The 50,443-nt window shown below is 38.9% G+C and carries 41 protein-coding genes, 3 tRNA genes and 1 pseudogene; 20 read left to right on the forward strand and 25 right to left on the reverse strand.

Going from position 1 to position 50,443, the window contains the following annotated elements; translation table 11 throughout:
* Positions 1-143 precede the first annotated feature (143 nt).
* A complete protein-coding gene (greB, locus tag RMB03_RS03065) occupies positions 144-638 on the reverse strand; it encodes a transcription elongation factor GreB (RefSeq protein WP_005038756.1) in 495 nt (164 codons plus the stop codon).
* Positions 639-1,010: 372 nt separating this feature from the next.
* Between greB and RMB03_RS03070 the strand changes: the two genes are divergently transcribed.
* Positions 1,011-2,123: a transglycosylase SLT domain-containing protein gene (locus RMB03_RS03070; protein ID WP_004643829.1), complete on the forward strand. Its 1,113-nt coding sequence runs from the start codon at positions 1,011-1,013 to the stop codon at positions 2,121-2,123.
* A 91-nt stretch (positions 2,124-2,214) separates the two neighbouring features.
* Here the strand turns inward: RMB03_RS03070 and RMB03_RS03075 are convergent, their stop codons facing one another.
* On the reverse strand, positions 2,215-2,598 hold the full coding sequence (locus RMB03_RS03075) for an SCP2 sterol-binding domain-containing protein (protein ID WP_003650124.1): 384 nt from the start codon (positions 2,596-2,598) through the stop codon (positions 2,215-2,217).
* Between the two features lie 204 nt (positions 2,599-2,802).
* Entirely contained in the window at positions 2,803-3,708 is a 906-nt protein-coding gene (gene ttcA / locus RMB03_RS03080) for a tRNA 2-thiocytidine(32) synthetase TtcA (protein WP_311073794.1), read from the reverse strand.
* 504 nt (positions 3,709-4,212) lie between these two features.
* Between ttcA and RMB03_RS03085 the strand changes: the two genes are divergently transcribed.
* Positions 4,213-5,073: a lytic transglycosylase domain-containing protein gene (locus RMB03_RS03085; RefSeq protein WP_035364169.1), complete on the forward strand. Its 861-nt coding sequence runs from the start codon at positions 4,213-4,215 to the stop codon at positions 5,071-5,073.
* Between the two features lie 247 nt (positions 5,074-5,320).
* A complete protein-coding gene (htpX, locus tag RMB03_RS03090) occupies positions 5,321-6,226 on the forward strand; it encodes a protease HtpX (RefSeq protein WP_003650116.1) in 906 nt (301 codons plus the stop codon).
* A gap of 49 nt (positions 6,227-6,275) precedes the next feature.
* On the opposite strand, the gene RMB03_RS03095 is transcribed toward htpX, so the two are convergent.
* The gene (locus RMB03_RS03095; RefSeq protein ID WP_311073797.1) at positions 6,276-6,851 is read right to left on the reverse strand and encodes a DUF4112 domain-containing protein; all 576 of its coding nucleotides are present in this window, start codon (positions 6,849-6,851) and stop codon (positions 6,276-6,278) included.
* A gap of 73 nt (positions 6,852-6,924) precedes the next feature.
* Complete coding sequence (locus RMB03_RS03100; protein ID WP_311073799.1) at positions 6,925-10,020, reverse strand: multidrug efflux RND transporter permease subunit; 3,096 nt, start codon at positions 10,018-10,020, stop codon at positions 6,925-6,927.
* A 263-nt stretch (positions 10,021-10,283) separates the two neighbouring features.
* Here RMB03_RS03100 and RMB03_RS03105 point away from each other — a divergent pair, with 263 nt between their 5' ends.
* Entirely contained in the window at positions 10,284-11,426 is a 1,143-nt protein-coding gene (locus RMB03_RS03105) for a glycerophosphodiester phosphodiesterase (protein ID WP_311073801.1), read from the forward strand.
* A 46-nt stretch (positions 11,427-11,472) separates the two neighbouring features.
* On the opposite strand, the gene RMB03_RS03110 is transcribed toward RMB03_RS03105, so the two are convergent.
* A complete protein-coding gene (locus tag RMB03_RS03110) occupies positions 11,473-12,435 on the reverse strand; it encodes an MBL fold metallo-hydrolase (RefSeq protein WP_151743846.1) in 963 nt (320 codons plus the stop codon).
* A gap of 106 nt (positions 12,436-12,541) precedes the next feature.
* Between RMB03_RS03110 and RMB03_RS03115 the strand changes: the two genes are divergently transcribed.
* Positions 12,542-12,916: a diacylglycerol kinase gene (locus RMB03_RS03115; RefSeq protein ID WP_311073805.1), complete on the forward strand. Its 375-nt coding sequence runs from the start codon at positions 12,542-12,544 to the stop codon at positions 12,914-12,916.
* A gap of 170 nt (positions 12,917-13,086) precedes the next feature.
* Here the strand turns inward: RMB03_RS03115 and groL are convergent, their stop codons facing one another.
* The 4 genes from groL to RMB03_RS03135 form a co-directional block, all read right to left on the reverse strand.
* Positions 13,087-14,721: a chaperonin GroEL gene (gene groL, locus RMB03_RS03120; protein ID WP_005038745.1), complete on the reverse strand. Its 1,635-nt coding sequence runs from the start codon at positions 14,719-14,721 to the stop codon at positions 13,087-13,089.
* A 58-nt stretch (positions 14,722-14,779) separates the two neighbouring features.
* The gene (gene groES / locus RMB03_RS03125) at positions 14,780-15,070 is read right to left on the reverse strand and encodes a co-chaperone GroES (RefSeq protein WP_002120604.1); all 291 of its coding nucleotides are present in this window, start codon (positions 15,068-15,070) and stop codon (positions 14,780-14,782) included.
* Positions 15,071-15,259: 189 nt separating this feature from the next.
* Complete coding sequence (locus tag RMB03_RS03130; RefSeq protein ID WP_311073812.1) at positions 15,260-16,018, reverse strand: metallophosphoesterase family protein; 759 nt, start codon at positions 16,016-16,018, stop codon at positions 15,260-15,262.
* Entirely contained in the window at positions 15,999-16,937 is a 939-nt protein-coding gene (locus RMB03_RS03135; RefSeq protein WP_311073814.1) for a diacylglycerol kinase family protein, read from the reverse strand. The genes RMB03_RS03130 and RMB03_RS03135 overlap by 20 nt, the downstream gene beginning before the upstream one ends.
* A 393-nt stretch (positions 16,938-17,330) precedes the next feature.
* Between RMB03_RS03135 and RMB03_RS03140 the strand changes: the two genes are divergently transcribed.
* Positions 17,331-19,163 (forward strand): phosphoenolpyruvate carboxykinase (GTP), encoded by a 1,833-nt coding sequence (locus RMB03_RS03140; RefSeq protein WP_311073817.1) that lies wholly within the window; start codon positions 17,331-17,333, stop codon positions 19,161-19,163.
* A gap of 41 nt (positions 19,164-19,204) precedes the next feature.
* Here the strand turns inward: RMB03_RS03140 and glpD are convergent, their stop codons facing one another.
* Together glpD and glpK are read right to left on the reverse strand one after the other, a co-directional pair.
* A complete protein-coding gene (gene glpD / locus RMB03_RS03145; RefSeq protein WP_311073819.1) occupies positions 19,205-20,722 on the reverse strand; it encodes a glycerol-3-phosphate dehydrogenase in 1,518 nt (505 codons plus the stop codon).
* Between the two features lie 150 nt (positions 20,723-20,872).
* A complete protein-coding gene (glpK, locus tag RMB03_RS03150) occupies positions 20,873-22,381 on the reverse strand; it encodes a glycerol kinase GlpK (protein ID WP_311073821.1) in 1,509 nt (502 codons plus the stop codon).
* A gap of 372 nt (positions 22,382-22,753) precedes the next feature.
* On the opposite strand from glpK, the gene RMB03_RS03155 reads away from it, so the two are divergent.
* Positions 22,754-24,085 carry an MFS transporter gene (locus tag RMB03_RS03155; RefSeq protein ID WP_080027650.1) on the forward strand — a complete coding sequence of 444 codons (1,332 nt, stop codon included), beginning with the start codon at positions 22,754-22,756 and terminating at the stop codon, positions 24,083-24,085.
* A gap of 116 nt (positions 24,086-24,201) precedes the next feature.
* On the forward strand, positions 24,202-24,624 hold the full coding sequence (locus RMB03_RS03160; RefSeq protein ID WP_003650088.1) for a hypothetical protein: 423 nt from the start codon (positions 24,202-24,204) through the stop codon (positions 24,622-24,624).
* A gap of 19 nt (positions 24,625-24,643) precedes the next feature.
* Here the strand turns inward: RMB03_RS03160 and RMB03_RS03165 are convergent, their stop codons facing one another.
* Positions 24,644-25,312, reverse strand: a complete 669-nt coding sequence (locus tag RMB03_RS03165) for a 50S ribosomal protein L11 methyltransferase (RefSeq protein ID WP_311073827.1) — start codon at positions 25,310-25,312, stop codon at positions 24,644-24,646.
* 255 nt (positions 25,313-25,567) lie between these two features.
* Positions 25,568-26,416, reverse strand: a complete 849-nt coding sequence (gene folD / locus RMB03_RS03170; RefSeq protein ID WP_311073829.1) for a bifunctional methylenetetrahydrofolate dehydrogenase/methenyltetrahydrofolate cyclohydrolase FolD — start codon at positions 26,414-26,416, stop codon at positions 25,568-25,570.
* Between the two features lie 152 nt (positions 26,417-26,568).
* On the opposite strand from folD, the gene RMB03_RS03175 reads away from it, so the two are divergent.
* A tRNA-Cys gene (locus tag RMB03_RS03175) sits at positions 26,569-26,642 on the forward strand.
* A gap of 11 nt (positions 26,643-26,653) precedes the next feature.
* Positions 26,654-26,739 (forward strand) — tRNA-Leu (locus RMB03_RS03180).
* A 109-nt stretch (positions 26,740-26,848) separates the two neighbouring features.
* Here the strand turns inward: RMB03_RS03180 and RMB03_RS03185 are convergent.
* The gene (locus RMB03_RS03185; RefSeq protein WP_311073831.1) at positions 26,849-28,612 is read right to left on the reverse strand and encodes an alkaline phosphatase D family protein; all 1,764 of its coding nucleotides are present in this window, start codon (positions 28,610-28,612) and stop codon (positions 26,849-26,851) included.
* Positions 28,613-28,807: 195 nt separating this feature from the next.
* Here RMB03_RS03185 and RMB03_RS03190 point away from each other — a divergent pair.
* Positions 28,808-28,893: transfer RNA gene (locus RMB03_RS03190), tRNA-Leu, on the forward strand.
* A gap of 76 nt (positions 28,894-28,969) precedes the next feature.
* Positions 28,970-29,311 carry a hypothetical protein gene (locus RMB03_RS03195; protein ID WP_311073833.1) on the forward strand — a complete coding sequence of 114 codons (342 nt, stop codon included), beginning with the start codon at positions 28,970-28,972 and terminating at the stop codon, positions 29,309-29,311.
* On the opposite strand, the gene RMB03_RS03200 is transcribed toward RMB03_RS03195, so the two are convergent.
* The 4 genes from RMB03_RS03200 to rlmE all read right to left on the reverse strand — a co-directional run bounded on the left by RMB03_RS03200 (position 29,312) and on the right by rlmE (position 33,427).
* Positions 29,312-29,626, reverse strand: coding sequence for a DUF5713 family protein (locus tag RMB03_RS03200; protein WP_003650079.1), 315 nt, complete (start codon positions 29,624-29,626; stop codon positions 29,312-29,314).
* A 133-nt stretch (positions 29,627-29,759) separates the two neighbouring features.
* A complete protein-coding gene (folP, locus tag RMB03_RS03205) occupies positions 29,760-30,611 on the reverse strand; it encodes a dihydropteroate synthase (RefSeq protein ID WP_311073836.1) in 852 nt (283 codons plus the stop codon).
* A gap of 136 nt (positions 30,612-30,747) precedes the next feature.
* Positions 30,748-32,643, reverse strand: a complete 1,896-nt coding sequence (gene ftsH, locus RMB03_RS03210) for an ATP-dependent zinc metalloprotease FtsH (RefSeq protein WP_026056144.1) — start codon at positions 32,641-32,643, stop codon at positions 30,748-30,750.
* A 133-nt stretch (positions 32,644-32,776) separates the two neighbouring features.
* Complete coding sequence (gene rlmE, locus RMB03_RS03215; protein ID WP_005038716.1) at positions 32,777-33,427, reverse strand: 23S rRNA (uridine(2552)-2'-O)-methyltransferase RlmE; 651 nt, start codon at positions 33,425-33,427, stop codon at positions 32,777-32,779.
* Positions 33,428-33,626: 199 nt separating this feature from the next.
* Between rlmE and yhbY the strand changes: the two genes are divergently transcribed.
* Positions 33,627-33,950: a ribosome assembly RNA-binding protein YhbY gene (gene yhbY / locus RMB03_RS03220; protein ID WP_003650075.1), complete on the forward strand. Its 324-nt coding sequence runs from the start codon at positions 33,627-33,629 to the stop codon at positions 33,948-33,950.
* A 16-nt stretch (positions 33,951-33,966) separates the two neighbouring features.
* Positions 33,967-34,503 carry a DOMON-like domain-containing protein gene (locus RMB03_RS03225; RefSeq protein WP_003650074.1) on the forward strand — a complete coding sequence of 179 codons (537 nt, stop codon included), beginning with the start codon at positions 33,967-33,969 and terminating at the stop codon, positions 34,501-34,503.
* 59 nt (positions 34,504-34,562) lie between these two features.
* Here the strand turns inward: RMB03_RS03225 and RMB03_RS03230 are convergent, their stop codons facing one another.
* Positions 34,563-35,150, reverse strand: coding sequence for a hypothetical protein (locus tag RMB03_RS03230; protein ID WP_056481669.1), 588 nt, complete (start codon positions 35,148-35,150; stop codon positions 34,563-34,565).
* A 29-nt stretch (positions 35,151-35,179) separates the two neighbouring features.
* A pseudogene (locus tag RMB03_RS03235) lies at positions 35,180-35,337 on the reverse strand (hypothetical protein).
* A gap of 123 nt (positions 35,338-35,460) precedes the next feature.
* Between RMB03_RS03235 and carA the strand changes: the two are divergent.
* The 5 genes from carA (at position 35,461) to RMB03_RS03260 (ending at position 41,677) form a co-directional block, all read left to right on the forward strand.
* Positions 35,461-36,600, forward strand: a complete 1,140-nt coding sequence (carA, locus tag RMB03_RS03240) for a glutamine-hydrolyzing carbamoyl-phosphate synthase small subunit (protein ID WP_045429218.1) — start codon at positions 35,461-35,463, stop codon at positions 36,598-36,600.
* Positions 36,601-36,614: 14 nt separating this feature from the next.
* A complete protein-coding gene (carB, locus tag RMB03_RS03245; protein ID WP_005038712.1) occupies positions 36,615-39,845 on the forward strand; it encodes a carbamoyl-phosphate synthase large subunit in 3,231 nt (1,076 codons plus the stop codon).
* Between the two features lie 87 nt (positions 39,846-39,932).
* Entirely contained in the window at positions 39,933-40,409 is a 477-nt protein-coding gene (gene greA, locus RMB03_RS03250) for a transcription elongation factor GreA (RefSeq protein WP_003650066.1), read from the forward strand.
* 74 nt (positions 40,410-40,483) lie between these two features.
* The gene (locus RMB03_RS03255; protein WP_311073842.1) at positions 40,484-41,116 is read left to right on the forward strand and encodes a CatB-related O-acetyltransferase; all 633 of its coding nucleotides are present in this window, start codon (positions 40,484-40,486) and stop codon (positions 41,114-41,116) included.
* A 123-nt stretch (positions 41,117-41,239) separates the two neighbouring features.
* A complete protein-coding gene (locus tag RMB03_RS03260; RefSeq protein WP_311073844.1) occupies positions 41,240-41,677 on the forward strand; it encodes a universal stress protein in 438 nt (145 codons plus the stop codon).
* A gap of 74 nt (positions 41,678-41,751) precedes the next feature.
* On the opposite strand, the gene RMB03_RS03265 is transcribed toward RMB03_RS03260, so the two are convergent.
* The gene (locus RMB03_RS03265; RefSeq protein WP_311073857.1) at positions 41,752-42,081 is read right to left on the reverse strand and encodes an MGMT family protein; all 330 of its coding nucleotides are present in this window, start codon (positions 42,079-42,081) and stop codon (positions 41,752-41,754) included.
* Between the two features lie 81 nt (positions 42,082-42,162).
* On the opposite strand from RMB03_RS03265, the gene RMB03_RS03270 reads away from it, so the two are divergent.
* The gene (locus tag RMB03_RS03270; protein ID WP_311073847.1) at positions 42,163-42,882 is read left to right on the forward strand and encodes a metalloprotease; all 720 of its coding nucleotides are present in this window, start codon (positions 42,163-42,165) and stop codon (positions 42,880-42,882) included.
* 6 nt (positions 42,883-42,888) lie between these two features.
* Here RMB03_RS03270 and RMB03_RS03275 read toward each other — a convergent pair whose 3' ends face one another.
* The 3 genes from RMB03_RS03275 to RMB03_RS03285 form a co-directional block, all read right to left on the reverse strand.
* Positions 42,889-44,619, reverse strand: coding sequence for a CapA family protein (locus RMB03_RS03275; protein ID WP_311073849.1), 1,731 nt, complete (start codon positions 44,617-44,619; stop codon positions 42,889-42,891).
* Positions 44,616-46,271: a poly alpha-glucosyltransferase gene (locus RMB03_RS03280; protein WP_311073851.1), complete on the reverse strand. Its 1,656-nt coding sequence runs from the start codon at positions 46,269-46,271 to the stop codon at positions 44,616-44,618. Before RMB03_RS03280 ends, RMB03_RS03275 begins: the two co-directional genes overlap by 4 nt.
* 144 nt (positions 46,272-46,415) lie before the next feature.
* A partial coding sequence (locus RMB03_RS03285) for a type I secretion C-terminal target domain-containing protein (RefSeq protein WP_311073854.1) occupies positions 46,416-50,443 on the reverse strand: 4,028 nt, incomplete at its 5' end.

A 50,443-nucleotide genomic window follows, 5' to 3' on the forward strand; every position in this document is an offset into this window, starting at 1 on the left:
CACACCCTCGTCGGTTTTCAAGACCGGTGCATTAAACCGCTCTGCCACGCTTCCAACGAGCGCTATAATATAAACAAAAACACAAGTTGGCAAATCTTTTATTTAACTTTTAATTCAAACGCTCAAAATAAATACAAATTGATTTATTTTTCTGGGTTTTCGCTCTTTTCATAGCGAATTGTATTGATATACCAAAGCTTTTTTCCAGATGGCGTGTGCACTTCAATCTCATCATCTACTTCTTTGCCTAGCAGTGCACGGGCCATAGGCGATTCAATCGAAATATGCTGCGGGTGATGATCATAAATTTCGTCAATCCCTACAATACGTAAAGTTTTTTGCTCACCCTCTTCATTTTCAATCTCGACCCAAGCGCCAAAATAAACCTTACCGGCTTGCTCAGGGGAGTAATCAATGATTTTTAATTCTTCTAAACGTTTTCCTAAATAGCGTACTCGTCGATCAATTTTTCTCAGTAGCTGCTTGTTGTACTGATAATCTGCATTTTCACTGCGATCACCCAAGCTTGCAGCCCAATTCACTTTCTTTGTGATTTCCGGTCGTTCTTCATGCCAAAGTTGTTTTAATTCAGCAACTAATTTGTCATGCCCAGATCGAGTGATTAAGTTAGATTTCATGATTAAAAACCACTGTTCAACAACATATCGCTTACAAGATGTAGCATTTTATACCCTATTTTCTCATATCAGAAGTGTATAAATTTTCTTCCTTAAGAAATTCATGTGTTTATGATGATATATCGAATATTTAATTGTACGAAATTTGACAATACTTTTTTTCAATACTATGATGCGCGCAGATTAAATGTTGAGCATTTTTTAACCTTTTAGAAAACTATGTAGATTTTCTACACAGTTTGTTTTTTTCATTTCATGTCATTTTGAATGACGTCATGACTGCCCACCCCTTATTGAATTTATCAACTTTTAAAAGTTATGGCAGCTTATTGTCTGACTTTTTGGGCATAAATTATCTGTAGCGGAGACAACATGCACAGTAATTCAAGTTCAGGGTCGAGGCTTTGCCTTAACTCTTTATTTTCTTCTCTCCCGTTAAAAGCACTTGCACTCAGTACTATGCTTTTTCCATTTCATAGTATTAATGCAGGAAAAACCCTACAGTACAATACTGTAGTAAATACAAATACTCTAACTGTTGTTGCGGTAGAAAGCCCGACAACCGTTTTCAAAGAAGATCAGTTTTTACATGGTTTTGGTTACGACTTAGCACGTAACTATGCACAAACCCTTAATGTAAAGCTGGACTTTAAAATTGTGGCAGACAATGCCACTGCACTTAGATGGGTTCAGCAAGGTAAAGCAAACTTTGCGATGACGACCGCAGGTTTAAGTACCATCGAGAACAAAGGTTTAATGTCCTTTTCTGCAAGTTGTGGTGACACAGTCAATTTGCAGAAAAATGGTTTAAATTCTGAGTTGAGCTGGGTATTTAAACAAGCTGATGACCCCCTCACCCAGACTGCTAGTGGCTTTGTATGCCAAAGTAAGCAAAATGGTGTGACTCAGCAACTTGCTTCTTTCTATAATCGTAATGTGGTGAAACCAGAAGCTTGGTCAACCATTCAGCGTGACTTAACGACGCGTTTACCGATTTATAAAGCGAGCTTTAAACAAAGTGCAGCTAAATATGATCTTGACTGGCATTTACTTGCAGCCATTGGTTATCAAGAATCATACTTAAAGCCAGAATCTGTTTCTCCCACAGGCGTTCGTGGCTTAATGATGCTGACCAATAGCACTGCTCGAGCAATGGGTGTGAGCAATCGTAGTGATCCAGCTCAAAGCATTCAAGGTGGCGCGAAGTATTACGACCAGATGCTAAGTGAATATGATGACATTCCTTTCCCTGATCGGAACTGGTATGCGCTTGTGGCCTATAATATGGGACCGGGTGCGGTAAACCAGATTCAGAAGCGCTTACAGGCACAAGGGAAAGATCCAAATCAGTGGGTTAATCTCTACGATTATTTGCAAAGTAATAAAACGCGTAATGGCCGATATAAGCAAGCGGTTCAATATGTCACTCGTATTCGTGCTTATCTTGAACATATCAAAACGGCGCAAACACGAATCAATATCTAATTTTTATTGTTTAAAAGTTGATAAATTCATTGTTTGTATAAATAAAAAGCTTACCTCTATAGGTAAGCTTTTTATATGAATTCTTTGAAATTTAAGCTGTTTGCTCTAACACTTTCTTGAACAAATCTTTTTGTTCTTGGCTTGGCTTAGCTGTTTGTAAAGCCATCAATTGAGACATATCGCCTTGAACTTTAATTTTACCAGTCATGAATGCCTGCATAGCAGCAGCCATATCAAACTCTAAGAATACTTTACGTAAAGTTTCAGCATCCATGTTTAAAGTTGTTTTGGCATTTGAAGACAAACCTTTTTTGATTTTACCCCCATCTAAAGCTAATTCGGTATTTCCAGAAGCATCTGTAACTACTAAATTAATTGCCAAATTCGCAAGAGCAGGTGGCAAATTAAGATCCCCTGCTTCAGCAGTTAATTTTTCGACAGTAGCAAACCAATCTTCAGTTAAAAATGCAGGCATGATTCTTCCTCAAATTTATTTGTTCAATTTCTCTAGTTGCCTATCCAGACAACATCATGTGAAGCAATTCTGCTTGAGCGTTGTTATAGCATGTAATTTAAATTTTGGGCTATGACTTTTTGTACGGAACATTCATTTTTTAGTATTTTGATACATTAAAGGCACTTGTTTATAAAGTGCCTTTAATTGACTTATCAAGTAGTTTTACTCAGCAGCAAAACTTAAGTTCACGACATCTAAACGGTTTTTAAGCTCTTCAGGATCTTTAAAATCCAGCTCGCGCTGAGAATCTAGCGCTTCGAAATCGAACAGTTCACGGTCCGCTAACTGAGATGGAGATACGTTTTGTAACGCACCGAAAATGCTGTGTAAACGTTTCGGATATTGTTTATCCCAGTCACGTAGCATTTCATTGAGCATAGCACGCTGTAAGTTTTCCTGCGAGCCACAAAGGTTACATGGAATGATTGGGAACTGACGCAACTCGGCATATTTGATGATGTCTTTTTCTTCAACATAAGCCAATGGACGAATCAGAATATTCTTTTTATCTGATGATAAAAGCTTTGGAGGCATTGCCTTTAAACTACCACCATGAAACAGATTTAAGAAGAACGTTGCAAGAATGTCATCGCGATGATGTCCTAAAGCAACTTTAGTCGCACCAATTTCTTGTGCAAAGCCATACAAAGAACCACGGCGTAAGCGCGAACATACTGCACAGTAGGTTTTACCTTCCGGTGTTAAACGCTTAGTAATGGTATAGGTGTCTTTTTCTAAAATGTAATATGGAATGTTATTTTCTTCCATATAACGAGATAAGACATCTTCAGGAAAGCCTGGTTGCTTTTGGTCAAGGTTAACCGCAACAACATCAAAATTGATTGGTGCAATACGTTTAAACTGCAACATGATATCGAGCAAGGTATAACTGTCTTTACCACCAGACACACACACCATGACCTTATCGCCCTCTTCAAGCATATTGAAGTCACGAATAGCATGCCCAACTTGACGGCGAAGCTTCTTGAGCAAACGGTAATAGGCCGAGCTTGTTGGAAGTTCAGGCTTAAAATTAAATCCCTGATTAGACTCAACTGGCGCGTACATAGACGAGATATACCCATAAATAAAAATACCGCGCAATTTTATATGATTCGGACGAGAATCGCATCAAAAGAATAGTTTCAATTCTTGAAGCCGTCACATTGCTCCTGCATGATGCAAAAGTCGTGCTCTATTTTGACTGAAGCGTTCAAAATATGTGCAAAGTGCTTACTTTTTGGACTTTTCCACAGTTTTCCACAAAACCTGTGGATAAAATTGTGGATTTCTTCGTACTTGACAAACTGTTTAGGCCTTCTGTTAAGGGTTTTATTTAAATTGATCATTTTTTAACCAATGTTTTTTACCTTTTAATATCAACATGTTACCCAAGTCAATAGAATCATTTTAAAAATAATTTTTAATTTTTTTTGATGAGCATTCGAACAAAACAGCTTGATTTTTTGAAAGAGTCGAAATAAAAAAAATTACACAAAAGTTCTTTCTGTAATATTTTTTGATAAACTCTTCGACAAGTTTTGAATACCTTAAAATTGTGAATAACATAAAATGAAAAAATCGGTTCAATTTCTTTTTTCTTGTTTCGTGGGGATGACCACTTTTTCGGTCGGCATAACGTCGAGCTCAGCAGGTCAGATGTATATTTACCAAGATAAAAATGGTAGTACATTGCTGACGAATCGAAAAAGTTATGATCAATCACTTAAGAAAGTAAAAGTGACCTATTACCCTGACAGTAATATCCACAGTTATACGAACTGGGGAGCCTCAGAAGCCTCTGTTCTGCCAAGCTATAATAAAAATAAAAATGCTTTTGACCACATTATTAAACAGGCTGCACAGCAACACGGCGTATCAGAAGGCTTAATTAAGGCCGTCATGCATACCGAGTCAGGATTTAATGTAAATGCTCGCTCTCCTGTGGGTGCACAAGGTCTTATGCAGCTTATGCCTGCGACTGCACGTCGATTTAACGTGACCAATGCCTTCGATGCTCAGCAAAATATTTTTGCAGGTGCAAAATATTTAAGCTGGCTGCTCAAACGTTTTCGTGGCAATACACAAATGGCTCTTGCTGCTTACAATGCAGGTGAAGGTAACGTTGATAAATACGGCGGTATTCCACCTTTTCGTGAAACACAAGATTACGTGCGCCGTGTAACCAGTCGATATCAAAACTTATATTCATCTGGTTCAGGTTTTTCATCTTTTACTAATACTTCTGCGCAAGTCTCTTCTCAATCTTCTAATTTAACGGACAACACAACAGCCCAAATAGCAGCACCAGCACCTAAATATTCCTCTTCTCGTCAAATTGTGACTTTATCTAATGGGACATTTACTGATGCGCCTACGGGTACTTATGTCACGAACAACGCCACTGCTATCGCACATATTCGAATTGAATAAAAACTTTTAGTGACGGATCTATTTCCTCAAGTTCCTGTGCTTTAAATTGTAATGATCTATTACCTGATCCTTACCATTTAGGCGAATTTAGCCAATAATTCTTTAAATTTAGGTACATTCTGCTACGTGAAAGAATGTATCAATTCCTTATTTTTTTCTTGAATTTTTCTCCTAAGCCCCGCATATTAGCTGCATGATTTAGAATTTGTAAATCAGATAACATTTTATTTATAAGAGGGTTTTCTCAATGATGCGGATTGGTTTGTTTTTGCTTACCAACCTCGCGGTACTGGTTGTAGCTGGCATTATTTTGTCACTCTTCGGTGTCGGTAGTTACCATGGCGCGGGTGGCTTGAATCTAGGCAACCTTTTAGTAATCTGTTTTGTGTTTGGTATGGTGGGATCTTTAATCTCGTTATTCATGTCAAAATGGATGGCTAAGAAAACGACCGGTACAGAACTGATCGACCCGAATGCTCCTCGTAACCAAGCTGAAAGCTGGTTATTGCAAACAGTCGCTGAACTTTCTCAACGTTCTGGTATTAATATGCCAGAGGTTGGTATTTTTCCATCATATCAATCCAATGCCTTTGCAACAGGCTGGAATAAAAATGATGCCTTAGTTGCCGTTTCATCTGGTCTACTTGAGCGTATGAATAAAGACGAGCTCCGTGCTGTGCTTGCGCATGAGATTGGTCACGTTGCGAATGGTGATATGGTTACCCTAGCACTCATCCAAGGTGTCGTGAATGCCTTTGTAATGTTCTTTGCTCGTGTAGTCGGTGACTTTATCGACCGTAATGTTTTTGGTCGTCAGGATGATGAAGCACCGGGTATGGGTTACTTCGTTATTACCATGGTATTAGATATTGTCTTTGGTATTCTCGCTTCTGCGATTGTGATGTGGTTCTCTCGTTATCGTGAATATCGTGCTGATGAAGCAGGTGCGCGTTTAGCAGGTAAACAAGCAATGATTTCTGCATTATTACGTCTACAAGCTGAGACAGAAATGCCAGATCAAATGCCAAAAGAAATGAAAGCTTTCGCGATTGCGGAAGGTAAAGAACAAGGTTTCAGTTTAGCTGCTTTGTTCCAAACCCACCCAACAATTGAACAACGTGTGGCAGCTTTACATCAATTAGATTGCCCATAAAACGTTTAACGTGAAGAAATAAAGCCTCCAATCGGAGGCTTTATTTTTATTACATTGATTGATAAAAGCTCCACAGATAACTTGCTCCCCACCAAACAGCCAAGCCAATTAAAAGTAGTACAAAAGCACCTAATAAATCGGGTATATGTAACCATAACCAACTGACTACAGGATTACGCCAGAAAGCTGAATATTGCTGCTTCTTTTCGAGCTGTTCATGTAAATATGGATGAACGACATGAATATCACTTTGAATCGCATATTCTTCGCGTATGTGCGTATGCACCACATCTAATGCTTTTCTACTAGGTCGTATAAATATATCAAAAATAGTTCCTGCAACTGGAACAAAGCCCACTACAGCATCTACAACTGCCAGTTTGATGACTGGAGTTAATTTATGTTGAGGCACACCAATTTGTTTGGCTTTATAAATGGCATAGCAAGTCAGCGCGAAACCAGCGACATCACCAGCAATTGGAATAGTACTCAGTGCAGCATCAGCACCAATACCCTGCTTTGTAAAAGGAATTCGAACCGCACTATCCATCATAGTTGCGAACTTAGCGAGATCTCGTTCTAGTGCGATGACCTGCTGCTCTGTTAATTTTTTTTCTTGAGGCATCTCAATCAAATACACTAAGGAAAGTTAAACTTAATATACTTGATTTAATGCCTCTTTTTAAAATAGTTTGCTTTTAACTAGAAGCTTTCGATCTAAACAATGAACGAAGCAACACGTACATCACTGGAATAAAGAATAAAACCAGCACAGTACCAAACATGACGCCACCTAAAATACTAATACCGATTTCTTGGCGGCTCACAGCCCCTGCGCCTTGAGCAAAGACCAAAGGGATTACTCCAGCACCAAAGGCTAAGGAAGTCATTAGAATGGGTCTTAAACGCAAGCTAGCGCCTTCTAAAGCCGCTTGAATTGCATTCTTACCCTTTTCTTGAGCCAAGGCTGCAAACTCAACAATCAAAATTGCGTTTTTACACGATAGGCCAATCGTGGTTAATAGTGCGATTTGGAAATATACGTCATTCGGCAGGCCGAAAATATAAGAGAAAATTACACTTCCCCCTACGCCAAGCGGAATAGATGTCATCACAGCGGCTGGAATGCTTAAGCTTTCATATAAAGCAGCTAAACATAAGAAAATAAAGCCTGCTGAAATTAAATATAACCAGACGGCCTGATTTGTCGACTTCTGTTCTTCAAAAGATAAACCTGTCCACGCTAAACCGACATCTTTTTGCTGATTTACGAGTTGTTCAACATCTTTCATTGCCTGACCTGAACTGCTGCCACTCGCAACATCTGCCTGTAGCTGTAAAGCACTATATCCCATATAGCGTTTTACGATTTCAGGAGCTCCGCCCCAACTAAAGTTAGCAAATGAACTAAAAGGCACCATTTCATTTTGGTTATTACGTACAGACCAGTTATATAAATCTTCTGGTTTCGATCTGAACTCCGCATCACCTTGAATCATGACACGCTTGATACGACCGCGGTCAATAAAGTCATTTACATAAGTTCCACCCCACGCACTCGACAGGGTGTTATTAATTGCAGGGAGTTCTAAACCATTTGCTAATGCTTGTTTCTGGTCAATCTTAATATTGAGGTTTGCTTTACTATTGGTTGATTGCTTATCAAAGTTTTCAAAACTTGAGTAGCTTTTGCTCTGTGTTTGCAACTGACGGAAGGTGCTATCTAGAAAATCTTGCCCCTGCCCATTTAAATCTTGAATCCATAAATCCATACCATCAGTTTGACCTAAACCATTGACCGAAGCAGGTAAAGTCACATTGATTTGAGCATTATTAAAACGACTAAAATATTTCATCGCACGCTTTTGTATAGCGTCTGCCGAATCATCTTTTCCTGTACGCACATCCCACGGTTTTAAAGCAATAAATCCTTGTGCCAAGTTCTGTCCTGTACCCGAGTAATTTCGGCCATAACGGATTAAAACCAAGTCGACATTTTTATCTTCTTGAGTCAGGAAATATTGACGAACTTGTTCACCAATTTTCTGACTTTGAGAAATTGGGGCACTATCTACAAGCTTAATTTGAACACTTAAAATACCTTGATCTTCTTTAGGAATAAATCCACTTTTTAAACCGCTATAGAACAGGGCGAAAACAGCAATCAAAGCCACAAAAATCACAACAACCGATTTACTATAACGAATGCTTGTTTGTACGATCTTGATATATTGATTTTTAAGTTGATCAATTTTTTGGTTAAACCAAACCGCCCAACGCATAGGCTCAGGGTTAGGTTTTAAAATTAGGGCACACAAAGCAGGTGTTAGGACTAGGGCAACGACGAGCGATAACGCCATAGCAGCAACTAAAGTAATGGAAAACTGGCGGTAAATCACCCCAATTGAACCACCTAAAAAAGACATTGGAATAAAAACCGCAGTTAAAACCAATGTAATCCCAATTAAAGCTCCACTAATTTCTCCCATCGACTCAATGGCTGCTTCTTTCGGTGTTAAGTGCTGTTCATGCATGAGCCGTTCAACGTTTTCCACGACTACAATTGCATCATCTACTAACAAGCCAATGGCGAGGACCAGTGCAAATAAAGTTAAAGTGTTAATACTAAAACCAAGCACATATAAGACAGCAAAAGTTCCTAAAATAACAACCGGCACAGTAATACTCGGAATGAGTGTCGCACGCCAGCTTTGTAAAAATAGGAACATCACCAAAATAACGAGAATAATCGCTTCAACAAGCGTCTTTACAACTTCCTTAATCGACTCTTGAACAAACGGCGTGTTATCTCGTGGATAAACAATTTTATATCCGGCTGGTAACTTGCTTGTAAGCTGATCTAGAGTTTGATGAATAAGCTTAGAGGTTTGAATGGCATTCGCACCTGAAGATAGCGAAATACCTAAACCTGCGGCAGGATAACCATTAATGGTATTAAAAGACTGATAATTTTCTGCACCCAACTCAACTCTGGCAATATCTTTTAAATAGACATAGCTCGCTGTTTGATTTGATTTCACTACAATATTTTTAAACTCTTCGACTGTTTTTAGTCGAGAACCGGCTGTAACTTTCGTATTTAAATACTGCCCATCGATAACAGGTAAATCACCAATCGCACCCGCAGCCACTTGTGTATTTTGAGCAGTGATTGCACTGGCAACATCACTTGGCATTAAATTATATTGTTTTAATTTATCGGGGTTTAGCCAGATTCGCATTGCATATTGCGAACCAAAAACATCCGACTCGCCTACCCCTTCAATACGGTTCAGGTCATCTACCACATGCGTAGTTAAGTAATCCGATAGCTCAATATTGCCTGATTTACCTGTCGAGTCATATAAACCTACCACCATAAAAGTATCACCGAGTGACTTACTTACCGTCACCCCTTGGCGCTGCACTTCATCGGGTAAACGTCTTATGACGCCACTAATACTATTTTGTACTTGTACCTGTGCCGTATCAGGATTTGTTCCATTATCAAAACTAATCGTAATTCGGCTACGTCCTGATGAGTCACTGGTCGAACTGAAATAAAGTAAGTGATCTATACCCTGTATTTGCTGTTCTAAAATCTGAGTAACACTTTGCTCAACCGTTTGTGCATCTGCCCCACTATAACTTGCTGATACTGTAATTTTTGGAGGGGCAATATCAGGATAACGTTCTACGGGTAAATTCAGCACCGAGAAAATACCAAATGCCATAACAATAATTGCTAGTACACTGGCAAAAATAGGGCGCTGAATAAAGAATTTAGATAGCATGGCTGCTCAGAATTAAGTCGTCAATTAACAGGTGGCAATACCGAATTCGGCATCTTGATCATCAACGAGCGATATATAAAAGACAAGTAGAATTAACACAATAAATGCAATTAAGACAAAAACAAAGCCAGAATGGGCATTTCCTACAAACCCATAAACAAGGTTTTAACAAGTGTCACTAAAAATTCATGAATTCTTCATGATCATGTCAAGTTCAATCGGGAGACTAGTTTCGTTTAGACTAAAACAATATGAGTAGAATTATGTTTAAAAAAGCAATTTTATGCTTAAGTTTAATTAGCTTAGTTGGTTGTAATGACGATGATAAAACTGAAAACACACCAACTACGCCAGAATATCAACTTCCTAAAATTCTAGTAGTAGGACACCGTGGCGCTAGCGCTTTACGTCCAGAACACACTTTAGCTTCATATCAAAAAGCCATAGATGATGGTGCAGATTTTATTGAACCAGATCTAGTATCGACAAAAGATGGTATATTGGTTACTCGCCATGAAAATGAGATTGGCGGCACAACCAATGTAAGTACCTTAAGCCAGTTTGCAGACCGTAAAATAACAAAAAATATTGATGGTAAAGACTTAACAGGTTGGTTTACAGAAGACTTCACTTTAAGTGAATTACAGCAACTTAAAGCCCGTGAACGTATTCCAGAGTTTCGACCAGCAAACACAGCTTATAATGACCTTTACCCTGTCCCAACTCTAGAACAAGTGATTGAGCTGGCTGAAGCAAATTATAAGAAAACGGGAAAAATTATTGGTCTATATATTGAAACCAAACATCCTACTTACTTTAAAAATCATAATCTGGCAATGGAAGATGCCCTTCTTAAAACATTAGCCAAATATAAATATACGCGTGATATTGCACCTGTTTATTTACAGTCTTTTGAAGTGAGTAATTTAAAATATTTAAAAGATCAGCTCGACCTTCATAAAACGATTAAACACGCACAAATCATTCAACTATATGATGCTAAGACTTCACAACCAGCCGACTTTGTTGAATCTGGAGAAACTAAAACTTATGCCGATTTAGCCACAGCACAAGGTTTAAAAGACGTGGCTAAATACGCAAACGGTGTAGGACCAAGTAAAGGCTATATTCTTAACTTTAATAACAATGGCTCAGTTCAAACGACTTCATTTATTTCTGATGCACATACGGTTGGCTTAAAAGTACATCCTTATACTTTCCGTCCAGAAAATAATTTTTTACCAGCGCCTTTAAAATGCAGTCAAGATAAACCAGCTGAGCGCTGCCCATCTGGTGCTTTAAAAGAGTTTGAAGCTTATTTCAAAGCAGGTGTTGATGGAGTCTTTACAGATGACCCAGCACTTGGCCGTGAAGCTGTTAATAACTTTGAGAAAGCAGCAAAATAATCAAAGTTTCTAATAAAAAAAATAGGGCAATAAATGCCCTGTTTTTTTATTTCTCTACGACATTATCAAAATAGAGCGGGATCCACTGATATTGCTCAGCATTTACTTTATAAACATGACCAATACCTGGGAATGGTAGATGTGGCGCTGCGACCCATTGCTGCTTATTTGAAATTTCAGCAAACATTTTTAAACGGGTATTAATCGCCTGCTCAGAATTCACATCAAAATCCACACCAGTTTTTGGAGCATCAAACTGCAAAGAATGTGAGTGAACAATGTCTCCAACAAAAATGATTTGCTGATCATTACTTTTTAAGCGAAAGCTGTGATGACCAGGCGTATGACCACGTGTATCGATCACTTCAAAGCCTTGAATGACATCACCATCTTTAAATGTCTTAAATGCTTTTTTTGCTTGATAGGGAGCAAGAGCAGTTTTTACGTTTTTCACAGTACCTAAATAGCTTTCTTTTTTATCCGCTGGCACTGTTTTTTCAGAAGCTGGATTTAACCAATAATCAGCCTCGCGTTCATGTGCATAAACGGTTGCATTTGGAAATACAGCTTTTCCATTTTGAGCAATACCGCATACATGGTCTGGGTGTAAATGCGTGAGCAATACTGTTTTTACATTTGCAAGTTGATAACCTGCCAATTCAATATTTTTTGCAATCGAGCCAAGCTGTGGACCAAAGCAGCTTGCTGCGCCACTGTCTACAAGCGTCAAACTTTTGCCATCATCTACTAAAAATGCATTGACCGAAGTTTGAATACCCTTCTCATTCACAGCAGCATATTTAGTTAATATTTTAGTTTTCTGAGTCTGATTTAAGTTTTTAAACAAGTTAGGATTTAAATAAATCGTGCCATCGAGCAAAGAGGTTACACGGTATTTGCCAAATTGATGGTGATAATAACCCGGTACTTGTTGGGTAGGAGCTTGCTCGGCATACGTTGCATGCATGCTACAAAATGCAAGACCCAAAGCTATACATAATTTTTTCATCTCTTCTTCTCTATTCAGTTATAAAGTCAAAATCTTTAAAAAAGATTTAATAATTTTTTAAGACCCAAATTGTATAATGCATGAAATGTGTCAGAAATATAAGTAAATGAATAGCTATTCTCCTTATAAGGGCAAAACTGGTCTTAAGCGCATATTAAATGCAATGGGCTACTCTATTTCCGGATTTAAAGCAGCGTATAAAAATGAGGCAGCTTTCCGTCAAATTGTTTTTATTAATCTTATTTTAATTCCAGTTAGTTTTTTTCTTGATGTAACCCGCAGTGAACATGTCTTACTCATTATTGTATGTTTATTTGCAATGATCGTTGAACTGTTCAATTCAGCTATTGAAGCAGTGGTTGATCGAGTTTCTCTTGAAAAACATCAACTTTCTAAAAATGCAAAAGATATGGGAAGTGCTGCTCAATTTGTTGCACTTTCTATTATTGCCATTACATGGTTGTTCATTTTATTAGGATAAAAAAAACCATGCTTATAAGTAAATAAGCATGGCTGTAACAAAGAGGAACTTCTAGCTGCTGTTCCTGTTTTTTAATATAAGTCATTGAACTTAACGATTTCTTAAAATCACGTAAAATAAAAAATCCCTGCATTTGCAGGGATTTTTTTAGTTAAAGCGTTGATGTGTTATTACATCATGCCGCCCATACCACCCATACCGCCCATATCTGGAACAGCTGGTTTATCTTCTGGAATGTCAGTAATCATACATTCTGTAGTTAACATTAAACCAGCTACAGAAGCAGCGTGTTCAAGTGCAGAACGAGTTACTTTAGCAGGGTCAAGAATACCCATTTCTAACATATCGCCATATTCGCCAGTTGCAGCGTTATAACCGAAGTTACCTTCACCAGCTTTAACTGCATTAATCACTACAGATGGCTCATCACCTGCGTTTGAAACGATTTGACGAAGTGGAGCTTCGATCGCACGGCGTAAAATGTTGATACCCGCAGTTTGATCTTCGTTAGCACCTTTTAGGTTGTCTAATACATTTACAGCACGTACTAGCGCAACACCACCACCAGCAACAACACCTTCTTCAACTGCTGCGCGAGTTGCATGAAGTGCGTCGTCTACACGGTCTTTCTTCTCTTTCATTTCAACTTCAGTTGCCGCACCGATTTTAATTACAGCAACACCGCCAGCTAATTTAGCAACACGTTCTTGTAATTTTTCACGGTCATATTCTGAAGAAGATTCTTCAATTTGAGCACGGATTTGTTGAACACGCTCAGCGATTGCAGCTGCATCACCAGCACCATCAACAATAACAGTGTTTTCTTTAGAAACAGTGATCTTGTGTGCAGTACCTAAATCTTGAAGAGTCGCTTGTTCTAAAGACATACCAACTTCTTCAGAAATAACAGTTGCACCAGTCAAGATTGCGATGTCTTGAAGCATTGCTTTACGACGATCACCAAAGCCAGGAGCTTTAACAGCACATACTTTGATAATGCCGCGCATGTTGTTTACAACAAGTGTAGCAAGCGCTTCGCCTTCAACATCTTCAGCGATGATAAGAAGTGGTTTACCAGTTTTCGCAACTGCTTCTAAAACAGAAATCAATTCACGAATATTACCGATTTTTTTGTCAACAAGGAGAATGAACGGGTTTTCAAGTTCAGCCGTTAATGTATCTTGCTTGTTTGCAAAGTACGGAGAGATATAACCACGGTCAAACTGCATACCTTCTACAACATCTAATGCGTCTTCGAAGCCAGAACCTTCTTCTACAGTGATTACGCCTTCTTTACCTACTTTTTCCATCGCTTGAGCGATAAGTTTACCAACAGTAGTATCAGAGTTTGCAGAGATAGAACCAACTTGTTCGATCGCTTTAAAATCATCAGCAGGTTTTGCATTTGAACGGATATTTTCAACTACAGTTCTTACTGCGATATCGATACCACGTTTTAAATCCATTGGGTTCATACCTGCAGTTACAGATTTGATCCCTTCATTTAAAATTGCTTGAGCAAGTACAGTTGCAGTTGTTGTACCGTCACCAGCGATGTCATTAGTTTTGCTTGAAACTTCACGAACAAGTTGAGCACCCATGTTCTCAAACTTGTCTTTTAATGAAATTTCTTTAGCAACAGTTACACCGTCTTTAGTGATGTGCGGAGCACCAAAAGAACGGTCAATAACAACGTTACGGCCTTTAGGGCCTAAAGTCACTTTAACAGCATCTGCAAGTACGTTTACGCCTGCAATCATTTTTGAGCGAGCTGAATCACCAAATTTTACGTCTTTAGCTGACATATTAAACTCCGAATCTTTTTAAATACTGAATCTGATAATGGATTGAGTTATGGATTGATTAGCCTTCCAACACAGCTAAAATATCTGACTCTTTCATGATTAAGAGTTCTTCACCACTTACTTTCACTGTTGTACCTGCATAAGTACCAAACAATACTTTGTCACCAACTTTAACATCCAAAGCACGTACGCCATTCTCAGTGATTTGACCATTACCTACTGCAATTACCTCACCTTGCGAAGGTTTCTCAGCAGCAGAACCTGGAAGTAAAATACCACCAGCAGTTTTGGTTTCTTCTTCTACGCGACGAATTACAACGCGATCATGTAATGGACGAATGTTGCTCATAATTAACTCCACCAGACTAAGTCTTTTTGATTAATCGTTATTGCCATAATCCAGAGCAATAACAAAATATTTAGATGTCACTTTTGTGGGGATGAAAAAAAACGCTTCAAGGGGAAAATGAAAAAAAACTTCTCTTTTTGTTTATTTTTAAGACAACCACATCATTAAGAAATCTTATTAAAATTTAAGTTAGCTAGAAGTGAACTCTCCCTTCGTCGAGTTAAACCAATAGTGATCAATTTCCCCCTCATTTGAAATGACATTAAAACTATTCGGAACATGATAATGCAGACGGCTAGATGTTGCTGTTCCTGCATGAATGTCATAAATAGGATGATCTATTTCTAAATGATAGATCTGCGTCAAATCATATACAGCCGTTTTATGTAGATGCCCGTGTAACATACCGAATAGCCCTGTCGTACTCCATTTTTCGAGAGCCATTTTTCCTAATACAGGACAATCTTTAATACCATGCTCATCATCAGGCGGGGTATAAAAAGGCTGATGAAAAACCACTAACTTAAGTTTATGAGCTGGTCCTTGCTGTAATCGCTCATATGTAGTTTGAATTTGCTCAATCGAAATATGCCCACGTGTGTGATAACGGCGGCGTATACTATTTACGCCAACAATATAAAAATGCTCAGTTTCTAATGTTGGTTCAAGCTGACCAAAAAAATATTGATAGCGAGTAAATGGAGAAAAAAAACGGTTCCAGACATGATACAAAGGAATATCGTGATTACCCGGTACAATAAGATAAGGAATATTAAGACTATCTAAAAATTGGCGACAATTATAAAACTGTTGATATCGAGCACGCTGAGTAATATCTCCACTCACAACAATAACTTCAGGTCTATGTTGGGTACAAAAAAGCCGAATCGCATCTAAACAGGCCTCAATTTCTGTTCCAAAATGCAAATCAGACAGATGTAATAACATTTGGCACCATAATATTTAAAGCATTCTTTTCTACAGTGAAATTTAATGGTGTTTTCATCTCTAATATTTCACCATCTAAAGCCACGGTAAGTTTTGATCTTTTTGCACAATCTACCATCACATGGTCTGCACAAAAACTATAAACATCTTGTGCCTCTTCTACTTTGCCTTGAATCCACTGCCACAACATGTTTAATAAACTAAGCCTATCACTTTTTGTAATGACCACTCCAGCGACTCGCCCTTGTGCAGCACAATCCGCAATTCTTAGTTTCATATCACATAGTTGCAATTGATTATTACCAAAGAAAATTAGAGGTGTTTTGACTGGATATTTCTTCCCATTAACCGTGACGGAGAGTTTCATTGATTTATTTTCTCTTAATAAAACGTCCAAAGCCGAGGTATAGGCATGTAAAGGCAAACGACCTAAGTATTTATTGTAGAGCTCGCGTTTTTTTATAAACAATGGGTAAAGGCCTAAGCTCGCATTGTTCAAATAAATATGATCGTTAATCGTTGCAATATGTACAGAACGTGGTGTACCTGTAGCGATGACTTCAGCAGCTTCTAACAAATCTAAAGGAATATCTAAAACTTTAGCGACATAATTAAAAGTCCCCAAAGGTAAAATTCCCATAGGGATATTGGTATGTCGAAGTTTTGAAGCGACTGCATTTAACGTCCCATCCCCACCAGCTGCAACAACAACGCCTAAATTTGCACTTTGACTATGCCGATGGATAACTTTATTCATCAAATCATCAAAGGTGACGCCCTCTGCTAATTCAAAAACTTGTATTTCAAAACCAAATTCAGTAAGTACAGTCATTAATTGTTCATACATATCTTCATGTTTCGAAGCATGAAAACCTGATTTCTGGTTATAGATGATAGAGAGGGGTTTTAAAGTCCGCATTTTTATTATCTTAGAGAGGATTCACCCTATATTTTGTATAGAAAATCGCCTAATAAAAGTCTCTTTATGTAAATTTCGAATGATGATCATTTGTTTAATCAATAATAATTCTCAAGAAAAAATTTAAACATCAAGTTATTGATTTTAAAATAAATAAATAATATAAATAACACACATACAACATAAAAATGTAAAGGATAAAATACACCAAAAAACAATAACCCCATGATTTTAATCAAAAAAAATAAAAAATCAAAATATCTATTTCTTATTCTTTAGTCTTATTTTTTTTATGATTTTATGCTTTAATACAGCCACTTTTTTATTTGATCTTTCATTGTACCTCAATGAATGACTTGTACATTGTTGTACATATTTTGAATAGGCCTCACCATGACCACAGTGAACGCACCAGAATTCGTTCGTCATCCTAAGCTTATCGCATGGGTTGAAGAAATTGCAAACGTAACCAAACCAGCAAAAATCGAATGGTGTGACGGAAGCGAAGAAGAGTATCAACGTCTAATCGACTTGATGATCGCTAACGGCACCATGCAGAAATTAAACCAAGAAAAACATCCTGGTTCTTATCTTGCAAATTCTGATCCATCTGATGTTGCGCGTGTTGAAGATCGTACCTACATTTGCTCTCATAAGAAAGAAGATGCTGGTGCGACAAACAACTGGGAAGAACCAGCTGTTATGCGTGAAAAGTTAAATGGTTTGTTTGAAGGGTCAATGGAAGGTCGTACAATGTACGTTGTGCCTTTCTCTATGGGTCCACTTGGAAGCCATATTGCTCATATCGGCATTGAGTTAACTGACTCTCCTTACGTTGCTGTTAGCATGCGCAAAATGGCACGTATGGGTAAAGCAGTTTATGACGTGTTAGGTACAGACGGCGAATTTATTCCTTGTATTCATACCGTAGGTGCTCCACTCGCTGAAGGGCAAAAAGACGTTGCATGGCCTTGCAACCCTGAAAAATACATCGTTCATTACCCAGAAACTCGTGAAATCTGGTCTTATGGTTCTGGTTATGGCGGTAACGCATTACTTGGTAAGAAATGTTTAGCACTTCGTATTGCTTCTGTTATGGGACGCGAACAAGGTTGGTTAGCTGAACATATGCTTATTCTTGGTGTAACTAACCCACAAGGTGAAAAACACTATATCGCTGCAGCATTCCCATCTGCATGTGGTAAAACAAACTTCGCAATGTTAATTCCACCAGCAGGCTATGAAGGCTGGAAAATTGAGACTGTAGGTGACGATATTGCCTGGATCAAACCAGGTGAAGATGGTCGTCTATACGCAATCAATCCAGAAGCTGGTTTCTTTGGTGTTGCTCCTGGTACAAATACCAAAACTAACCCTAACTGTATGGCAACTCTTCACAAAGATGTTATCTATACAAACGTTGCGGTGACTAATGATGGTGAAGTATGGTGGGAAGGTCTTTCTAAAGAAATTCCAACTAACTTAACTAACTGGAAAGGTCAACCTCACGTAAATGGTGAAAAAGCTGCTCATCCAAATGCGCGCTTCACTGTTGCTGCTGGTCAATGCCCTTCTATCGATGCTGACTGGGAAAATCCAGCAGGTGTTCCGATTTCTGCATTTATCTTCGGTGGTCGCCGTGCAGATACGGTTCCTTTAGTATCTGAAGCTTTTGATTGGGTTGATGGCGTTTATAAAGCTGCAACTATGGGTTCAGAAACCACTGCTGCTGCTGTTGGTCAACAAGGTATCGTTCGTCGTGACCCATTCGCGATGCTTCCATTTGCTGGCTACAACATGGCTGACTACTTCGATCACTGGTTAAGCCTTGGTGAAGAAGTAAGTACAAAAGCTGAAGCTGCTGGTAATAAATTACCAAAAATCTTCAACGTAAACTGGTTCCGTCGTGATGCTGAAGGCAACTTCGTATGGCCTGGTTTCGGTCAAAACATGCGTGTTCTTGAGTGGATCATTGACCGTTGTGAAGGTCGTGCAAACGCTGTTGAAACACCAATTGGTCTTGTTCCAACTTACGATGACTTGAACTGGGAAGGTACTGATTTCTCTAAAGAAGAATTTGACCTTATCACAGCTCAAAATAAAGATCAGTGGGTTACTGAAATTGAAAGCCACACTGAGTTATTCAATAAACTTGGTGAACGCTTACCAAAAGCATTAAAAGAACGTCAAACAGCTTTACTTGAAGCTGTAAAAACTGGCTTCTAATTGCTAAATATAAAAAAGGTCGCTATATGCGACCTTTTTTATTATGCGGCATCATCTTTTTGTCGACGTCCAGTCAAATAGCTTTCCAAATTTTTTACTTGTGTTTCATCAAATGCCAAACCTAGCTTAGTTCTACGCCACAATATATCTTCTGTCGTATTTGCCCATTCATTTTCATATAAATACTGAACTTCAGATTCAAATAAACCGTGACCAAAATCTTGTCCTAACTGCTCAAGAGCTTTTTTCTCCAGCAAAATATTCCAAATTCTAGAGCCATAAGCATTTGCCCAGCGCGTAGCAAGCTGCTCAGTTACCCCTTCCACTTGGTTTTGAATCCTTATAACTAAATCTTCAAGTGTGGTCCAATTCTCTGCACCAGGTAATACTTCATTTGCGGTCCACTCCTCTCCCATTTCTATGAAAAATGGGCTAAGTTGTTCCAAAGCTGATTCCGCTAATTTCCGGTAGGTCGTAATCTTTCCACCAAATACGGACAGTAATGGAGTGATTTCATCTTCCACTTGCAACGCCACAGTATAGTCACGGGTCACTGCTGAAGGATTATCTGACTCATCATCACATAAAGCACGAACTCCGGAAAACTGACTTACAATATCTGCACGGGTGAGCTGCTTTTTAAAATGTGAATTTGTCACTGCTAAAAGGTAATCAATCTCTACTTCTGTAACCTTTACCTTTTGAGGATCATCCAAATATTCCTGATCTGTTGTACCTATTAATGTGTATTGTTCTAAATAAGGAATGGCAAACACAATACGTCGATCTTCATTTTGCATTATAAAAGCCTTATGGCAATCATACAGTTTAGGCACAACAATATGACTTCCTTGTATAAGCCGAATTTGATATGGCGATTTTAATTGTAGATTTTCACTAATAATTTCCTCGACCCAAGGACCTGCTGCATTTACTAAGGCTTTTGCACGTATTTGATAAAGCTCAGCCCCAGTTTGTAATTCCAGATGCCACAATTCTTGTTGTCTATAAGCCTTAATACATCGTGTTCGTGTTACAACTTTGGCCCCGTTCTCTTTCGCTTGTAGTGCGTTTAATACGACAAGACGTGCATCATCTACAGTACAGTCAGAATATTCAAAGCCACGGGTTATAGCTGGTTTTAAGGGACTATCTTCTTTGAAATAAATGAGATTTGATCCTAATAATTTTTCTCGTTTTCCTAAATGATCATAAAAAAATAGGCCTGCCCGAATTAACCATGCAGGACGTAAATGTGGTCGATGAGGCATAATAAAACGCATTGGTTTAATAATATGAGGCGCTTTAGCCAACAAGACTTCACGCTCTGCTAAAGCTTCCCTGACCAACCGAAATTCTTTATGTTCTAAATAGCGTAAACCGCCATGAATTAATTTGCTGCTCGCAGATGAGGTATGACTAGCTAAATCGTCTTTTTCACATAAAAATACGGATAACCCACGGCCTGCTGCATCATTAGCAATACCGACACCATTAATACCGCCACCAATCACAGCAATATCATATATTTTTGAATAATCATTAGCTTGTACTGTCATTTCTCATTTTCTTTTTATTGTTTATGTTATTAAAAATTAAAACATCAAATTGATGAAACAACAATCAAAAAAGCAGAATAATCAATTTTAAATACCTATCAGGTTAGCCCGTCATTGATTACTCTGCGATTTAATTAGTTTAAGCGGAAATCAATCCTCTGCCCAATTTTGACTACGCTGAACTGCCTTCAACCATCCCTTATACATAACTTCAGTTTCTTCAAGACTGGTACGTGGTTCAAAAACTTTTTCTATTGCAGACTTACTCCTTAATTCATTTAAATCTTGCCAGAAACCTGTTGCCAATCCAGCAAGAAAAGCAGCTCCTAGGGCTGTTGTTTCTTTCATAGTGGGTCGTTCAACTGGTGTGGCTAAAATATCAGCCTGAAATTGCATTAAGAAATTATTAGCAGTTACTCCACCATCAACTCGGAGTGTTCGAAGCTCTTCTTCTGCATCTTGCTGCATAGCGTCAAGTACATCCCGTGTCTGGTAAGCAATTGACTCTAAAGTTGCACGAATAATATGCTCTATACTCGCTCCACGAGTGAGTCCAAAAATTGCCCCTCGAGCGGTCGGATCCCAATATGGAGCACCTAAACCTGTAAAGGCAGGTACTACATATACGCCATTACTATCCTTTACGCGTGTTGCATAAAGCTCCGAGTCTTTAGCGTTCTTAATTACCTTCAACTCATCACGAAGCCACTGTACGCAAGAGCCGCCATTAAACACGGCGCCCTCTAAAGCATAGTTCACTTCACCATGTGCACCACAAGCAATCGTCGTCAGTAAGCCATGCTCTGAACGAACAATCTTTTTACCCGTGTTCATTAAAAGAAAACAGCCTGTGCCATAGGTATTTTTTGCTTGTCCTGGTTCTACGCACATTTGCCCAAAAAGTGCAGCTTGTTGATCCCCTGCTATACCTGCAATTGGAATTCCAACCTCTTGCCCACTAATTGTATGTGTATAGCCATACACCTCCGATGAACTACGCACCTCTGGTAGCATTGCTTTAGGAATATCCAAAGCTTGTAAAAGTTTCTCATCCCATTCAAGCTTTTCAATATCAAAAAGCATTGTTCGCGAAGCATTGGTGAAATCAGTGACATGGGCTGCACCATTGGTTAATTTCCAGATTAACCATGTATCGACCGTACCAAATAATAACTCCCCTCGCTCGGCCCGTTCACGGCTTCCTTCTACACGGTCTAGAATCCATTTTATTTTGGTGGCAGAAAAATAAGGGTCAATCACCAAACCTGTCACTTTACGGACGTGATCTCGCCAACCCGCCTTTTGTAATTGATTACATATCTCTGTAGTTTGACGGCTTTGCCAAACAATTGCATTGTAAATAGGTTTTCCTGTTTTCTTATCCCATACAATTGTGGTTTCTCGCTGGTTTGTAATCCCAATTGCTGCAACTTGCTCACTCTTAATGCCAGCTTGAGCCAATGCCTCTACCCATACCGCACTTTGTGTCGCCCAAATTTCCATAGGATCATGCTCCACCCAACCTGGTTGAGGATAAATCTGGGTAAATTCTTTTTGAGCAATACTTACAACGTTAGCATCATGATCTAAAACAATTGCTCTTGAGCTTGTTGTTCCCTGATCGAAAGCGACAATATATTTTTTCGGGCAATTTGACATCTGAACGTCCCTTTCATTATTTACACACACTAGCTCATGACGATAAAACATCATGTCTAACTGCATTATTCAAAATTTTCTTTGGAATATATCATTGTTTTTAACGCATATATTGCTTGTTAAACTAAACATTGGTCATTCTTGATCAATTTTCTTATCTTTATGGGAAAATAATGTGCAGTAAGTCAAAATTTAGCTACAAGAACATGCGAATTGTCTAATTTGAAACCACATAAATATTCAACCTATCCCTTTGCTTAAATAATAAACATTGTTTTACAGACATAAAAAAAATAAAGTGAAATACTCCTCTGGATAATATGTAAAAACGGAATAAATTCTCTCTTTTTTAGCATTCAACCCAAGCGAAACATGGAGCGACCCATGGTTGATCAACCCTCTACAGCAACAACTCCACAACCTCATTTAGATACAAAAACTCGCCTAAAATCAATTTTAGGTGGTTCTGCTGGTAACCTTGTCGAATGGTACGACTGGTATGTATATGCCGCATTTACCCTCTATTTTGCTCATGCTTTTTTCCCAAAAGGTAGCCAAACTGCACAGTTGCTACAAGCTGCAGCTATTTTTGCTGTAGGTTTCTTAATGCGCCCAATCGGTGCATGGATTATGGGAATCTATTCAGACCGTAAAGGACGTAAAGCAGGCCTTACACTTTCCGTCACTTTAATGTGTGTCGGTTCTCTACTCATTGCAGTCACCCCTTCCTATGAAAGCATTGGCGTATTCGCTCCACTACTTTTGGTTGTCGCACGTTTAATTCAAGGTTTAAGTGTAGGCGGTGAATATGGTGCAAGCGCTACCTATTTAAGTGAAATGGCTGAAAGAAATCGGCGTGGTTTTTTCTCAAGCTTTCAATATGTAACCTTAATTGCAGGACAATTGACGGCTCTATGTGTTCTTTTAATATTACAAATAGTATTAACCGAACAACAGTTGCATGATTGGGGATGGCGCATTCCATTCTTTATTGGCGCTTTACTTGCCATTGTTGTGTTCCGTATTCGTCGTGGCTTATTAGAAACACAATCTTTTAAAAATGCTCAAGCTGAAAAAGACCAGCCACAATCAGGTATGTTTGCTTTATTCAAGCACTACCCAAAAGAAGCTTTTACAGTATTATTTTTAACAGCTGGCGGAACTTTAGCTTTTTATACTTACACCACTTACCTACAAAAATATTTAGTGAATACTTCCGGTTTTACAAAACCCGAAGCCACTCAAATTACCACTTTAGCGCTATTTATTTTCATGTGCTTACAACCTGTAGCTGGTGCTTTGTCAGACCGAATCGGACGTAAACCACTCATGATCACTTTTGGTGTAACTGGGGTTTTATTTACTTATATTTTATTTAATACCCTTGCAACCACACATAATTATTGGACTGCTTTCTGGTTATGTTTGGCAGGTCTAGTCATGGTAACGGGCTATACATCAATTAATGCCGTGGTTAAAGCTGAACTTTTCCCTGCTCATATTCGGGCTTTAGGAGTAGCTTTACCCTACGCGATTGCCAATACCTTGTTTGGCGGTACAGCAGAGTTCTTTGCTTTGAGTTTTAAAGAGGCTGGTCATGAATCTTGGTACTTTATTTATGTAACTATTATGATCTTCATTTCACTCATTATTTATATTTTTATGAAAGATACTAAGCATCATTCAAAAATTAAAGAACATTAATATTTTACCAATAAGCGCTAATATCGCCAGCCGATGTTAGCTTAAATCGTGCGATTAAGCCCCAACAATCGTTGTGTTTATGAGATACTAGAGATAAGAATATAAGGATGATACTGATGAATAGAAGTATTTTATGTTTGGCATTAAGTAGCATGTTTATTTTAACTGCTTGTCAGACCACCCCTCGACAATATAATGGCTCAACTGGCTATCAGATTGAAAACCAAACAAAAACTTCCGCAACTTTAGCTTATACATTGGCTAGCCGTACTAATCAGCAATTAGATGAACGTAAATTGCAACGCGCTTGTCAAAATGTATTGGGTGCTCAAAAAGTTTATAAATTGTCAGTTCTCAGCATTAATGAGATTTCAAACCCAGCTCAACAAGAACATTATGGTGTTCAATTGGGTGAAACTCGTGCCTCATTTGGTTTATCTAATACACCGAGCTTAAACAACGGTGAAGATTATGCGACTCGCCAAGCGCTTGAAGCACGCCCGAGTACGCTAAAAGTCGTTCGTTATACTTGCTCATAATATAAAAAAGACGCTGTTTTTACAGCGTCTTATAAAAACTTACATTTCTAAATTCTTTTGCTTCATCAAGGTCTGGCCATGTTGATGCACTTCTTTCATCAATTTTTTGATATTTAGGATGGCTAAAGTTTTTAACACGGCTATCTGCGACCCAGACTTCTGGCGCAAACTTTAAAAACTCATCTAAGAAGAAACGGTTGCACTGGTCATATAACACATCAGCAGCCAATAAAATATCAACTTGCTCTGCTTTATATAAATCGTCTAAATATTCCAGCTCTACACCATTAAGCAATGCATTTTCACGGCAAGCATTTAGACTAACCTGATCAATATCACAACAAATTACTCTTTTAGCGCCAGCCATTTTTGCTGCAATTGCAACAACACCAGAACCTGCACCAAAATCGAGAACAACTTTATCTTTGACATGATGTGGCTCCGCAAGCAACCACTGCGCCATTGCTAAACCAGATGCCCAACAAAAAATCCAGTACGGCGTGTCATTCCAAATACGGCGAATAATTTCATCATCTAAGCGATCAGTTGGAAAAACTGGCGGAATCAACCATAAAGAAATAGGTGTTTCTGGTAACTGCTGTGCTATTAACTCACAATGAGGGATGACTTCATGCAAGGCTTGAAGTAAATGTTCAGGGGCTTTGGTCAATTGAAAGGTACAGCTCATCAGATTTCTTTTAATTCATTTTTATAACAAGCATAACAGAGTCATTCCATTATGATTTGAATTTTTAGAATAACCTTCGGTTGGACCTACTTTTCTTTCGGGAAAAGTAGGCAAAACCATTGTCATCCGCAAAACTCGGCAGATACTCTCTAGAATCGAAAGCATCGCAGAAACATTAATTTTTCAATGTATTTCTGCCTCAAACAATTGCGGATGACGGTTACGCGTATCAATAACAGCCTAACGTTAATTAAATTAACCTAAAGCTTTTTCAGCAGCTTCTACAGTTTGACGAATCAAAGTTGTAATTGTCATTGGACCTACACCACCTGGTACTGGTGTGTATGCAGAAGCAATTTCTTCGATACCTTGTAGCTGGATGTCGCCTACACCACCGCCATCACGAGGATGGAAACCAGCATCGACAACCACTGCACCTTGTTTAATCCAATCTTTTTGAATAAGTTCAGCCTTACCTACAGCACCAACAATAATGTCAGCCTGTTTCACAAGCTCAGGTAAGTTTTGTGTGCGTGAATGACAAATCGTTACTGTTGCATTGGCTTGCAAAAGCATCATTGCCATTGGTTTACCTAAAATTGCTGAACGACCAACTACAACTGCATGTTTGCCCGCAATTTCAATGTTGTTCTCTTTTAGAATAGTCATAATGCCAGCTGGAGTTGCTGAACCATATGCAGCTTCACCCATTGCCATACGACCAAAACCGAGGCAAGTCACGCCATCTACATCTTTAGCTAACGAAATCGCATCAAAACATGCGCGTTCATCAATCTGTGCAGGTACGGGATGTTGTAAAAGAATACCGTGAACATCTGGATTGGTATTTAGCTTTTCGATTTCTGCTAATAATTGTTCTGTTGTTGTTTCTTGTGATAATTCAATTTTTAAAGAATCCATCCCTACTCGACGGCAGGCATTTCCTTTCATGCGTACATAAGTTGCAGATGCGCCATCATCCCCAACCAAAATAGTCGCCAAAATTGGGGTACGACCTGTTTTAGCTTTCAAAGCTTCAACACGTACCGACAAATTTTCTTCAATTTGCTTTGCTAATGCGCGACCGTCTAAAACCAATGCCACAGCACATCTCCAAGGTAGACATGAATTTAATATGCCAATAATACATGATTATTTGGACAATTTTATTCTAGATGTTGCTTTTATGTTCATCTTCACTAAAAACAGTATTGTTTTTTCTGTAAAGGTTGCTAATATGTGCATCACCAAATGTAGGCGGGGTGGCAGAGTGGTCATGCAGCGGACTGCAACTCCGTGGACGCCGGTTCGATTCCGACCTCCGCCTCCAAATTTGGTAAAGCCCGGGTGGTGAAATAGGTAGACACAGGGGATTTAAAATCCCCCGCCCACAAAGCGTGCCGGTTCGAGTCCGGCCCCGGGCACCATTTTCTAATATTGAAAATGGTGCCATAAAGAATCCAGCGCAAGCTGGTTTTTTTATGCCTATAAAAAATAAAGGATGCTACTTAGCACCCCTTACCCTACTAAATATATCTACGCGGTTTTTTGCTTGTCTTTTTCAGGTGTCAAATTCATATCTAATACCAATTGATATTGTCGACTTGTATCTACTTTATATTCTGCATTTTTAATTGAATCTACAAAAATCCAGTCCGACTGCACGTGTGCTTGATCCAACGTAACCAACAAATAGCCTCGCTGATTTAAATTACAATAAGCCAATTCATCAATAAGCGTAGTAAAGGCAAATTCAAACTGCTGTAGTTGAGCTATTGGAATACTTAAATATTTCTCAAGGCCTGGTGAAGAAACTGAACTCGTCGCCAGCTCAACCCCAACATATTTACCTTTTTGGCTATACAAATAAGATGCCCATGCATTATGAGTATCGCCTGCCAGAACAATAACTTTCTTATTCAAACTAGCTAAGTTTTCATATACGGTTTCACGTTCAGCATAATAACCATCCCAAGCATCGAGGTTATATGGCACTACTGTTGTGACTCGCGTTTTCTCTTGAGCAGTTAATGTTGGATCGCCCTGTTCTAATCGCAATTTCAAGGTGACTAGCTCTGTAATTTGCGCATTCATTTTAGCCAAGGTTTCAGCCGAAGCCCCACCTGAAGTAATTTGCCCTAAAGACAACAATAACTCGGCAGGAATCCACATCTTACTCATTAGAACTTGCTGACCAATCACATTCCATGTTGCTGTAGATTGCTTCAATTTATCAACCAACCAATCCCTTTGTGTATAGCCCATTAAAGTACGCTTTGGATCAGTTAAGTCGACCTGAAACTTTTGAGCATTCAAACCAGCAGCTGTCATATAATCAGCATATTCAAGCTGTTTATCACGCGCAATAATACGCGTATCCAACATCGTCAGCTCAACCAATGAACCAAAATTAAACTGCCGGTAAATATTTAGATGATCTGTGTTAGAAACTGGGCGAATAGGCATCCATTCAAAATAAGCTTGTAGAGCAGCTAATTTACGATCAGAAAAAGCCCCTTCATCACTTTGATGATTTTCGGCCCCATCACGCCAAGTATCATTTGCTAACTCATGGTCATCCCAAATTACAATAAAAGGATGACGCTGGTGAGCTGCTTGCAAGTCTTTATCTTGACGATAAAGTGCATAACGTTTGCGATAATCATCTAGTTTGATAATTTCTTTATTATTATCTGTTGGTAAGGTTCGACCAAGTTTTGCTGCATCTTCCGCCGCATAACCATCTGCCCCATACTCATAAATATAATCACCTAAATGAATAATGACATCGACATTCTGCTTTGCCATTTCACGGTAAACATAAAAATAACCTGCCGGATAGTTCGAGCAAGAACATACGGCAAAAGTAACTTTATTAGTACTTATTGGTAATGTTTTAGCTTGACCAACAGATGAAATTTTATTTCCAAAACGGAAACGATAATAATAAATGGTATTCGCCTGTAGCCCTGTTGCATCCACCTTTACCGTGAAGTCGTCAGTCTTGGTCGTTTCAACCATCCCCGTCTTTAAATTCTGCTTAAATTGATTATCAGTGGCAATTTCCCACGTAACTTTAAGGCGCGCACCAAGATCTACTGGTGTTAATCGCGTCCATAAAATCACTTTATCTTGCAAAGGGTCGCCACTCGCAACTCCATGTAAAAAATCTGCTTGTGCCTCTGCACTTTCATCGTCTGAGCCATCATTACAACCCGTAAAAGCTACAGGCAAAGACAGCGCCCCAAAACCGAATAGACTTTTTTGAATTAATTCTCGGCGTGAAATTTTTTCTGACATACAACTACCTAAGTTTTAAGCAATGAGTGTCTTAAACTTAAGTAGATAAGATGAACAACTGATCTCAATTTGATGAAGAAATTATGACTTAAGTAGATCTTATTTTTAAATACATGTACGAACTGATTGAAAATAAAGCAAACTATCCGATTTTCTCTTGCCAATCGCCGTCTTGTCATCTATTATTGCGCACATGCCCGGGTGGTGAAATAGGTAGACACAGGGGATTTAAAATCCCCCGCCCACAAAGCGTGCCGGTTCGAGTCCGGCCCCGGGCACCATTTTCAAATATTGAATTTGGTGTTACAAAGAATCCAGCGTAAGCTGGTTTTTTTATGCCTAATTAAAATGAATTTTATGATAAGAATATTATTACTTCTGTGTAACATCCTCTCCATATCCAAGGTTTACGCTACAGATCTTTTTTCTGGCACTATTTCTTTCAAAGATGACAACTGGTACTTTTCACGCTGCTCTATTACCAAAGATGATTACTTAATTAAAGCACCTGAGCAGATCATAGATAAATTCAAAGCATTACAACAAAAACGAGAAACTTATTGGATCAGTTTATTAGCAGATGCCGATTATCAAGAGAATGGTGTTTTAGTGTTAAAAATTAAAGAAATAAACGAAATTCATTCAAAGGCATCTTGTCATTTATTAGATGCATTTGAAAATATTGAGAATCGAGAGTAATCACCACTCTCGATTCACAACCAGCTCTTCCATCTCAAGATCTAAATATCCTGCACCCTGCGCCACCATCATCATTGCCTCAGCAATATAGTCAGCAGCACTATCATCTAGTGAAGAATCCAGATCTTCGAACTGTGGTTTCATTTCATTAATTTCAATAACAGTTTGATGAGCATATCGATAGATATCCTGATCAGCTAAAGCAGACTTTTGAACTTTTTTGGCAAATTGTTCAATTAACTGCTTGAGTTCAGCGACTAAAATATCTGGATAATACTCATCATCAAACATTGGGAGAAGTAAGTCTTCGAACATACAAAAGTTTACACAGCAGCAGAAACCTGCCGCTTATAACATATTTTCAAAATAATAACGACAATTTTCCCTGACTCAATCATCCAGTCCATGCAATTAATTAATCATAATCTGATTATAAAAACCTGTTTCTTCAAGCTTGTTCCATCGCTTTCCAAACGAGAATTGCATCATGCATGGCTTTTACATCATGTGCACGAACAATGGATGCTCCTTGCTGAATACTAAGCAAATGCCCTGTAACGCTTCCTACCGCGCGTTGATCTGCTGCTACACCCTTTAAAGCTTCACCAATAAAACGTTTACGAGAAAGACCCGATAAAATTGGATAACCCATATCATTAAGTTTCCAAAACTCTTTTAATAGTTTTAAATTTTGCTGTGCATTTTTTGCAAAACCAAATCCCGGATCAATAATAATATTATGCTTTTTCACACCAGCGGCTAGAGCCTCATTAATACGCTGCTGAAGCTCTTGCATCACATCCAATGTAACATCCGTATATTGATCTAGCTGATTCATTGTGGTGGGCTCACCACGCATATGCATGATCACTACAGGTATATCTAACTCTGCTGCCGTTTTTAATGCATCTGGTCGAGTAAGCGCACGCACATCATTCCAAATATGTGCCCCCGCTTCTTTCGCTGCACGGATAACATCTGGCTGACTTGTATCAATCGATAGAACCACATCATGTTTAGCTAAAGCTTCAACTACAGGAACAACTCGTCGCACTTCTTCTTCTACACTTACTTCTGATGCACCTGGTCGAGTAGATTCCCCGCCAACATCTATAATTGTGGCGCCTTGTTCAATCATATTTAATGCATACGCCACAGCTTGATCTAACTGATTATGCTTTCCACCATCACTAAAAGAGTCTGGTGTGACATTTAAAATGCCCATAACGTGAGGCTGTGATAAATCTAACTGAAGCTGTCCACATTGTAGAATTTGCTGAGGTAAAGGCATTAACTGCATGACAAGCTCCAATTTAATATTCGGCAACATTTTAACAAGTCTCTGCTCGATATACTGTTGATTTCTTTTCGGCTTTGTCTGAAATACACGTATAAAAAAAAGAGCCACATGATAGTGGCTCTTTTTTTTAACTGGTTTAGTTCATTGCTGGTAATGGTGGTGGTGTAGATGGACCATCTTTTGGTGGTTCAAATGCAGCCACTGGATTTTCAGCAACATAGACCTTAGGTGGTTGTGGTTCACGACCTTCCATAATGTCACGAATTTGATCACGATCAATGGTTTCCCACTCCATCAAAGCTTTTACCATTGCATGTGCAATATCTTTATTACCTTCCAAGATATTACGTGCAACTTTATATTGCTCATCAAGAATACGGCGTACTTCTTCGTCAACCAACTGTTGAGTTGCTTCAGAGATAGTACGACTACCTACATTTCCAAAGAAACCATTCTGGTTTTCGTCTTCATAAACCATTACGCCCATTTTGTCAGACATACCGTACTTAGTAACCATGGCACGCGCCATTTTAGTAGCTCGCTCAAAGTCATTTGAAGCACCAGTAGATTGCTGTTGGATAAACACTTCTTCAGCAATACGACCACCAAACAAAATCGCAATTTCGTTTAGCATCTTGTCTTTATAATGGCTAATCTGGTCTTGTTCAGGTAACTGCCAAGTTACACCCAAAGCCCAACCACGTGGCATGATTGTTACTTTATGAACAGGATCTGTACCAGGCAAAATCTCTGCAACAATTGCATGGCCAGCTTCATGATAAGCAGTAGCACGACGCTCTTCTTCACGTAGAACCATCGACTTACGCTCTGGACCCATGTAGATTTTGTCTTTTGCATCTTCAAAGTCATGCATATCAACAGTATTCTTATTACGACGTGCAGCAAATAATGCAGCTTCGTTAACAAGATTTGCCAACTGTGCACCAGAGAAACCTGGTGTACCACGCGCTAAGACTTGCATGTCCACACCCGTGACTGAAGGTAACTTTTTCAAATGTACATTCAGAATTTGCTCACGACCACGTATATCCGGCAAACCAACCATTACTTGACGGTCAAAACGCCCCGGACGCAATAATGCTTTATCAAGCACATCAACACGGTTAGTTGCAGCAATAACAATGACGCCTTCATTACCTTCAAAACCGTCCATCTCTACAAGCATTTGGTTTAAGGTTTGTTCACGCTCATCATGACCACCACCTGTACCTGAACCACGGTGACGACCCACTGCATCAATCTCATCAATAAAGATGATACATGGCGCGTGACGCTTCGCTTGCTCAAACATGTCACGAACACGGGACGCACCCACACCCACGAACATTTCTACAAAGTCAGAACCTGAAATGCTGAAGAAAGGAACCTTCGCTTCACCAGCAATTGCTTTAGCTAATAACGTTTTACCAGTACCCGGAGGACCAACCATAAGTACGCCACGAGGAATAGTAGCGCCCAAACGTTTGAATTTTGCTGGGTCTTTTAAGAAATCTACAATTTCAACAACTTCTTGTTTTGCTTCATCACAGCCGGCGACGTCAGAAAAATTGACTTTGATCTGGTCTTCAGAAAGCATTTTTGCCTTCGATTTACCAAAACTCATCGGTCCATTCTTTCCGCCTGCACCACCACCCATGTTACGCATAAAGAACATGAATAACAAAATGATTAACAGTACAGGGAAACTAGCAATGAGAAGTTGCATCAAAATGCCTTGACGTTGTGGAGCTGTTCCCTCTACAACAACATTTTGTTTATTTAAGCTTGGCATAAGCTCAGTGTCTTCAACTTGCGGACGAACAGTTTCAAACTGTGATCCGTTAGTTTTTTCACCATTAATATTTAAACCGTCAATTGTGACTTGCTTAATTTGGCCACTATTCACCGCTGCAACGAAATCTGAATATTTCATCGCAGTAGGCTTATTGCGGTCACTGATATTACTGAAAATTAAAATCAGAACACCAAGTATTATTAGCCACAATACGGCATTCTTGAAGTAATCGCTCAAAGCTTTATTCCCATATCGATCTAATTTGATCATGCCCAATCTTGGCCGATCGTCATAAAAGCAGCAACTGTATTGCTTGCGGATAACCTAAAAGTACAAAATGCACAATTTTTAGGAGCTTGGCAAGTAAACTTTATTGCAATGCTTTCTTACGCCCTTGTCCAATCAAAAAAACCTCTTTAGACCGCGCCCGAGAAGCTGCTGGTTTTGCTGTCTTTAACACATCAAAACTATCAACTACTTGTTTACGAAACTCATCGAATCCTGTGCCCTGGAACACTTTAACAACAAATTGTCCATTAGGACCCAGAACCTTTTGAGCGAAATCTAAAGCCAATTCACATAAGTAAATCTGTCTAGGTTGATCAACGGCCCTATTACCTGATGTATTGGGGGCCATATCAGAAATTACAATGTCTACTTGTCGCCCATTTAAAATATTTAACAATTTTTCAAATACATCTTCTTCTCTAAAGTCGCCTTGTAAGAAAGTGACATCAGGCAAAGCATCCATAGGCAAAATGTCGGAAGCAACCACTAAACCTTTGCTACCAACGAGTTTCCCAGCGATTTGAGACCAACTACCAGGAGCCGCGCCTAAATCCACTACAGTCATGCCTGGCTTGATCAACTTATATTTTTCTTGGATTTCAAGAAGTTTATAGGCTGCTCGAGCACGATATCCTTCCTTTTGTGCTTTTTTTACAAAAGGATCGTCCAGATGTTCCCTCATCCATACACGACTACTTTTCGACAATTTCTGGTTTGTAATGCGTGTTGCCATAACTCACTAAATATCAAAAAAACTTCTGATCGTTCATTGTACGTGAAAATTACTCTCATTACAGTACGGATGTAGCGTAATCTCACTAAGTTTTACAGTTTTTTTCCAATAATGTTGATCGATTATTTATACAGTTTTTCGTACATCTGGATTTAAGTTTTTTGCTATACTAAGCCGTTTTTAAAATCAGGTATTTTTAATGGCCGCTTTATCTATCCATGAACGTAAACGTTTACGTCAAATTGGTCATGTGCTTAATCCAGTTGTCATGATTGGTGGACAAGGCTTAACAGACGCGGTAATCGAAGAAACGCTTCGTGCTTTAAATGACCATGAGCTTATTAAAGTTAAGATTGCTGGTGAAGACCGTGAAGCACGCACTGCAACAATTGACGCAATTGTAGAAGCTACAGGTGCTCAAGCTGTGCAAAAAATTGGTAAAATTGTTTTGCTTTACAAAAAGGCAGCTAAACAAAACCAGCATTTATCTAATCTTGTTCGTCACGCTCATCTAGCAAACTAATTTAATTTGACAAACTATGGCAAGTTACGAACTTTCAGCTTTTGATCGTTTTCAAGCTGTTTCCGTTGTTGGTGCAATTGAACAGCAAGCACCCTATACCTTAAATATCGGTTTTTGGATTCGTGATCCAAATCAACTTATTATCTGGCCTCAAGAAGTCGCGGCTCATCCTCGTCAAGATTTTTTGTGGGAAGAAACTTGTTTCGAAATTTTTGTTGGCGTGCATGGTGAAGATTATTATCGGGAAATTAATCTTTCCCCTTCTCAAGCATGGCAGTCATATCAGTTTGAAGAATATCGCTATCCAGAAAGTATACCTCCCCTTGCTGCTTACGATATTGAACTGAATCATCTCAAGCGTACTCACTATGGCTTAAATGTTAGTCTTGATTTAGGACAATTTATGCAACAGCATCGCTTGAAATGGGCAAACCTTTATTTAGGTTTGACTACAGTTTTAAAGACCAAAGAAGGTATGCAGTACTATGCAATGCAGCATAGTGGAAAAAGTGCAGATTTCCATAATAAACGTGACTGGTTACATCAGTTCTAAAAATAAAAAAGCGAGAAATTAATTCTCGCTTTTTTATAGCTGGATCAAAGCAGAGATCATTAATTATCTCGCGCTTTATTCCAAGCTTCGACTGCATTACTTTTAGTACGCTTAATACTTTCACTTAGAGAATCTTTGTGTTTCAAAGAAATCTGGCTAATATCACCCTTAAGCTCTTTGCTCACTTTCGTTAAATCTTCAATAAGTGCATTAATTTCTGCTTTCAAGGCATTTTTAAGGTCAGACAAACCTTCTTGTGAAGTACTAAACTGAGCTTTAATCACATCCAGACGCTGTAGAATATCTTGTTTAATTTGAACAAATTGATTTTGAATGTTCTTATTTAATTCGTGAGTTTCAGCTTCAATTTTCTCTTGAGTCTCGCTTAAAACTTCTTTGACTTGCTCTTGAGTCTCAGTAATTGCCTCTTTTACCTGAGTTGTTGCTTCTGTAGCAACTTCTTTAACTTGCTCAGTTTTTTCGGCAACAGCTTCTTTTACCTGTGCAGTTTTAGCAGTTACTGTTTTTTTAGCCTTAGTTGTAGTAGCAGCTATGGTTTCTTTCACTTCATTAACCTCAGCTTTTACCGACTCAACGACTGCTTGAGCTTTTTCGCTCACATCTTTTGAAACTTCATTATTGCTCATACTATTTCCTCATATTGTTTATTTTTTAACTAGCAATACAATAAATCTAGTTCCAAGAATTCCTCTTCCAAATTGTTAGACAATTTATCAAAAGTATCGAATTCAGATAAGCGGATATTTTTTTGTAAAAAGCAAGCAATGAATTATATTTTTTAGCAGAAAAGAAATAGACTTTAGAGGGTTCCATGCGTATAATGCGCTGTTAAGTTACAAGCGGGCAGACCGATAGGGAGGGCATGTTTTATCCAAACATCGCCGATCTTTTTTGGGTCTACTCGCTTTTTTACAGCCGAAATTCAGGAGCTTTGGTTTGAGCATCCCCGCCATTTTAGCCCTCGCAGATGGAACGATCTTTAAAGGAACGTCAATCGGCGCACCGGGAAGTACGACTGGAGAAGTCGTTTTTAACACAGCCATGACAGGCTATCAAGAAATTTTGACTGACCCAAGTTATGCACAACAAATTGTGACATTAACTTACCCTCATATTGGCAACACTGGTTGCAACTCGGAAGACGTTGAATCTGGTCGTATCCATAAAGTATGGGCGAATGGTTTAATTATTCGTGACCTTCCACTACTACACAGTAATTTCCGTGCTGAGCAGTCGTTGAGTGAATATTTGCAAGCGCATAATGTTGTTGCTATCGCAGATATCGATACTCGTAAACTGACTCGTATTTTACGTCAGACTGGCGCCCAAAACGGATGTATCCTTGCTGGCGAAAATATTACAGAAGAAGAAGCGATTGCAAAAGCACGTGCTTTTGGTGGCTTAAACGGTTTAGACCTTGCAAAAGAATGTTGTGATCCAACAGGTTTTGAATGGTCTGAAGGTTCATGGACCTTAGGCAAAGGCTTCTCTCAACCTGAATTAAAATACCATGTAGTTGCATACGATTACGGTGTCAAAACCAACATCTTGCGTATGCTTGCAGACCGCGGTTGCAAACTAACCGTTGTTCCTGCAGAAACTCCGGCTGAAAAAGTATTGGCACTTAATCCGGATGGCGTATTCCTCTCAAATGGTCCTGGCGACCCAGCTGCTTGTGATTACGCGATCGAATCTGTAAAAACTATTGTTGAAACCACAACATTACCTGTATTTGGTATCTGCCTAGGTCACCAAATTCTGGCACTCGCTTCTGGCGCAAAAACTGTAAAAATGAACCATGGTCACCACGGTGCTAACCATCCTGTACAAAATCTTGAAGATGGTACAGTGATGATTACTTCACAGAACCATGGTTTTGCTGTAGATGCAGAAACTTTACCGGCTAACTTAAAAGCAACGCATAAATCATTGTTCGATGGCACCCTACAAGGTATCCACCGTACAGACAAACCAGCTTTCAGCTTCCAAGGTCACCCTGAAGCAAGCCCTGGTCCACATGATTGTGCACCTTTGTTCGATCATTTCATCGAACTTATCGAAGCATCTAAACAGTAATTACGGAGCGAATAATGCCTAAACGTACGGATATTAAAAGCATCTTAATTATTGGTGCTGGCCCGATTGTGATTGGACAAGCATGTGAGTTTGACTACTCAGGTGCTCAAGCGTGTAAAGCACTTCGTGAAGAAGGCTATCGTGTTATTTTGGTTAACTCTAATCCAGCAACCATCATGACAGATCCTTCAATGGCTGATGCAACTTATATTGAGCCGATTACTTGGCAAACAGTTGCACAGATTATTGAAAAAGAACGTCCAGATGCAGTATTACCAACTATGGGTGGTCAAACTGCATTGAACTGTGCCCTCGCACTTGATGAGCACGGTGTTCTTGCTAAATATAATGTTGAATTAATTGGTGCAAGCAAAGAAGCGATTGAGAAAGCCGAAGATCGTAAACTCTTCGATATCGCTATGCGTAAAATTGGCTTGGAATGTCCAAAAGCTGCCATTGCTGAAACAATGGAAGAAGCTTTAACAATCCAGTCGCGCTTTGGTTTTCCTGTAATTATTCGTCCATCATTTACAATGGGTGGTTCGGGCGGTGGTATTGCATATAACCGCGAAGAATTCCTTGAAATTTGTGAACGTGGTTTTGACCTCTCTCCTACTCACCAGTTATTGATCGATGAATCTTTAATTGGCTGGAAAGAGTACGAAATGGAAGTTGTTCGTGACAAAAACGACAACTGTATTATCGTATGTGCTATCGAAAACTTCGATCCAATGGGCGTTCACACTGGTGACTCAATTACCGTTGCTCCTGCTCAGACATTAACAGACAAAGAATATCAATTGATGCGTAATGCTTCGGTTGCAGTTCTTCGTGAAATTGGTGTTGAAACAGGTGGTTCTAACGTTCAATTCGGTATTAACCCGAAAGATGGACGTATGGTTGTCATCGAGATGAACCCTCGTGTATCTCGTTCATCTGCTCTTGCTTCTAAAGCAACAGGTTTCCCAATCGCAAAAATCGCAGCAAAACTTGCTGTTGGTTATACTCTTGATGAATTGAAAAATGACATCACTGGTGGCGTGACTCCTGCAAGCTTCGAACCATCGATTGACTATGTTGTAACGAAGATTCCTCGTTTTAACTTCGAGAAATTCCCACAAGCAGAACCTGTATTAACCACTCAGATGAAATCTGTTGGTGAAGTAATGGCTATTGGCCGTAACTTCCAGGAATCTGTACAAAAAGCATTACGTGGTCTTGAAGTTGGTGTAAGCGGTTTTGATGAAAAAATCGAAGCTGGCGCAACAAATGCAAAAGAAACCATTTTAAAAGAGCTTAAAGTTCCAGGCCCTGAGCGTATCTGGTATGTAGCAGATGCTTTCCGTCATGGCTTCTCTTTAGATGAAGTGTTTGAAGCAACCAAAATTGACCGTTGGTTCCTCATTCAAATTCAAGACATCGTTAAAACTGAAGCTGAAGTAAAAGCTTTAGGTTTTGGTGACTTAAACGCTGACAATATCCGTGCTTTCAAACGCAAAGGTTTATCTGACCTGCGTATTGCTGACCTCATGGGTATTTCACAAAAGCAATTCCGTAAACAACGTTGGAATTTGGGTGTTTACCCAGTTTACAAACGTGTTGATACATGTGCTGCCGAGTTTGAATCAGGTACTGCATACATGTATTCAACTTACGATGAAGAGTGTGAAGCAAACCCATCAAATCGTGACAAGATCATGGTGATTGGTGGTGGTCCAAACCGTATTGGTCAAGGTATCGAATTTGACTACTGCTGTGTACACGCGGCGCTTGCTATGCGTGAAGATGGTTATGAAACAATCATGGTTAACTGTAACCCTGAAACTGTTTCTACCGACTATGACACATCTGACCGTCTATACTTCGAGCCAGTAACACTTGAAGATGTGCTTGAAATTGTACGTACAGAAAAGCCTAAAGGTGTAATCGTACAGTACGGTGGTCAAACTCCTCTTAAATTGGCACGTGCTTTAGAAGAAGCTGGTACACCAATTATTGGTACATCACCAGATGCAATTGACCGTGCAGAAGACCGTGAACGTTTCCAGCAAATGATCCAACGTTTACAGCTTCGTCAACCAAACAACAGCATTGTAAAATCTGCTGAAGAAGGTATCTCTGAAGCTGCAAAAGTAGGTTATCCGTTAGTTGTTCGCCCATCTTATGTATTAGGTGGTCGTGCAATGGAAATCGTATATAACGAAGAAGAACTTAAACGTTACCTTCGTGAAGCAGTTCAGGCATCTAACGAAGCCCCTGTCCTTCTTGACCGTTTCCTAGATGATGCAACTGAAGTTGATGTTGACTGTGTATCTGACGGTAAAGACGTTGTGATCGGCGGTATTATGCAGCACATCGAACAAGCTGGTATTCACTCAGGTGACTCAGCATGTTCAATTCCTCCTTATTCTTTATCAAAAGAAATTCAGGATGAAATGCGTCGTCAAACTGTTGCGATGGCAAAAGAACTTGGTGTGGTTGGTTTGATGAATGTTCAGTTCGCAGTTAAAGGCGATGATGTTTACATTCTTGAAGTTAACCCACGTGCTTCACGTACAGTTCCATTCGTATCGAAATGTATTGGTGATTCTTTAGCAAAAGTAGCTGCACGCTGTATGGCTGGTCAATCACTTGAATCTCAAGGATTTACTAAAGAAATCATTCCAACACACTTTGCTGTGAAAGAAGCTGTTTTCCCATTCGCTAAATTCCAAGGCGTAGATCCAATGCTTGGACCTGAGATGAAATCTACAGGTGAAGTAATGGGCGTAGGTAAAACATTTGGTGAAGCATTCTATAAAGCTGTTTTAGGCTCAAATGAACGCTTACCAGGTTTACCAACTGAAGGCGAAGTAAAACATGCTTTCTTATCAGTACGTGAATCTGACAAGAAATATATCGCAGATATCGCTAAGAAATTAGCTGCATATGGCTTCAAGCTTATTGCAACAGGTGGTACATACCAAGTGCTTAAAGAAGCAGGTTTAGAATGTGAATCTGTGAATAAAGTAACTGAAGGTCGTCCACATATTGTTGACCGCTTGAAAAATGGTGAAATACACCTTATTGTCAATACCACTGAAGGTAAACAGGCTCAATATGACTCTGCAATGATTCGTCGTGCTGCCCTACAAGGCAAAGTGTATTACACAACGACTATCAATGGTGCAGAAGCTGTTTGCCAAGCCTTTGCTGTGAAATTGCCAATGGATGTATACCGCTTGCAAGATTTAACTGTAGGTTAATTTGTTACCGATAAGTCCCGTCACCTTATCGGTGGCGGGATTTTTTCATTTTTTTAACTGTGTTTTCTCAACTTAAGAGGGACCAAAATGCAACGTTATCCAATGACCCCTGAAGGTAAAATTGCCTTAGAGAAAGAATTACAACATTTAAAATCTGTTGAACGCCCACGTATTATCCAAGCGATTGCTGAAGCGCGTGAACATGGCGATTTAAAAGAAAACGCAGAATACCACGCTGCTCGTGAACAGCAAGGTTTCTGTGAAGGCCGTATTCAGGATATCGAAGGTAAACTCGGTGCAGTTCAAGAAATTGATGTCAAAACACTTGAGCAAAATGGTCGTGTTGTATTTGGTGTGACTGTCACCATTGAAAATCTTGATACTGAAGAACGTAAGACTTATAAAATTGTAGGCGATGACGAAGCAGATTTTAAAATTAATAAAATTTCTGTGAACTCACCAATCGCACGTGGTCTTTTGAGTAAGAGTGAAGGCGATGAAGTAAAAATCGTGACTCCTCAAGGCGAAGTCGAATATGAAATCGTAAGTGTAGAATATCTCTAAGATAATACACAACTAGCCCCTCTTTATGAGGGGTTTTTATTTAATACCATTGATATATTTTTGGGAAATCACAAATGGATACTTCTTTAATTAACACCCCAGTTCGTCATTGGTGTGAATTTGAGTTTATTTCCAAAACTGTTAAAAACCCGAATATCCATATTAAAGGTCATTATTCATATTATTCAGCCTATTGGGACCAAGGTTTTGAACGTTGTGTTGTACGTTATTTACATGATAAAGCCTCGACACCGGACAAACCAATTGACCAACTTTATATAGGTAATTTTGTTTGCTTTGGCGCTGAATGCGTCATCATGATGGGTGGCAACCAACTTCATAGAACAGACTGGATTTCGACTTTTCCTTTTGATACCCGTAGTTTTGTAGCAGCTGGTGACACAGTTATTGCTGATGGGTGTTGGATTGGCAGTCGCGCAATGATTATGCAAGGTGTCAAACTTGGTGAAGGTGCAGTCGTTGCAACTGGAGCTGTAGTAACTAAAGATGTTCCACCCTATGCAATTGTAGGTGGCGTGCCTGCGAAAATTATTAAATATCGCTTTCCTCAAGAACAAATCGATAAACTGCTTGCTTTAAAACTGTATGATTTAGATGAAAAGCAGATTCTGAAAATACGTGAATATTTGCAAACTGATGATATAGATGCTTTATCTACACATATAGAAAATTTGCGAAATCTATAAAAGTTTATCTAGAAAAATTTATTATTATAAAGTCACAAATGATTACGTGCTTGAATTTAAATCGTCAAAAAATAAGTATAAAGTATTGAATAAATAAGCATCATTACAATAAGGAAAACACTCATGTTATATCAACATATTCTTGTACCAATTGACGGTTCTGAAACTTCTATGATTGCCATGAAAGAGGCGATCAAACTGGGAAAAGCGCTAAACAGCAAAATTACGGTTGTACAAGTTATGGCACTTGACCCGTTTATTGCAGACGTCTATGTAAAAACTGGTCAAACTAATGAGTTGATTGAACGCACACGAACTTATTTACTCGACATTTTAGAAAAAGCAAAACAAAAATTTGCCGAAGAAGGCATTACGGTTGAAACTAAACTGCTTGAAGGTTTTGTAGTGCATGAAGAAATTATTGAGGCTGCTCAAGAGTTAAATGCAGATTTGATCGTAATGGGTTCTCATGGCCGTACAGGAGTACGAAAACTGGTGCTGGGTAGCGTTGCACAAAAAGTCTTAGGCGAAAGTCATATTCCTGTTTTAATTGTTCGATAACTTCCATATTGCCTATCTTGTTGATTTTAATAATTTAGGCAATTATTTTTAAATAACTAGCCTTTTTAGTGCTTTTAAGGCTGCCAAGCAAATTTCTTTAAGTTTACTTTGCCATTTAACAAATAGACGCCTTCAGCTTCGAGCTTTAACTGTTGAACATTTTCACCCTTTTCATTAAATTTACTTAGGCTAATTTTGCCTTGAGAGTTAATAACGCGATACCATGGTACTTGATGATCTGCTTCAAGATGCTTAAGGACATAGCCAACTAATCTCGCATGTTTAGGTAAACCTGCCATACGAGCGACTTGCCCATAAGTTGCAACTTTTCCGTAAGGAATCAAAGCAATGACTTCTAAAATCTGCCGATGTAGTTCATACTGAGTTGTCAAAATGGACTCCATAAAAATTGACATTCTTCATATCATATAAAAAAATTTGACTAAAATTAAATGTAATCCAAGGTAGGTTTGAGGGAGATCTGCATGAAAAAAGCCATACTGGTAGTGACTGGGACTTTACTATGTGTTTCTTGTACTACTCGCCCCCCTATTCTTCCTTCAAGAGAAGTACCTAAAGTATCTATAGATGGCCGCCCTATTGTTCCAGTCACTTTCGTTTTTACCACTAATTCTCCGGAAGCTGTAAAGTTTGATAATTATCAACAAATGCGGAAAGAAATTAAAATATTAAATAAATATTATGTAGATGATAAAAACAATAAAATCTTTAAGTTCAAATTAAACCGTTATATCCCATATGAACAGTTCATTCAGTTACGATGTGACCTTAAGCAGCAAATTAATCAGCCCTACCCTATTTCCCTCGAAACGATTCCAGCAAGCATAAAGACCTGTTTTCCAAAACGCGCAGCAAGTAAAGAAGTCATTATTTTTATTTACGATGCATACTCACCTAAATGGAAATTTGAAGACGTTACCAGCAGAGCTTTTCGCAACAATGGCGAACCCTTTATTTTATTAGACTGGAATCGTTTAAATTATAATATTCAGGCAGGAAGCGTTCATGAAATGGGGCATGCATTTGGTCTAAAACATGTTTGCGCACCGAATGCTACAAAACGGACTCCAACGAATATTATGGCGAGTGCTGAATGTAAACGTGGTAGTGGTGGATTAAGGAATTTAGGTTTTACACCTGTACAACTTCAAACAATTTTATCGAATTATCAAAGTTATCCTTAACATATTTTAAAAACCAAGCTCTACATAAAAACCTAATTTATCTTGAGCCAAACTATAATTTTCTTGGGCCAGTAATGAAGTCATATAACAGCTGGCCTTTGAAAAATCTTCCTCATTGACCGGATATGGCTGCCAAAATGTTTTCAAATTATTGGTATAGATCGGATATAAACGAAGGCGATCTTTTGACAAATCTAGCCGTGCTATACATCCATATGGTAGAGCATTGTGCTCTGCATACTCACCGTTACTATTAAAAACTGCATTGCCAATACCAAATACTACAGGCTTTTGATGAATGAATTGAATGGGTTGAACAGTGTGCGCACCATGTCCAATCACAAGATCGGCCCCAGCTTGGGTTAAAATATTGGCGAGTTTAGTTTGTTCTTTTGTAATAGGTTTAAAATCAACGCCCCAATGACAAATAACAATGACTTTATGGTGAGGATGAGCTAACTTATAACGGCTTATTTGTTCAATTAAAACTCCATTTAGACAAGCCACTCCACTCTTGTGCGCTAAAGCGTAAAAATCATAATCTAAATAGGCTGTATCTCTATGCCAATAGCCATTAAAAATAGCGTAGTGCTTGTTATTAAAAGTGATTTCAAAGTAGCTATGAGCATCTTTTTGGTTTAATCCTGCACCGATATAAGAAATTTTGGCCTGATCAAGTTGTTGTAATGTATAAGCTAATCCGCGATCGCCATGATCTTTTTGATGGTTATTGGCCAACACAACATGGTTAAGGTGAATATTCTTAAATTCTGCTAATGTTTTTTCAGCCTCAGCTTTAAGAATAAATGGCTTTTTCCGCGCTAATGGTGACTGATCTTCTAAAGAAAATACTGCTTCAAAGTTAGCAATATTTAAGTCATTTTCACCTAAAAAGGCTTTTATTTTTTCGAATGAATAGCTGTATCCATATTGTTGTAGAGCATCTTTTTGCCCCTTAGACTTACGCTTTTCTGTATAGATCTCCCCAAAATAAGTATCTCCCAAAATGTTGATCATGCCACTTTGAGTAGAGCAAACTTTAGGTTTTACGTTCTGCTCTTGAAAGCAGTGATAGTAAGGAACCAAATGTTCAATTCGATGAATATCATCTAAAAATGAAAAGAAACCGATGGTCTGGTTTTCTTGGAAAAACGTGAGATAAATTTTTCTAAATGAGTTAGATAGATATAAGACCGTTACGACTGATTGAGCCATTAATGGCGCCTGGGGATGATAGGCTTTACCCTTAAAATTTAGCTCCTTTACAAAGAACAGATTACTAATTTCAGCTGGATAGGTATAAATATTTTTGACTAATAAAAACAAATGTTTTAGCTGATTTCGTTTACCTTCTTTTTTAAAATTTAAGTGATAGATATCAGCTCTTTCGGACAAAATTAAATGTGCTTTTTCACTTGTACCGTAAAGCATATTGCTTAAAGCATTTTTTACATCTGCTGCTTGAGTAAAAGTTAAGAACTGTAATAGCTCAATAAAGGTGTAATGTTCAGAGGGCTTTAGGCCTAGATTGTACTGACCTACTTGCTCAGATAGGTGTTCAGGCACAACATAGACATCTTGAGCTTGTATATTTCTTTGCTGAAATTGCTCTAATGCATAGTCGATGAGTAATAGCGTTGAGACATCATCGTCAAATTCGAATTGCCATAAAGCTTCATCAAAACTTGTAGTGCCGACATGTGCTAATAATTTGATCTCAACGGGTTGGTATTTCATGGCTCATCACCCTTGTAATCTTTTACATAGGCGATATAACCCGACAAGTTATGTTCTTGATCATCAATCCTTACTCGAAAACGATCATGTCGAATATAAAATGCATGCAAGATTTTATCTGGCCGTGCCATATACATGGCCATTTCCGGATAAAAAAATCCTGTAGTTTGAAAATCTGCTCTAAACTCAATTAGTTTTTGAAGCTCAGACATATAAGATTGCTCAAAAAGTGCTGTGCGTCCCTGCTCTTTTAAACGGCTCACCATTTTATAAGCAGCCATTAACATCTCTAACAAAGTTGCATATGTCGTTTTTCGATTTCGAATAAAAATAAAATGTTTTAAATAATTATTTAGACCAAAAATAAAATATTTATCTTCTGGGCATATTTTAGTGAGTTCATTGGTACAATAACTTAACCAATGATCATGATATTTTTCATATCTCTTTTCAATAAAACATTCAAACATTAATTTAACTGTTTCTAATAATCTAGAATCTTGGTTAATTTGGTATAAACGTAATAAAGCTAAAGCAGCTTCTCCATCATAATAAATAATCCTGAATTTTTCTTTTAAATCATAGTTAGGATAATTTAATACATGAGTCGTTGATCCATTTGAATCTACTAATTTCAAAATACCATTTGCGAGTTTCTCTGCATATTTTTGATAATCAGTTTTTTGGGTAATTTCTTGATATTTTGTCAGCATTAAAATAGCTGCCGCATTGGCACCCAGTTTAATTTCCAACTCACCTTCTTTACCATCAATCATAAAAGCAGTTTCTGGGTCTTTTTCTTTATAAAAATTGGTCAATGCATAGTGAATCGCGGCATGAATTTTAGGCCAATATTCAGGCTTATTTTGCACCTCAAATGTTTCTAGTAAGGCATACACCGAGGTACAGTGACGTACCGTATTGTAGTTACGAATGTCTCGATCATAGGCAGAAAAATAACCATAAATAAATTTGCCATTTTCTTGAATCTGGTCATGCAGGAATGCCGAATTTTGTTCAATTAACAGCTTAAAATGCTGTTTTTTATTATTTGAGATTGCCCTAATACCATTTACATCATAGCGACTCGCTAAATTAATGAATTGACCATTTTCATAAAATGCTCCGTAGGTATCAAAAGTCCAAATGTCTTGCAACTCTTGTAGTTTAATCTGTGGTTTTGTAGCGTTATATTTTTGCTTAATTGCATAATTCAGATTGGTTTCATCAAAGAAGTTCGGCTTGTCGTAGCTCAAGCCTCGAATAATTGCTTTTCCATAGATCTCTTGTTCAAGAAAAGCCACTGAACAGTGTTCATCAAAGCCAATGCCTTTACGGTAATGGTTGTTGTGAAATTGATGGTGGACCTGTTGTTCTACTTCTTTCCACACCTGTTGCATTAAATTATATGCGATATCGATTTTTATATAATCAGCGAGTGGTGCCTGTGCAAATTGGTCATTAATAAAAACTAATAATTGTTTTTTAGCCTGCTCTAAATTGGTTTTCTCACTGTGCCATACGCTACATCTTTGGTCTTTGGGGCCATAAGATAAAAATAAAATAATATCCTGTTTAAGACTCGGAACGTGCTGAACAACTTGTTCTAACCAAAGGTTAAGTTGTCTTTGGAAATTTAAAAATGCCGTCACTCGAATTCAGTCCCTAATTGTTTGTTGTTCTATAAAGCGCTAATCAAGCATCATATCATGCCCCTTCTAAAAGCAAAGTTAACGTATTGTTTAAACATAAAAAAAGAGCCCGAAGGCTCTTTTTTCTATAAGTCGATTTTCAGATTAGAAAATGATTTGACCATTGTTGATCAAGTCATTCAATGTGACTGGACCTGTGAGGTTAGTCAATTGAAGCAATGGTGTTTCAGTGTAAGTACCTTCGATGAGTACTCCACCATCACGGTCTACGCTGATTGTCGCAGTTTGAGTACCAGCATCGTAGCTTACTGACACATATTGACCGATTGTTAAGTTAGATTGAGAACCAATTAACAAGTTACTCAAGTCAATCTTATCAGCCTGATCATCAGTTGCAGTATTACCTACATGGAAGTCAGTCCATATATCTACACCACCACCTGTTGTGTTACCACCAGTTGCGTTAGTGACACTCGCAGCTGTTAATGTGTTGTAGATCAAGGTATCCGAGCCGTTACCAAGAGCAAATGTGTCATTTGCCGCGGTACTTACTGCAAGACTATTCAACTCTTGACTCAAGTTAATCGTCAATGAAGAAGTGTATTCACTACCATCAATCACCGAAACTAACTTGTAATCAACCACATCGATTGTCGCATTCGCAGCACTGTCTAATGGTTTGTAGAAGTAAGAGCCATCATTGTATAGATACAATGTGCCTTCACCTGTATTCACTCCTTGACCCGCAGCTAGCTCATATGTGCCAGTTGTTGAGTTCATTACATAGAGCTGAGTACCTTCTACGACATCATTAGTAAGTACGTTGCCAGTAATCCAGTCTGTTTGACCATCTGGTGTGTATTGGTCTAGATGCGTAGCAGTGGTATTCACTACAGTATCTAGAGTTACGTTACCAATTGATATCAAACTAGATAAGCTGAATTGTACTCGGTATAGGCCTTCTGACAGATGAGCTACTGAATCAGATAAAGCAGGTGCACCAAGTACGCCAGCTAAAGCAGTTTGAGAGCCAGAGTACACTGTATCTACCCAAGTTGTGCCACCATCTGTAGAACGTTGAATTACATAACCTACAGTTGGCAAGGCTGATAAACTTAAAGTAGCTGTATAAAGCATCTGTAGATTAACATCCGCTACAGTATTAGCAGCTACAGTAAAGTTATTTGACAACACAGTATTACTATTATCAAAAAGACTAATTGAAACATTCGGACTTGTAACATCCACAAGTGGGTCTACCACTGGTGCCATACTGATCGTTGCATCATCTGTATCAGCTGTTACAGCAGGTGTTGGAAGTGTAGCGTCTGCCGAAGGATCCGCTGTGTTCCAAGTTACATCAACATCTGGTGAACCAACTTGAACATGTAATGTAGCTGTATCAGTTCTACCAGTCACTGGGTCTGTGACGGTGTAAGTGAAGCTATCAACTTTACCTACATTCGCCATATTTGCAGTTGCCTGATAACTATAAGTACCATCTGCGCCAATAGTCAGAGTTCCGTATGCACCAACAATCGTTGCTGGGGTACCTGCTACAACCGCAGACGTATTACCATTTTCAGCTGTAACTGTAGTTACTACTGAAGTTGTCGTAATGTAGTCTGGTACATAGTTTGTACCGTAAACAGCAGAGTTATCATCAGCAAGTACGTTACCAATCACAGGATCAACAACCAGTACAGGAGGCTGAGTAATATCACCATGATTTAGTGTGATATCCGCAGTAACACTACCTAGAGCTGTTAGAAGTGTGTTGCTTTCCATGAACAATTCATAAGTACCGGCACTTAAGTTATCAATCTTGAATTGAACTTCCGAACCAAAGATACCTAACAAATCAATCACACCAGTATCAGAACTATCAGCAACCACAGTACGAGAGCCGTCTGGATTTACTCGAGTTAATACTACATGTAAACCATCAATCACCGTTGCAACCGAACCGAAGTTCACTGCAATAATGGCATCAGTAAGGTTACCTGGGTCAACTGTAAATGTCGCTGTACCTTCTCTAGAACCGATAACAATTCCACCTACACCGAGTAACCAGTTATAGCTGATCGCATTATCAAGTACCTCAGTTGTTACTGGATACACCATGTCTATTTCAGCCGAAGCAACGTTATCCATTGCATCTACTGGAAGCGGACTAGTAATTACAGCTGGTTGAGATGGATCTGCATCGTTCCAAGTCATATCTACACTGTCACTGTCAAGGCGGACATAAAGTGTTGCCTCAGAAGTGTTACCTGTTACAGGATCAAGCAAGGTGTAGGTAAATTGATCTACCTGACCAAGGTTTGCGCCATTTACAGTTGGTGTATATGTGTAGTTACCATCTTGATCGATCACCAAGGTACCGTAAGTACCAACAATTGTTGCACCAGTAGCTGGATCAACAGCAACACCGTTAACTTGAGAGATCACAGCACTGCTGCTTGCCGCATCAACTTCACCAGTGAGGCTTGCATCTTTGATGACATTACCAGAGATCGGTTCAACAGAGTAACCAGCCACGATGTATGGATTATAGACATCCATCGTACCAGTTAATGTTCCGCCTAAGCCTATGCCTAGCAAACCTTCATATCCGATGAATGCACGGTACTGACCAGCATCCAATCCTTCAAGCACCGCTGTTGGTGTACCGCCGATGAGTGATAGATCGATGAGAGAAGCTTCTGGATTAGTACCACCAATCGATACCCATTGTCCTGTTGCTTCATCAAACTTCTGAACAACAATCGCATAATCACTGAGTAAATCGGCAGTGATTATCGCATCGAATGTGAACGTTGCTGTACCTTCACGGTTTGGATCAACAGTAAATTCAATTGCATCGTTACCAAGCAATTGTAAGTCCAGACCAGCCAACGATACGGCTGCAAGGTAAGTTGAGCTACCAAGAGCAACATCATCTGCAACAAGTAATGGCTCTGGATTAATTTCTGCCGTTACTACATTGTCTACCGCTTTCACAGAGCTCAATTGAATATTGAGATTTGCTTGAGCCGTATCGCCAGTCACAGGATCAGTCAATGTATATACAAATTGATCTGTTTGACCTACACCTGCCGCACTTGCAGTAGGAGTATAAATGTATGAACCATCAAGGTTGATTTCCAATGTACCGTAAGCACCATTAATGATCGTGCCATCTGCTACAACAGGTTGACCGTTAACTGCACTTACAACTGTTGTTGGAGTCACAACGTCTACTTCACCAGCATCATTTATTTCTGTTATGACGTTACCATCAGCAACTTCAGTGTAGTAGCCGCCTACTTGTGTCGTGTCATAAACATCCATTGTGCCTGTTAAGGTACCAAGTAAACCGATGCCTAGAAGACCGTTATAAGTCATGAATGCACGGTATTGACCTTCTTCTAAACCATCAATCACTACACCAGGTGTTGAACCTAGTAAAGTAAGATCAAGAATATCCGCTTGGCCACCACCATAAATTGCAGTCCATTGACCTGTTGTTGTATCAAATTTTTGAACAACTAGAGAGTAGTCAGATAATGCATCCACTCCAATTAAAGCACTGTAAGTAAATGTCGCGTTACCTTCTTGTCCAGCAGCCACTGTAAAATCAATTGCTTCAGAACCAAGTTGTAAATCAAGTCCAGCAAGTGAAACCAAGGCTAGGTAAGTTTCGCTACCTAAAGAGGCATCATCTTGTACAAGCAATGGTTGAGGAGCAAGTACGGCTGTATCAAAGTTGTCAAAGGCAACGATAGAACCTGCAAGAGTATAAGTTTGCGTATCTTGCAGAGTACTGCTGTTTCCAGCAAGGTCTGTGAAAGTAGCTGTAGCATCAACAGTTAAATCTGTATCCGCTGCAAGGCCACTACCAGCTACATCAACGGTCCAAGTACCCGCTGCTGCATCTACTGTTGCAACGTAGTTCACTCCGTTTACAGTCACTACAACACCTGTTGTGGCCGCATCTGTAGGGATGTTCGTCAACGTACCCGTTAAGGTCACAGTTCCACCAGCTTCGGTGGCATCCAGGATGTTATCAGCAGTAACTGGGTCAATTGCTAACACTGTTGTAGTGATATCTGGTGGAGTAACATCAAGTGTTACTGTTACGTCTGCATCTGCAACATCCACGTTACCTTGCGCATCTACTGCCTCGGCAT

Origin of the sequence: Acinetobacter sp. V91_7, from assembly GCF_031799075.1 — a bacterium.
GTDB lineage: Bacteria > Pseudomonadota > Gammaproteobacteria > Pseudomonadales > Moraxellaceae > Acinetobacter > Acinetobacter calcoaceticus.

What these genes read in the sequence shown, in the direction of transcription:
- RMB03_RS03165 (WP_311073827.1), bottom strand. Translation starts at nt 25,312, where the DNA reads ATGAGCTGTACCTTTCAATTGACCAAAGCCCCTGAACATTTACTTCAA.
- glpD (WP_311073819.1), bottom strand. Translation starts at nt 20,722, where the DNA reads ATGACAGTACAAGCTAATGATTATTCAAAAATATATGATATTGCTGTG.
- RMB03_RS03085 (WP_035364169.1), top strand. Translation starts at nt 4,213, where the DNA reads ATGAAAAAATCGGTTCAATTTCTTTTTTCTTGTTTCGTGGGGATGACC.
- carB (WP_005038712.1), top strand. Translation starts at nt 36,615, where the DNA reads ATGCCTAAACGTACGGATATTAAAAGCATCTTAATTATTGGTGCTGGC.
- rlmE (WP_005038716.1), bottom strand. Translation starts at nt 33,427, where the DNA reads ATGGCAACACGCATTACAAACCAGAAATTGTCGAAAAGTAGTCGTGTA.
- RMB03_RS03265 (WP_311073857.1), bottom strand. Translation starts at nt 42,081, where the DNA reads ATGGAGTCCATTTTGACAACTCAGTATGAACTACATCGGCAGATTTTA.
- RMB03_RS03075 (WP_003650124.1), bottom strand. Translation starts at nt 2,598, where the DNA reads ATGCCTGCATTTTTAACTGAAGATTGGTTTGCTACTGTCGAAAAATTA.
- RMB03_RS03200 (WP_003650079.1), bottom strand. Translation starts at nt 29,626, where the DNA reads ATGTTCGAAGACTTACTTCTCCCAATGTTTGATGATGAGTATTATCCA.
- yhbY (WP_003650075.1), top strand. Translation starts at nt 33,627, where the DNA reads ATGGCCGCTTTATCTATCCATGAACGTAAACGTTTACGTCAAATTGGT.
- folP (WP_311073836.1), bottom strand. Translation starts at nt 30,611, where the DNA reads ATGCAGTTAATGCCTTTACCTCAGCAAATTCTACAATGTGGACAGCTT.
- RMB03_RS03230 (WP_056481669.1), bottom strand. Translation starts at nt 35,150, where the DNA reads ATGAGCAATAATGAAGTTTCAAAAGATGTGAGCGAAAAAGCTCAAGCA.
- RMB03_RS03135 (WP_311073814.1), bottom strand. Translation starts at nt 16,937, where the DNA reads ATGCGGACTTTAAAACCCCTCTCTATCATCTATAACCAGAAATCAGGT.
- RMB03_RS03105 (WP_311073801.1), top strand. Translation starts at nt 10,284, where the DNA reads ATGTTTAAAAAAGCAATTTTATGCTTAAGTTTAATTAGCTTAGTTGGT.
- RMB03_RS03260 (WP_311073844.1), top strand. Translation starts at nt 41,240, where the DNA reads ATGTTATATCAACATATTCTTGTACCAATTGACGGTTCTGAAACTTCT.
- groL (WP_005038745.1), bottom strand. Translation starts at nt 14,721, where the DNA reads ATGTCAGCTAAAGACGTAAAATTTGGTGATTCAGCTCGCTCAAAAATG.
- RMB03_RS03115 (WP_311073805.1), top strand. Translation starts at nt 12,542, where the DNA reads ATGAATAGCTATTCTCCTTATAAGGGCAAAACTGGTCTTAAGCGCATA.
- RMB03_RS03270 (WP_311073847.1), top strand. Translation starts at nt 42,163, where the DNA reads ATGAAAAAAGCCATACTGGTAGTGACTGGGACTTTACTATGTGTTTCT.
- groES (WP_002120604.1), bottom strand. Translation starts at nt 15,070, where the DNA reads ATGAGCAACATTCGTCCATTACATGATCGCGTTGTAATTCGTCGCGTA.
- glpK (WP_311073821.1), bottom strand. Translation starts at nt 22,381, where the DNA reads ATGTCAAATTGCCCGAAAAAATATATTGTCGCTTTCGATCAGGGAACA.
- RMB03_RS03185 (WP_311073831.1), bottom strand. Translation starts at nt 28,612, where the DNA reads ATGTCAGAAAAAATTTCACGCCGAGAATTAATTCAAAAAAGTCTATTC.
- ttcA (WP_311073794.1), bottom strand. Translation starts at nt 3,708, where the DNA reads ATGTACGCGCCAGTTGAGTCTAATCAGGGATTTAATTTTAAGCCTGAA.
- RMB03_RS03255 (WP_311073842.1), top strand. Translation starts at nt 40,484, where the DNA reads ATGGATACTTCTTTAATTAACACCCCAGTTCGTCATTGGTGTGAATTT.
- RMB03_RS03130 (WP_311073812.1), bottom strand. Translation starts at nt 16,018, where the DNA reads ATGTTATTACATCTGTCTGATTTGCATTTTGGAACAGAAATTGAGGCC.
- RMB03_RS03275 (WP_311073849.1), bottom strand. Translation starts at nt 44,619, where the DNA reads ATGAAATACCAACCCGTTGAGATCAAATTATTAGCACATGTCGGCACT.
- RMB03_RS03195 (WP_311073833.1), top strand. Translation starts at nt 28,970, where the DNA reads ATGATAAGAATATTATTACTTCTGTGTAACATCCTCTCCATATCCAAG.
- RMB03_RS03095 (WP_311073797.1), bottom strand. Translation starts at nt 6,851, where the DNA reads ATGCCTCAAGAAAAAAAATTAACAGAGCAGCAGGTCATCGCACTAGAA.
- RMB03_RS03155 (WP_080027650.1), top strand. Translation starts at nt 22,754, where the DNA reads ATGGAGCGACCCATGGTTGATCAACCCTCTACAGCAACAACTCCACAA.
- greA (WP_003650066.1), top strand. Translation starts at nt 39,933, where the DNA reads ATGCAACGTTATCCAATGACCCCTGAAGGTAAAATTGCCTTAGAGAAA.
- RMB03_RS03110 (WP_151743846.1), bottom strand. Translation starts at nt 12,435, where the DNA reads ATGAAAAAATTATGTATAGCTTTGGGTCTTGCATTTTGTAGCATGCAT.
- RMB03_RS03225 (WP_003650074.1), top strand. Translation starts at nt 33,967, where the DNA reads ATGGCAAGTTACGAACTTTCAGCTTTTGATCGTTTTCAAGCTGTTTCC.
- htpX (WP_003650116.1), top strand. Translation starts at nt 5,321, where the DNA reads ATGATGCGGATTGGTTTGTTTTTGCTTACCAACCTCGCGGTACTGGTT.
- RMB03_RS03140 (WP_311073817.1), top strand. Translation starts at nt 17,331, where the DNA reads ATGACCACAGTGAACGCACCAGAATTCGTTCGTCATCCTAAGCTTATC.
- greB (WP_005038756.1), bottom strand. Translation starts at nt 638, where the DNA reads ATGAAATCTAACTTAATCACTCGATCTGGGCATGACAAATTAGTTGCT.
- RMB03_RS03160 (WP_003650088.1), top strand. Translation starts at nt 24,202, where the DNA reads ATGAATAGAAGTATTTTATGTTTGGCATTAAGTAGCATGTTTATTTTA.
- RMB03_RS03100 (WP_311073799.1), bottom strand. Translation starts at nt 10,020, where the DNA reads ATGCTATCTAAATTCTTTATTCAGCGCCCTATTTTTGCCAGTGTACTA.
- RMB03_RS03070 (WP_004643829.1), top strand. Translation starts at nt 1,011, where the DNA reads ATGCACAGTAATTCAAGTTCAGGGTCGAGGCTTTGCCTTAACTCTTTA.